The organism is Streptomyces sp. NPDC096046 (assembly GCF_040303285.1).
GTDB lineage: Bacteria > Actinomycetota > Actinomycetes > Streptomycetales > Streptomycetaceae > Streptomyces.
In genome coordinates this window covers 113,585-169,722 of record NZ_JBEOSZ010000005.1, presented here as the reverse complement: position 1 = coordinate 169,722, position 56,138 = coordinate 113,585, and the positions used below count along the sequence as shown (strand labels likewise).

The window sequence follows — 56,138 nt, the reverse complement described above, 5'->3', positions numbered from 1 at the left end:
GTGCTGGCCGGGGAGCATCCCATGCGGCGCGGGGCGTGGGCGCTGGTGCTGACGCCGATGCTGCACCGGGACCCCGAGGTGTGGGGCGCGGACGCCGAGCGGTTCGACCCCGGCCGCTTCGACGCTCAGGCCGTACGGTCCCGCCCCCCGCACACCTACAAGCCGTTCGGGACGGGCGCGCGGGCGTGCATAGGGCGCCAGTTCGCGCTGCACGAGGCCACGCTGGTGCTCGGGATGCTGCTGCGCCGCTCCGAGCTGCGGCCCGACCCGGCCTACCGGCTGCGCGTGACGGAACGGCTGACGCTGATGCCGGAGGGCCTGCGGCTGCGCCCGGAGCGCCCCGGTGCGGGAGCCGGCCTCAGATCTGCGGCGTCCAGTGCCGGGGGCGGGTGACTGAGCCGGGCAGCCGGGTCCCGGCACTGCCCCGGGCCGCGTTCAGCTGCGGCTGGGTGAGAAAGAACGCCCCGGTCAGGTCGGCGTCCGTCAGATCGGTGTCGCGCAGGTCGGCACCGATCAGGTCGGCGCCCCGCAGGTCCGCGCCGGTGAGGTCGGCGGCGATGAGACAGGCACCGCGCAGGCCGGCGCCGCGCAGGTCGGCGCCCTTGAGACGGGCGCCCATGAGGTCCGCGCCCCGGCGGTCCTTCCTGCGGCCCTTGATGCCGGCCCTGGCCAGCTCGCTCGTCCTCAGCAGCAGCACGTTGACGTCCTGAGGGTGGGCCGCCACATCCAGCCCGGCGAGCTCCTCCGGGGTGCCGGCGGCGAGCTCCTCGGTCTTCGCCAGCGCCTTGCGCAGTCCGGCGTGGACGGGACGGGCCGCCGGGAGGGCGAGGGCCTCGGTCAGGTACCAGAGCAGTTCGTGCAGGTGCCGGACGACCGGGAACACCTCGAACATGCGGCGGGACTGCTCCGGCGGTCCGGAGCGCCAGTCCCGGCCGCCGAAGGCGATCTGCGAGACCCGCTGCCCGGCGCCGAAGCAGTCGTAGACCGTGCAGCCGGAGAATCCTTTCTGCCGCAGCTTCGCGTGGATGCCGCAACGATGATCGTCCCGGAGGTTGCGGCAGGGCGTGCCGGCGGCCTTGCCGACCGCGAAGTCGGCCGAGGCCGCGAACGGCAGGGCGACACAGCACAGCCCGAAGCACTGCTCGCAGTCCCCGTGCAACTCCACCCGCCCGGCCTGATGATCTCGCATGCCGTTCAGCATACGACCCGCCTTGAGATGCCCCCGCTGTTCCTCGAACCGGTCGGCCGGCTCCGCGCTGCCTGTCATGGTCTCCCCCGTCGTCCGCCGGTCGATCGCCGGTCGACCGCCGGTCATCTGCCGAACAGTTCGAACGCCACCGCCGGGCGGCCCCCGAACCGCTCCCCGGTCGCTTCGGCGTGCTGCGTCAGGAAGCCGCGCACGTACGTCTCCGGGTCCTCGTCGGTCAACACCTCGATGTAGGTGCGGTGTTCCAGCAGGGAGCGCACCGCCCGTTCCATCCCGGGTGTCGCGTCGACGGCGTGGGTGGGGGTGCTGGAACCGGCGACGGCCACCCAGCGCACTCCGTCCCACGGGTCGAGGCCCTGCTCGACGAGCTCGGGGAAGATCCACCGGTTGCCGGCGTCGCCGGCCGCGTCGAGGGTGGCCCGGCCCACGGCCACGTGGTCCGGGGTGTTCCAGGCGACGCCGCCCCAGGTGTCGCGGTGGTTGAGGGTGATGACCAGCTCGGGCTTGTGCCGGCGGATCGCCGCGGCGATGTCGCGGCGCAGCGCGGTGCCGTACTCGACGACGCCGTCCCGGTGGTCGAGGAACTCCACCTCCGACACCCCGACCACCGCCGCGCTCGCCCGCTGCTCCCGCTCGCGCAGCGGCCCGCACCGCTCGGGCTCCAGGGTGTCGATGCCCGCCTCGCCCCGGGTCGCGAGCACGTAGGCGACCTCGCGGCCCTCGTCGGTCCAGGCCGCGATCGCCGCCGAGCAGCCGTACTCGAGGTCGTCCGGGTGGGCCACGACCGCGAGGGCACGCCGCCAGTCGCCGGGCATGGGCTGGAGTTGAGTGGTCGTCATGTCCACAGACTAAATCGCGCCACCGACGTCACCACGGCTCCGGCGCGGCATCACTCCTCGCCCCGGACCAGCGCGAGCAGCCGGTCGAGGACGCGGGGGCCGCCGGTGCGCACGCCGTCGTGCTCGAACTCGTCCGTGATCCAGGTGCGCAGGCCCCGGATCGCGCGGGCGGTGCGCAGGGAGTGGGCCGTGTCGACGTACATGTCGTCGTGGTAGACCGCCGCCACCACCGGCACGGTGTTGGCGGCGAGGCGGGCGGGGTCGTACAGGGGCGTCCAGCCGGTGCGGGCGGCGAGCAGGTCGGCGGTCTCGCGCAGCGGGCGCAGCGCCGGGTCGCAGTCGAACATCCAGGGGTGAATCGATTCTCCGGTGAAGAGCAGCGGTTCGTCGCCCGCGAGTGCCTTGGCGGCGTCGAACTGCGGGAACTCGGCGCGGACCCGGTCGGCCGACCATGCGGTGGGCCGGGCGTCCTGGCCGTAGATCGACTCGTGGATCAGGGCGTACAGCGGGTGTCGGGCGTAGGAGAGCATGGCCTGGACCTGCTCCTGGAACCCGTCGGAGAGTGTGAGGCCCTGCGGGGTGCGGACGAAGGCGTTCTCCAGGAGGTAGTGCAGGCGGTGGGTGCCGTCGCCGGTCCCGAGGACGATGCCGAGGGACTGGAAGGCCTCGACGGTCAGCCGGTAGCCGTTCGGCAGGACCACGTCATGGGTGAGCAGGTGGTCGGCGATGCGGCGGGCACGCTCGGCGTCCTGCGGGTAACGGGCGTAGTGGGCGGCGACCTTGCGTTCGATGCGCGAGAAGGCGGCCCGGTAGACGTCGTCGGCGTGGGCGTCGAGGGAGGGCAGACCGCCGGTGATCACGGCGGTGGCCAGTCCCTCCGGGGCCAGGGACAGATAGGTGGTCGCGCAGAAGCCGCCGAAGCTCTGCCCGAGGACGGTCCAGGGCTTGCCGCCGGTGACCTGCGCGCGGATGGCCTCGCAGTCGCCGACGATGGCGTCGGCGCGGAAGTGCGTGAGGTAGTCGGCCTGCTCGGCGGGGCCGCCGCGCAGCGGGAGCGTCTGCCGGTTGGCGGGCGTGCTGTGGCCGGTGCCGCGCTGGTCGAGAAGCAGGACGCGGTACTCCTTCAGGGCCCTGCCCAGCCAGCCGGGCCGGCCGACGGACCGGTCGGCGCCGAATCCGGGGCCGCCCTGGAGGTAGAGCAGCCATGGCAGGTCCTGGTGCGTCTTGTCGCTGGCGACGACCTCGCGGGCGTACAGCTCGATCGTCTCGCTCTCGGGCCGGTCGTGGTCCAGGGGGACGGTGAAGCGGCGGTCGGTGAGGACGACTCCGGGCTGGCGGTAGCTGAGGGACAACAGGGCTCCCGGGACGGACGAATGTACTGGCCGCGTCCCAGTTCATCACAGGGAACGTCCGGGCGGAGGCCCTTCGGATCATGAGATCCCGCTGAACGGCGGTTCAGGCTCAGCGCGCGGACAGACTGGAGCGGCGCACCACCAGTTCGGGCTGGAGGACGACCCGCCGGTGCTCGTGCGGTCGCGCCGCGCCCTCCTCCTCCGTCTCCTCCAGGAGCAGGTCGGCCGCCATGGCGCCCATGGTGACGGCGGGCTGTCGTACCGAGGTGAGGGGGACGGCAGCGGCGGCGGCGAACTCGATGTCGTCGTAGCCGACGATGGCCAGGTCGTCGGGGACGCCGACACCGGCCGCGTACATGGCCTGCAGGACGCCGAGGGCGAGCAGGTCGTTGGCGCAGAACACGGCGGTGGGCCGGTCGGCGAGGCCGAGCAGCCGGGCCCCGGCGTCCCGGCCCGCGGCGACGTCCAGCCGCTCGGTGGGCAGCTCGCGCAGCGCGTCGGGGCCGAGCCCGGCCTCGGCGAGTGCTTCGAGGGCGCCGGTGCGCCGGTCACGGACCTGGTTGAGGCCGGGCGGGCCGCTGACGTAGGCGAGGGAGCGGTGCCCGGCGTCGACGAGGTGGCGTACCGCGAGGGCGCCGCCCGCCACGTCGTCGACGGAGACCGAGCACTCCGTGGTGCCCTCGGCGACCCGGTCGACCAGCACGAACGGGATGCCGTGCCGGCGGAACGCCTCGATGTTGCGGCCGGTCGCGTCGGCCGGGGTGAGCAGCACACCGCGCACCCGCTGCTCGGCGAAGAGCGACAGGTACTCGGCCTCCTCACCCGGGCTCTGGGCGCTGTTGCAGACCATCACGCCGAGTCCGGCCTGCCGGGCGGCGCGCTCGGCGCCACGCGCGACGTCGACGAAGAAGGGGTTGCCCATGTCGAGGACGAGCAGCCCCATGATGCGGCTGCGGCCCGCGCGAAGCTGGCGCGCGGACTCGCTGCGGACGTATCCGAGCCGGTCTATCGCGGACAGCACCCGGGCCCGGGTCTCGGTCGCGACCGTGTCCGGGCGGTTGATCACGTTCGAGACCGTGCCGACGGAGACTCCGGCGACGCGGGCGACGTCCTTGATACCCACCGACTGGACCATCGGGCAGGGACCTCCAGGAGGGGGACGGGGGCGGCGGCCGGAGCGGCATCACATTACCGGCATGCCGCCCCGGCAACCGGATGCGGTCAGGCGGGCAGGCGGAAGTCCGTCACGTGCAGCGCCGAGGGCGTCGTACCACTGGACTTCTCCTGGTACATGAAGGACAGCACCCCGTCCTGCGCGACCCGCGTCTCGTCGATGACGACCTCGCCGAAGGCGTTGAGACCGCTTCCGTCGAACAGGATCCTCCAGTCCGTGTACCCGGAGGCGGCGGACGCCCCGGCGATCCGGCCGAACGGGAAGATCGCGTACGCGTTGTCGTACTTGTCCAGGATCAGCTTGGTGCGCTGGCTGGAGTTCAGCGGGACCGGGATCTCGGTCTTCTGCCAGGTGCCGGAGGCGTTCTTGCGGACGTGGAAGGCGCGGCCGTTGGCGGTGCGGTTGGCCACGTAGTTCGTGGTGCACTGGCCGAAGCGGCCCGGGACGTAGGAGATGATCGCGTGCGGCCGGCCCGCGGAGTCGGTGAACTGGCTCTCCTGGTTCATCAGGGAGTGGTCGGGGTTGAGCGGGTCGACCACCAGGCCCGCGTCGGTCACGGACACCTTGTCGGAGCCTCCGGTGACGCCCACGACGGCGCCGGCGTTGTTGCGCCAGGTGCGGCCCCGGTCGTCGGAGTAGACGTAGCCGGTGTCGTGGTTGGTGATGCCGCCGCCGTTGCACATCACGGCGCCGTTCTGCTCGCGCCAGGTGAAGAAGGAGTGCAGCCGGCCGTTGCGGTCGTAGTCGATGCCGTGCAGATACATGTTGCGGGCCGTCGAGGAGCCGTGCTCGCTGGTGTACGTGCCAGTGGAGGAGGACCACTCGCCGAGGTCGGTCCACCTGGTGCCGTCGTACTCGGCGAGGGCGTTGCGGCCGTTGCCGGAGACGGCGACGCGGTAGCTCAGCTGGAGTCTGCCGTCGGGTGTGGAGACGAACTGCGGGTAGGTGAACTGCGAGGTCAGGGCGAGTCCGTCGAGGGTGGACTGGGGTGCGCCGAAGCGGCTCGCGGTCCAGCTCAGGCCGCCGGGGTTGTCCATCAGTCCGGCGACGGACTTGACGTACGTGAAGCCGTCGCTGTGGGAGTCCATGTTGAGATGCAGCCGGCCGTCGGCCTTGGAGACGCCCATGGAGATGACGTTGTGCGAGTCGTTGTAGCGAAGGGTGTGGCCGACCCTCACGGTGGACCAGGTGCTCGCGCCCAGGGCGCGGCGGCCGACGACGGCGTTGCGGTCGGCGGTGTACCAGGCGGCGTACTGGTGGCCCTTGTAGGTGAGCAGGCCGTTCTTCTGGAACGCGTTGTTGTTGACCAGCCCGTCGTAGGACACGAAGAAGAGGGCCCGGCCGTCGAGGGTGGTGGTGCCGATCCGGGTGACCGCCGGGCCGGGGTCGGCGGCCCGCGCCGTGCCGGAGGTGAGGGCGGGGGTCACCACTGCTCCCGCGAGGGCGGCGGCCAGCAAGGTACGTCTGTGCATCTCGTGGACTCCATCGTCATGCGAGGTGGAAAACTTCCGTGAGCGGTTTCATGGCCTCGTCGGGCCGGGCGCCGTCCAGTGACTCGAAGAACGGTGCCATCTCCGCCTGCCAGCGGGCGTTGACGTCGGTGGCTTCCATTCCGGCCTGGGCGGCCGCGAAGTCCTCGGTCTCGAGGTAGCCGACGAGCAGTCCGTCCTCGCGCAGGAAGAGCGAGTAGTTGTGCCAGCCGGTCTCCGAGAGCGCCTGGAGCATCTCGGGCCACACGGCGGCGTGCCGCTCGCGGTACTCGTCGAGGCGCTCCGCCCGGACCTTCAGCAGGAAGCACACGCGCTGCATCAACATCCCTCCGTAGACTAGAAGTTGAACTGGTCGATGTTCTCGGCGTCGAACACGGTCGGCTTGCCGAGGCTGATCACGCCGTCCTTGCCGATGGTGTACTCGCCCATGGCGCCGGCCTTGAAGGTCTCGCCCTCCTTGCCGGTGATCTGCCCGGAGGACAGGGCGACGGCGGTGCGGGCGGCCAGTTCGCCGAGCTTGGCCGGGTCCCACAGCTCGAACGCCTCGACGGTGCCGTTCTTGACGTACTTGCGCATGTCGTTGGGGGTGCCGAGGCCGGTCAGCTTAACCTTGCCCTTGTACTTGGAGCCCGACAGGTACTGGGCGGCGGCCTTGATGCCGACGGTGGTCGGGGAGATGATCCCCTTCAGGTCCGGGTACTCCTGGAGCAGGCCCTGGGTCTGCTGGAAGGACTGCTGGGCGTCGTCGTTGCCGTACGCGACCTTCACCAGCTTCATGTTCTTGTACTCGGGCTTCTTCAGCTCGTCCTTCATGAAGTCGATCCAGGTGTTCTGGTTCGTCGCCGTCTGCGCGGCGGACAGGATCGCGATCTCGCCCTTGTAGCCGATCTGCTTGGCGAGCAGCTGCACCTCGGTGCGGCCCAGGTCCTCGGCGGAGGCCTGCGAGACGAAGGCGTTGCGGCAGTCGGGCGTGGTGTCGGAGTCGTAGGTGACGACCTTGATGTCGTTCTTCATGGCCTGCTTGAGCGCGGTGCACAGGGCGCCCGGGTCCTGCGCGGACACGGCCATCGCGTCGACCTGCTGCTGGGTGAGCGTGTTGACGTAGGAGACCTGTCCGGCGGTGTCGGTCGCGCTGGAGGGCCCGACCTCCTTGTAGCTGGAGCCCAGCTCCTTCAGCGCCTTCTCGCCGCCCTTGTCGGCGCTGGTGAAGTACGGGTTGTTGACCTGCTTGGGCAGGAACCCGACGGTGAGGCCCTTCTTGGTGGCGGCGTTCGGGTCGGCCTTGCCGGCGGTGGCGGCCGAGGCGCCCTCGTTCGCGACGTCCTTCTTGGTGGTGCCGCCGCAGGCGGTGAGCGCGAGCGCGAGTGAGGTGGCGGTGGCGAGGGCCGCGCAGGAGCGGCGGAGGGTGGACTTGCGCATGTCGATGATCCTTTACGAGGAGGGCTGGGTTACGAGGTGGGAGTGGAGGCGGCTCTGCGACCCGCCCTCGCGGTGGAGATCTGCCGTACGACCCGGGGGCCGAGTACCGACAGGACGAGCAGGACGCCCGTGACGACGATCTGGGACTGGGCGGAGACGTCCTGGAGGCTCATCACGTTCTGGAGCGCGCCGAGGAGGAACACCCCGGCGATCGCGCCGCCGAGCGTGCCCTTGCCGCCGTCGAAGTCGATGCCGCCGAGCAGGACGGCGGCCACGACGGACAGTTCGAGGCCGGTGGCGTTGTCGTAGCGGGCGCTGGCGTAGTGCAGCGCCCAGAAGACGCCGGTCAGTGAGGCCATCAGACCGGTCAGGGTGAACAGGATCAGCTTCTGCCGCTTCACCCGGATGCCGGCGAAGCGCGCGGCCTCCTCGCTCGCGCCGATCGCGAACAGCGACCGGCCGAACGGCGTGGCGTGCAGGGCGACCACGGCGATGGCGAGCAGGACGAGGAACGGCAGCAGGGCGTACGGGATGAACGTCTCGCCGATGCGCCCGGCCGCGAAGTCGAGGTACTGCGTCGGGAAGTCGGTCACCGCGTCGGAGCCGAGCACGATCTGCGCGATGCCCCGGTAGGCGGCGAGGGTGCCGATGGTGACGGCGAGGGACGGCAGCCCCAGCCTGGTCACCAGGAGCCCGTTGATCAGCCCGCACACGACGCCGAGCAGCAGGCAGATCGGAATGATCGTCTCGATGGTCATGCCCTGGTTCCACAGGGCGCCCATGACCGCGCCGGACAGACCGGCCGTGGAGGCGACCGACAGGTCGATCTCACCGGAGACGACGAGCAGGGTCATCGGCAGCGCGATCAGCGCGATCGGCAGCGTACTGCCGATCAGGAACGACAGGTTGAACGCGTTGCCGAACCCGTCGACGAAACCGAAGGAGAACAGCAGCACCACGACGAGCAGGGCGCCGACGGCCGAATCCCACCTCTTCAGGCCGGACCAGCGGACCGCTCGGCTCGGGGAGATGTCAGCCATGGCGGGCGTTCCTCTTCTTCAGGGCGGAGGCCACGCGCAGCGCGACGACCCGGTCGACCGCGATCGCGAGGATGAGCAGGATGCCGTTGATCGCGAGCACCCAGACGGAGCTGACACCGAGGGCGGGCAGCACGCTGTTGATGGAGGTCAGCAGCAGCGCGCCGAGGGCTGCGCCGTAGACGCTGCCGGAGCCGCCGGTGAAGACGACGCCACCGACCACGACCGCGCTGACGACGGTCAGTTCGTAGCCGCTGCCGGTGCCGGAGTCGACGTTGCCGAACCGGGCGAGGTACATCGCGCCGGCGAGTCCGGCGAGGGCGCCGCAGAAGGTGTACGCGGCGAGGATCCGCTTGCGTACGGGGATGCCGGCGAGGCGGGCGGCCTCCGGGTTGGAGCCGAGCGCGTAGAGCTCGCGGCCGCTGCCGAAGTGCTTGAGGTAGTAGGCGGTGGCGACGAGGACCGCCAGGGCGATCAGGGCCAGGTACGGCACCGCCGAGATGCCGCCCGAGCCGAAGTCGACGAATCCGCCGGGCAGATCGGCCGCGGTGATCTGACGTGAGCCGACCCAGATGGAGTCGATGCCGCGGATGATGTAGAGCGTGCCGAGGGTGACGACGAGCGCGGGCACCTGGCCGAGGCTGACGAGCAGTCCGTTGAGCAGTCCGAAGCCGATGCCGAGCAGCACGGCCAGGGCGATCGCCACGACCGGGTTGCCGCCGCCCTGGAGGTAGACGCCGGCGGCGAACGCGCTGATGCCGAGCGTGGATCCGACGGACAGGTCGACGTTGCGGGTGATGACGACGAGGGACTGGCCGGTGGCGACCAGGACCAGGATGGTCGCGTTCAGCAGCAGGTCCTTGACGCCCTGTTCGGACAGGAACTCGCTGTTGCCGGCCTGGGTGACGGCGATCATCACCAGGAAGACGAGCAGGATGGCGAGTTCGCGCATCTTGAAGACGCGGTCGACCAGCCGGGTGCCGCTCGACTCGGGCACATCGGCCACGGGAGCCTCTTGCGGAGTGACGACCGTCATGCGGCGGCCCTCCCGGTGGCTGCGGCCATCACGGTTTCCTCGGTGGCGTCGGAGCGGGGGATCTCGGCGGTGAGGCGGCCCTCGTGCATCACCAGCACGCGGTCGGCCATGCCGAGGATCTCGGGCAGGTCGGAGGAGATCATCAGCACGGCCACGCCGTCGGCGGCCAGCTGGGACAGCAGCCGGTGCACCTCGGCCTTGGTGCCGACGTCGATGCCGCGGGTCGGCTCGTCGACGATCAGCACCTTCGGGCCGGTGGCCAGCCACTTGGCGAGCACGACCTTCTGCTGGTTGCCGCCGGAGAGCGTGTTGACCGTGTCGGCGATCCGGGCGTACTTCACCTGGAGCCTGACGGCCCAGTCGAGGGAGCGGCTGCGTTCGGCGCCGCGGTCCATGAGCCCGGCCCTCACGGTCGTGCGGAGACCGGTGAGGCCGATGTTCCGCTCGATGGACATGTCCATCACCAGGCCCTGGGCGCGCCGGTCCTCGGGGACCAGGGCGAGTCCGGCGGCCATGGCGGTGGAGGGCGCGCCGTTGACCAGCGCCTTGCCCTGGACGGACACCTCACCGGCGTCCCAGCGGTCGATGCCGAAGACCGCCCGGGCGACCTCGGTGCGCCCGGCGCCGACGAGTCCGGCCAGGCCGACGATCTCGCCGTGCCGGACGTCGAAGGAGACGTCGGTGAAGACGCCCTCGCGGGTCAGCCGGCGCACGCTCAGGGCGACCTCGCCGGGCTGCACGTCCTGCTTGGGGTAGAGCTCGTCGAGTTCACGGCCGACCATGCGGCGCACGAGGTCCTCCTCGGTCATGCCCTCCAGCGGCTCGCTGGCGATCCGGGCGCCGTCGCGCAGGGTGGTGACCCGCCGGCAGATCTCGAAGATCTCCTCCAGCCGGTGGGAGATGAACAGCACGGCTGCGCCCTGGTCGCGCAGGGTGCGGACGACGCCGAAGAGCCGGGCGACCTCGCTGCCGGTGAGGGCGGCGGTGGGCTCGTCCATGATCAGGACCCGGGCGTCGAAGGAGAGGGCCTTGGCGATCTCCACGATCTGCTGGTCGGCGATGGACAGTCCGCGGGCGGGACGGTCGGGGTCGAGTTCGACCCCGAGGCGCTTCATCAGCTCGGCGGTCGCGCGGTGGGTGGCCTTGTGGTCGATGCGGCCGAGGGCGCGGCGTGGCCGGCGGCCCATGTAGATGTTCTCGGCGATCGACAGGTCGGGGAAGAGCGTGGGCTCCTGGTAGATCACGGCGATGCCGGCGTCGCGGGCGTCGCCGGGGCCGTGGAAGGCGACGGGCGCGCCGTCGAGCAGCACCTGGCCGGCGTCCGGGCGGTGCACGCCGGCGAGCGTCTTGATGAGGGTGGACTTGCCGGCACCGTTCTCACCGGCGAGTGCGTGCACCTCCCCGGGGAACAGCTCCAGGGAGACGTCCCGCAGTGCGCGGACCGCGCCGAAGGACTTGGAGACGTCCTTCAGCGCGAGAACCGGGGCCGGACCCGTGGTGGACGGGTGGGTCATGAGGGCTCCTCGACGACGCCGGCGGGTCGGCCCTCTCGGCGTCGTGAAAGGTTTCAACTGGGTTGCCGGGACGTTAGGCGGCTCGCGTATGTCGCGTCAATGGGTTCCGGTCGAAAATGTTTCGAGGACGCGAGGTGCGTCCGCGTCACGGGAAAGCGTGTGGGCCGGAGGGGTTGACACCCCTTCGGGGGGCCCATAGCTTCGCGTCCTGAATCGTTTCATTCAGTGGTCGTCACGACCCGATGGCACAGGAGCCTGACGTGACCGAGCTCGCCGCGGCGAAGGCCGCTCTCAAGACACAGGCCGTCGAGACGCCGTCGTGGGCGTACGGGAACTCGGGCACACGGTTCAAGGTGTTCGCACAGCAGGGCGTGCCGCGCACCCCGTTCGAGAAGCTGGACGACGCGGCGAAGGTCCACGAGTTCACCGGGGTCGCGCCCACGGTGGCCCTGCACATTCCGTGGGACCGGGTCGAGGACTACGCGGCGCTGGCGAAGCATGCCGAGCAGCAGGGCGTGCGGCTCGGGGCGATCAACTCCAACACCTTCCAGGACGACGACTACAAACTCGGGAGCATCTGCCATCCGGAGGCTTCCGTGCGGCGGAAGGCCGTGGATCATCTGCTGGAGTGCGTCGACATCATGGATGCGACGGGCTCGACGGATCTGAAGCTGTGGTTCGCCGACGGGACGAACTATCCCGGGCAGGACGACATCCGTGGTCGGCAGGACCGGCTGGCCGAGGGGCTGGCCGAGGTCTACGAGCGGCTCGGGGACGGGCAGCGGATGCTGCTGGAGTACAAGTTCTTCGAGCCCGCCTTCTACACGACGGATGTGCCGGACTGGGGAACCGCCTACGCCCACTGCCTGAAGCTCGGGCCGAAGGCGCAGGTCGTCGTCGACACGGGGCATCACGCGCCGGGAACCAACATCGAGTTCATCGTGGCGACCCTGCTGCGCGAGGGGAAGCTCGGCGGTTTCGACTTCAACTCGCGGTTCTACGCGGATGACGACCTGATGGTCGGGGCCGCCGATCCGTTCCAGCTCTTCCGGATCATGTACGAGGTCGTGCGGGGCGGTGGGCTCTCGCCCGACGTCGCCTTCATGCTCGACCAGTGCCACAACATCGAGGCGAAGATCCCGGCGATCATCCGATCGGTGATGAACGTCCAGGAGGCCACGGCCAAGGCGCTGCTGGTCGATGGTGACGCGTTGGCCGCGGCGCAGCGGGCGGGCGACGTGCTGGAGGCGAACGCCGTGGTGATGGACGCGTACAACACGGACGTGCGGCCTCTGCTGCGTGAGGTGCGCGAGGAGATGGGGCTGGACCCCGAGCCGCTCGCCGCGTACCGGCGGTCCGGGTGGGCCGAGCAGATCGTCGCCGAGCGGGTCGGTGGGCAGCAGGCCGGCTGGGGGGCGTGAGCGTCTGCCGGGTTCTGTTCTCTGCGGGGTGCGCGCCGCATGTGGCTGGTCGCGCCCCGCGGCGGAGCCGCTGATCAGCGCCGCCCCGCGCCCCGAAGAAGGCACCTTCCTGCCCTCCCCCTCTCTCTTCTGAAAAGGAACCGTTCATGTCTGTCCATCCCGAAGCTGCCGCTCTGCTGGCCCGGTCGCACCGGCTCGGCTCCGATCCCCGGAACACCAACTACGCGGGGGGCAACGCCTCCGCCAAGGGCACCGAGACCGACCCTGTCACCGGTGGGGACGTCGAGCTGATGTGGGTCAAGGGGTCCGGCGGCGACCTCGGGACGCTGACCGAGGCGGGGCTGGCCGTGCTCCGGCTCGACCGGATGCGGGCGCTCGTCGACGTGTATCCGGGAGTCGAGCGCGAGGACGAGATGGTCGCCGCCTTCGACTACTGCCTGCACGGGAAGGGCGGGGCCGCTCCCTCCATCGACACCGCGATGCACGGGCTGGTCGAGGCCGCGCACGTCGATCATCTGCACCCGGACTCGGGGATCGCGCTCGCCTGCGCCGCCGACGGGGAGAAGCTGACCGCGGAGTGCTTCGGGGACAGTGTGGTGTGGGTGCCGTGGCGGCGGCCCGGGTTCCAGCTCGGGCTGGACATCGCCGCCGTGAAGAAGGCCAACCCACAGGCCGTCGGGTGCGTTCTCGGCGGACACGGGATCACCGCCTGGGGTGACACCTCCGAGGAGTGCGAGCGGAACTCGCTGCACATCATCCGGACCGCCGAGACGTTCCTCGCCGAGCGGGGCAAGCCCGAGCCCTTCGGTCCGGTGATCGAGGGGTACGCCGCGCTGGGCGCCGCCGAGCGGCGCGAGCGGGCCGCCGCCCTCGCGCCGTACGTGCGCGCCCTCACCTCCCGGGACCGGCCCCAGGTGGGGCATTACAACGACTCCGAGGTCGTGCTCGACTTCCTCGCGAGGGCGGAGCACCCGCGTCTGGCCGCGCTCGGCACCTCCTGCCCCGACCACTTCCTGCGCACCAAGGTCCGCCCGCTGGTGCTGGACCTGCCGCCGACCGCTCCGCTCGACGAGGCGATCGCCCGGCTGAAGGAGCTGCACGCCGAGTACCGCGCGGAGTACGCCGCCTACTACCGGCGGCACGCCGAGCCGGACTCCCCCGCCATGCGGGGCGCCGACCCGGCGATCGTGCTGGTACCGGGCGTGGGCATGTTCTCCTTCGGCAAGGACAAGCAGACCGCCCGGGTCGCGGGCGAGTTCTACGTCAACGCCGTCAACGTGATGCGCGGGGCCGAGGCCGTCTCCGCCTATGCGCCGATCGAGGAGTCCGAGAAGTTCCGGATCGAGTACTGGGCGCTGGAGGAGGCCAAGCTCCAGCGGATGCCGAAGCCCAAGGCGCTGGCGACCCGGGTGGCGCTGGTGACCGGTGCCGGCAGCGGGATCGGCAAGGCCATCGCCCACCGGCTCGTCGCCGAGGGGGCGTGCGTGGTCGTCGCCGACCTCGACGCGGAGAACGCCCGGGCCGTCGCCGAGGAACTGGGCGGGTCCGACAAGGCCGTCGCCGTGACGGTGGACGTCACGTCCGAGGAGCAGATCGCCGAGGCGTTCCGGGCGGCCGTGCTGGCCTTCGGCGGAGTGGACCTCGTCGTCAACAACGCCGGCATCTCGATCTCCAAGCCGCTGCTGGAGACCTCCGCCAAGGACTGGGACCTCCAGCACGACATCATGGCGCGCGGGTCCTTCCTGGTGTCGCGGGAAGCGGCGCGCGTGATGATCGCCCAGGAACTGGGCGGTGACCTCGTCTACATCGCCTCGAAGAACGCCGTGTTCGCCGGTCCCCACAACATCGCCTACTCCGCCACCAAGGCCGACCAGGCCCACCAGGTGCGGCTGCTCGCCGCCGAGCTGGGCGAGCACGGCATCCGGGTCAACGGGGTCAACCCGGACGGTGTCGTGCGCGGCTCGGGGATCTTCGCCGGCGGGTGGGGCGCCCAGCGGGCCGCCGTGTACGGGGTGGAGGAGGAGAAGCTGGGTGAGTTCTACGCGCAGCGGACCATCCTCAAGCGGGAGGTGCTCCCCGAGCACGTCGCGAACGCGGTCTTCGCGCTGACCGGCGGGGACCTGACCCACACCACCGGTCTGCACATCCCGGTCGACGCCGGCGTCGCGGCCGCCTTCCTGCGATGAGCGCGGCGGTGAGGTCCTACGCCGCGGTCGACCTCGGCGCGTCCAGCGGGCGCGTCATGGTCGGCCGCGTCGGCCCGGACAGCCTGGAGCTGGCCGAGGCGCACCGCTTCCCCAACCGGCCGGTCCGGGTGCCCGAGGGGCTGCGGTGGGACGTGCTCGGGCTGTACGCCGGGGTACTGGACGGGCTGAAGGCGGCGGGGCGGGTCGACTCCGTCGGCATCGACAGCTGGGCCGTGGACTACGGACTGCTCGACGCGGACGGGGCGCTGCTCGGCAACCCCGTGCACTACCGGGACTCTCGAACGGAAGGGGTCGCGGAGAAGGTGTGGGCGACCGTGCCCGCGCGGGAGCTGTACGCCGCGACCGGGTTGCAGTACGCGCCCTTCAACACCCTGTACCAGCTGACCGCCGCGCGATCGACGGCTCAGTTCGCCCAGGCCCGGCGGTTGCTGCTGATGCCCGATCTGCTGACGTACTGGCTCACCGGCGAGCAGGGCACCGAGCTCACCAACGCCTCCACGACCCAGCTGATCGATCCGCGCACCCGCGACTGGGCGTACGACGTCGCGGAGCGCCTCGGGATCGACCTCGGGCTGTTCGCGCCGCTGCGGCAGCCCGGCGACACTGCGGGACTGCTGCGCCCCGAGGTGCTGGAGACCACCGGGCTCACCGGCCCCGTGCCGGTGACGGCCGTCGGGTCGCACGACACCGCCTCGGCGGTCGCCGCGGTACCGGCGTCGGGCGAACGGTTCGCCTACATCTGCACGGGCACCTGGTCCCTGGCCGGTGTGGAGCTGGAGGCGCCGGTACTGACCGAGGAGAGCCGGGCGGCCAACTTCACCAACGAACTGGGCCTGGACGGCACGGTCCGCTATCTGCGCAACATCATGGGGCTCTGGCTGCTGCAGGAGTGCGTACGGGCCTGGGGCGAGACGGATCTGGGCTCGCTGCTGCTGGAGGCGTCCAGGGTGGAGGCGCTGCGGTCGGTGGTGGACGCGGGCGACGCGGCGTTCCTCGCGCCGGGGCGGATGCCCGAGCGGATCGCCGAGGCCTGCCGGGTCTCGGGGCAGCACGTGCCCGAGTCGCCGGCCGAGGTGACGCGCTGCATCCTCGACTCCCTCGCCCTGGCGCACCGCAAGGCCGTCGAGGACGCCCAGCGGCTCGCCGGGCACGCGGTCGACGTCGTGCATGTCGTCGGGGGCGGTACGCGCAACGCGCTGCTGTGCCAGCTGACCGCCGACGCCTGCGGGCTGCCGGTGGTGGCCGGGCCGACCGAGGCCGCCGCCCTCGGGAACGTGCTGGTGCAGGCACGCGCGCATGGACCGGCCGGCGACCTTGCGGGGATGCGGCGGCTGCTCGTGCGCACACAGCCGCTCACACGGTACGAGCCGCGCGGCGGGACCGGGCGGTGGCGCGCCGCGCAGGACCGGCTCGCCGGTCACTGACGGGCCTCCCCCGCGCCTCGTCCCCTTGCCGCTCCCCCACTACGCTGACCGCGTGTGGGAGGGGCCGCTAACATTCGTCCGACGACCGACCACAAGGAGCCGCGATGCGTGTCGCCCTGTTCCTGACCTGCGTCAACGACACGCTCTATCCGGACACCGGGCGCGCCGTGGTGAAACTGCTGACCAGGCTGGGTGTCGACGTCGACTTCCCGATGGCGCAGACCTGCTGCGGGCAGGCGCACTACAACACCGGATACCGTCACGAGGCGGAGCCGCTCGCCCGGCATTTCTCCGATGTCTTCGGCTCGTACGAGGCGATCGTGACGCCGTCCGGGTCGTGCGGGGCGATGGTGCGGGAGCTGTATCCGCGGATGGGCGAGCGGGCCCGGGCCGAGGGGCGTGGGGGCTCCCTGGCCGCCACGCTCGCCCCGGTGGCACCCAAGACGTACGAGCTCACGGAGTTCCTGGTCGACGTGCTGGGCGTGACGGACGTCGGGGCCTACTACCCGCACAAGGTGACCTACCATCCGACCTGCCACGGCCTGCGCGGGCTGGGCCTCGGCGACCGGCCCAGGCGACTGCTCCAGGCCGTGAAGGGGCTGGAGCTGGCCGAGCTGCCGGGGGCCGACGAGTGCTGCGGGTTCGGCGGCACCTTCGCGCTGAAGAACGCCGACGTCTCGGCCGCGATGGGCGCGGACAAGGTGCGCAACGCCGAGTCGACGGGCGCCGAGGTGCTGTGCGCGGCCGACAACTCCTGCCTGATGCACATCGGCGGGACGATGGCTCGGCTGCGGACCGGCATGCGGCCGGTGCACATCGCGGAGATCCTGGCGAGCACGGAGGAGGAACCGGCCGTATGAGCGGGACGTATCTCGGCATGCCGGCGTTTCCGGAGGCGGCGCGCGAGGCCGTGGCGAACCCGACCCTGCGCGGTAATCTGCGGCACGCCACCCACACCATCCGCGCCAAACGGGCGAAGGCCGTCACGGAGGTGTCCGACTGGGCCGAGCTGCGTGAGGCGGGCAAGCGGATCAAGGACCACGCGCTGCGCCATCTGGACCGCTACCTGGAGCAGTTGGAGGAGTCGGTCACGGCCGCGGGCGGCGTCGTGCACTGGGCCGCCGACGCGGCCGAGGCCAACGACATCGTGACCCGGCTCGTGAAGATGACCGGCGAGTCGGAGGTCGTCAAGGTCAAGTCGATGGCCACGCAGGAGATCGGTCTGAACGAAGCGCTGGAGGCCGAGGGCATCCGTGCCTACGAGACCGATCTCGCCGAGCTGATCGTGCAGTTGGGCAAGGACCGGCCCTCCCACATCCTGGTGCCGGCCATCCACCGCAACCGGGGCGAGATCCGGGACATCTTCCGTGCCGAGATGAGCGAGTGGGGCCGCCCCGCCCCCGAGGGCCTCACCGACACGCCCGCCGAACTCGCCGAGGCGGCCCGGCTGCACCTGCGGGAGAAGTTCCTGCGCGCCAAGGTCGGCGTCTCCGGCGCCAACTTCATGGTCGCCGAGACGGGCACGCTCGTGGTCGTGGAGTCCGAGGGCAACGGGCGGATGTGCCTGACGCTGCCCGAGACGCTGATCTCGGTCGTGGGCATCGAGAAGATCGTGCCGACGTGGCGGGACCTGGAGGTGTTCCTGCAGACCCTCCCCCGCTCCTCGACCGCCGAGCGCATGAACCCGTACACGTCGACCTGGACCGGCACGACCGACGGGGACGGGCCGAGCACCTTCCATCTGGTGCTGCTGGACAACGGCCGCACCGACACCCTCGCCGACGAGGTCGGCCGGCAGGCTCTGCGCTGCATCCGCTGCTCGGCCTGCCTGAACGTGTGCCCGGTGTACGAACGGGCCGGCGGCCACGCCTACGGCTCGGTGTACCCGGGGCCGATCGGCGCGATCCTCAGTCCCCAACTGCGCGGCACGGCCAGCGAGATCGACGCCTCGCTGCCGTACGCGTCCTCGCTGTGCGGCGCGTGCTACGAGGTGTGCCCGGTCGCCATCGACATCCCCGAGGTGCTGGTGCATCTGCGGGAACGGGTCGTGCAGGGCGGTGAGGTCACGCGGGAGGGCAACAAGGTGGTGCTGCGGCCCGCGAAGGGGCATGCCGCCGAGCGCGCGGCGATGCGGGCGGCCCGTTGGGCGTTCACCCACCCCGGCGCGCTGCGCACCGGCCAGCGCGCCGCCTCCCGCACACGCCGCTTCCATCCCCGTACGCTGCCCGGCCCCGGCCGGGCCTGGAGCGGGACCCGGGAGCTGCCGCCGGTGCCCGCCGAGCCGTTCCGGGACTGGTGGCAGCGCACGCGCGACGGAGAGGACGGGGCGAAGTGAACAGCAGGGAAAGGATCCTGGGCCGGGTACGGCGCGCACTGGCGGACGTACCGCGGAACGACGCCCCGTATGAGCGGGCGGTGCCGCGTGACTATGTGCGGGAGCACGGGGACCGCGGTGCCGAGCAGACCGTCGAACTGCTCGCCGAGAACCTGGCGGACTACCGGGCCCTCGTGCACCGCACGGACGCCGGTGGTCTGGCCGCCCTGATCGCGGGGCTGCTGGACAAACGCGGGGCGACTTCGGTGCTCGTGCCGCCGGGACTGGACGAGGCGTGGCTCGCGGCGACCGGTGTGACGCGGGTGGCGGACCGGGCGGAGAGCACTCCGGGCGAACTGGACCGGGTGGACAGTGTGGTGACGGCCTGTGCGGTCGCGATCGCCGAGACCGGCACCCTCGTACTGGACGGCTCGCCCGACCAGGGCCGCCGCCGGATCACCCTCGTCCCGGACCACCACATCTGCGTCGTGCGGGTGCCGGACCAGGTGGTCTCCTCCGTGCCGCGGGGACTCGAACGCCTTGCCCCGGCCCGCCCGTTGACCTGGATCTCCGGGCCGTCGGCGACCAGTGACATCGAGCTGGACCGGGTCGAGGGGGTGCACGGTCCGCGCACGCTGGAGGTGGTGCTGGTGCGTCAGGGCAGGATCGAGTCGACGTAGCCGCCGTCGCCCGCGGGGCACCGCCCGTGGCCGCCGGGGGCCGGTCGGAGGCGAGGCAGACGACCATGCCGGCGATCTCCTCCGGCCAGAGGGCCTCGTTCCGAGGGCAAGGGGTGGGACAGGTGGAAGGGGCGTTGTCTTTCGGGGGCAGGCATCCGGCCTCCGGGAAAGCTCAGGGTTCGTCCCCGATGGTCCGCGCCCTGGTGTGCTCCTACGCTCGCCGGGAGCGGAGGGGGTCTCATGAAGGCAGTGGTGCAGGACCGGTACGGCTCGGCCGACAGGCTGGAGTACCGGGAGGTCGACCGGCCGGTGCCGGGCGCCGGTGAGGTGCTGGTGCGGGTGCACGCGGCCTCGGTCAACGCCTACGACTGGCACTTCATGCGGGGGGACCCCCTGCTCGGCCGGGGCGTGATGGGGGTGCGCAGGCCCAGGACGGCGGTGCGGGGGCGGGACTTCGCGGGCCGGATCGAGGCGCTGGGGCCCTGGGTCACGGGGCTGGAGCCCGGTGACGAGGTGTACGGCGAGGCGGACGGCGCGTTCGCGGAGTACGTGTGCGCACGGGACGGCGAGGTGGGCCCCAAGCCCGCCAACCTCACGTTCGAGCAGGCCGCCGCGGTGCCGCTGGCGGGCAACACCGCCCTCATGGCCCTGCGCGACGTCGCCGGTGTGCGGCCGGGGCAGGCGGTCCTGGTGAACGGGGCCTCCGGCGGCGTGGGCACGTTCGCCGTGCAGCTCGGCAAGGCCCTCGGGGCGGACGTGACGGCGGTGTGCAGCACGCGGAACGTGGAGCTGGTCCGCTCACTGGGCGCGGACGGGGTCATCGACTACACACGGGAGGACTTCGTCCGGAGCGGGAGGCGGTACGACGTCCTGCTGGACCTGGTCGGCAACCGCTCGCTCGGGGAGTTCCGGCGCGTGCTGACTCCCTCCGGGACGCTCGTCCTGTCCGGCGGAGGGATGTACGAGGGCGGCAGCGTCGTGGGGCCGATGGGGCTTTTCCTCAAGCGCCGGATCGTCGCTCCCTTCACGCGCGGCCAGCGGCTGCTGGAGGTCTCGGCGCGGCAGAGCTGGGCCAATCTGGCGGTGCTGCGGGAACTGGCCGAGTCCGGGAAGATCGCCCCGGTCGTCGAGCGGACGTATCCGCTCAGCGAGGCGGCCGAGGCGATCCGGTACCTGGAGGTGGAACACGCGCGGGCCAAGGTGGTGATCACCGTGTGACGCGCGGGTGCCGGTGCTAGTGCCGCAGCAGGCAACGTTCGCCCCGTCGCGACGCCCGGCACGCACTCTCGCCGCACCGGGCGCAAGCCCAAGTACACCCAGTACGAGGGCTTGCACCCGGCACGCCGAGAGCACGCACCGGACGCCGCTCCTTGACGGGCAAACGTTGCCTGCCGCGGCACTAGTCCTTCCTGGCGTACTCCTTGGCCATGCTGCCCGCGAAGTCGTACACCACGCACTGCTCGTCGCCGACGACCCAGGCGTCGTGGCCGGGCGAGCAGACGAACACGTCGCCGGGTCCCACCTCGCCTTCCGCGCCGTCGTCCATGCGGATGCGCATACGGCCCGAGACGACGTAGCCGTTGTGGTGGATCCGGCAGCTGTCCGTCCCGGCGATCGGGGCCACGGACTCGGACCAGCGCCAGCCCGGTTCGAAGGTCGCCACGGCGAAGTCCAGTCCCGTCATGTGGACGGCTTCCAGGTGGCCTCGGGGATAGTCGCGCCGCTCGTCCGGCTTGTCGAGCGTCTTCACCTCAAACATGACGCTCCTCCTCGGTGAGGGTGGGCTTCCATCCTCCGTCCGTCCTGCGGGCGGCGCCATCTCAGCGGGAGCCGCCGCGGCAGAGCTCGGCGAAGCGCTCCGCGTCGATGTTGCCACCGGAGACGATGACGCCGACCCGGGGTGGAAGCGTGCCCGCGCGGCCGGTCAGCAGGGCGGCCAGCGGGGTGGCGCCGCTCGGCTCGACGACGATCTTCAGGCGTTCGAAGGCGAAGCGCATCGCGTCCCGGATCTCGTCGTCGGTGACCAGGACGACCTCGTCCAGGAGCCGTCGGTTGACCGAGAAGGTCAGCTCCCCGGGTGTGTGCAGGGCCTGGCCGTCGGCGATGGTGTGCGGAACCGGGACGCTGACGCGCCGGCCGGCCTCCAGCGAGCGCTTGGTGTCGTCCCCGGTCTCCGGTTCCACGCCGATGGTCCTGATGCCGGGGTGCAGGGCCTTGGCCACGGTGGAGCTGCCGGCCATCAGCCCGCCGCCGCCGACCGGCGTCAGCAGCGCCCCGAGCTCCCCCACCTCTTCGAGGAGTTCGAGAGCGGCCGTGCCCTGCCCCGCCATGACGTGCGGGTGCTCGTACGGCGGGATGAGGGTGAGGCCCCGCTCGGCGGCGAGGGCCTCGGCGATGGCGACGCGGTCGCCGGTGTAACGGTCGTACGTGACGATCTCGGCGCCGTAGGCGGCGGTGGCCGCGCGCTTGGACGGCGGGGCGTCCTCGGGCATGACGATCACGGCGGTGGTGCCGATTTCGCCGGCGGCCAGGGCGACGGCCTGGGCGTGGTTGCCGGAGGAGTAGGAGGCGACGCCCCGGGACAGTTGCCCGGGGGTGAGGCGGGAGACGGCGTTGTAGGCGCCGCGGAACTTGAAGGCGCCCATGCGCTGGAAGTTCTCGCACTTGAGGGAGATCTCGGCTCCGGCGAGCGCGTCCAGGGTCCGGGAGCGCAGAACCGGCGTGCGGTGGGCGACGCCCTTGAGCCGGGCTGCGGCGTCCCGGACGTCGTCGAGGGTGACCGGTGGGGTGGTGGTCGTCACGCGGGTCCTCCGGTAGCGGTGTCGTGGGTGGCCCGGGCCTGGGCCAGGTAGTGGTAGGCGGAGGCGCGGGAGATCCCGAGCCGGGCGGCGACCTGCTCGACCGCGCCGCGCACGGCGAAGACACCGCGGGTGTCCAGCCCGCCGAACAGCTCCAGGCGCTCCGCGCGGTCGAGCTCCGCCCAGCTGCCCCGCTGCTTCGACCGGTGGGCGTCGAAGAGGGCGTCGACCACGGAGTCGATGTCGTTGCCGAAGGTGGTCGTCGGCAGCTCCGCCGGGGCGGCGCCGAGTCCGGCGAGCGCGCCGAGCAGGCCGTGCACCTGGGTGACGGCACTGACGTCCACGTTGACGCAGAGGGCGCCGAACACGGCTCCCGAGGAGTCGCGCAGCACCATCGTGGAGGACTTCACCAGCGTCCCGTTCCGGGTGCGGGTGACGTAGTTCAGTTCGTCGGAGGCCTCGTCGCCACGGGCGAGGACACGCATGCCGATCTCGCTCATCGCGCCGCCGGCCCTTCGCCCGGTCACCGATCCGGCCACGGCGACCACCGACTTGTCCGGGGTGCGGTAGTCGTGCAGCACGACGTCGCACACCGGCCCGAACGTGGCGGCGATGCCCTCCACGACCGGTGCCAGCGCCGCGAGGATCGTGTCCCGTTCGGTGTTCAGCTCGTCGGCCATCCGGCCCCCTCTCACCTTCCCCCCACCTTAGACGATTCGTCCAGCGGTTGGATAGACAGTCCAGTCGATGTCCAGGAGTCGACCGCCCCTCGCGCTGGGCGGCGGCGTCCCATCAGCCCGTACGTCACGACGATCTCGTTCACCCTGTCCGCGGTGTGCCGGGTGGCCCCGGCCGGTACCGGAACCGGCGGTGGGACGCGCGGCGCACGGCGGTGCGGGCGGTCTGAGTGCGCCTCACCGTTCGAAGACGACCTGCCCGTGACGGCCACGCGGTGCCGAGCACCCGGCTGGTGATCCGGCAGTCGGTCCGGCGGGTGAGGTGAGCGGTCGACGGGTGACCGGCGGCGCGGTCGTTCCCGGTCCCGCGCGGCCGTCTCCGGCGGTGCCCACCCGGCAGGTCCGGGAGGGGGCACCGCCGGTGCCGGTGCGTCAGGCGGCGGCGAGGGCGGGTTCCCGTTCCTCCGCCTCGGCGAGCAGCGCGATGAGCGTCGCCCTGGCGCGGGCCACGCGGGAACGGATCGTGCCGACCGGGCAGTCGCTCAGGGCGGCGGCCTCCGCGTAGGGCAGGCCGAGCAGTTGGGTGAGGACGAACGCCTCACGGCGTTCGTCCGGCAGCCCGGCCAGCAGTTCCAGCAGTGCCACACCGTCGTCGAAACCGGGCAGGCCGCGTGGCTGGGCGAGCTCGGCCGCCGGCTCCCAGTCCGGCAGGTCGGCCGGGCGGGGGCGTACGGCGGCGTACCGGATGCTGTCGGCCACCGCCCGCCGGGCGATGGCCAGCAACCAGGCCCGCGCCGAGGAACGGCCCTCGAACCGGTGCAGGCTGCCGAGCGCGCGCAGGAACGTGTCCTGCGCGAGATCGTCCACCGCCTGCGGGTCGGCGCACAGATGGGCGACGTAACGGATGACGTCACGGTGCAGGGCACGCACGAAATGGTCGACGGCCTCGGAGTCGCCGCCGCGGGCGGCCAGCGCCCAGGCGGTTATCGACTCGTCGGCCGACGCCGATCTCGCGTGCGGAAGGGGCAGGGCAGGAGTGATCACCTGGTGTCCTTCTCGGAGTCCGGGACCGCGTGGACGCGGAGCAGGCCGTGGTGTCGGCCGTGCGCGGTGCGGGCGCGGTCCGGTGAGCGGGGGGGGCGGGCGTGCCCGTACGGCGCACCGGCAGGCGTGGCCGCCGGCGGGTGCGCACGAGTACGGAGGGACGGCCGCGGCCGGGGCGCGCAGGGGCTGCCCCGGGTCACCACCGGCTGCCGTCAGGCGGCAGCGGCCCCCGCGGGTGGTCCCCGGGTGGTGATCGCGTGGACGAGAAGGAGACGCCGTGGCGTGCGGTGCGACGGCCGCCGCCGTGCGCGCACGGGCGGGGGCGGCGGCATGGAGAGGGCGAACAGGAGCCGCAGTGGTGCGGCGAGCCGGCTGCCCACGGCACGCAGCAGCCGGAAGACGGCCCGCTCCCCGTGGCCCAGCCACAGGCCGCACAGCAGCGCGGCCAGGAGGTGGGCGGCGAGCATGCCGAGGGACGCGTCACCGCCCGGTGCGTGCCCCAAGTGCCCCGTGGTCAGGGAGCCCATGTCGTGCGCCATGGATCCCCCGCCGTGCCCCGTGGACGGCAGGGTGTGGTCCATGGAGGAGTGGCCCAGGGAGGGCATGTCCATGGAGTCCGTCCCACGCGCGGCCGGTGTCGGCGGCCCGAGCGAGAACGCCGAGTGCAGAGCCGTCTGGACGGCCACGGCGACGGCCATGACCGTCCGCGGTCCGCGCTCGCGTCCCGCCAGGCACCAGCCCGCCACGCCCGTGACGGCCCAGCCGGCCACCAGCGTCGGCAGGGGCACATGGTCGCCGGACATCATGACGTGCCCCAGGGCGGCGAGCACGACACAGACGGCCGCGAACACCGCGGCCCGTGTCGTGCGAGCGCACCACCCAGCTGTCATGGCGCCTCATCCTCGCATCCGGCCCCGCTCCGACACCCATGAGTACGGACATCACCGGTACCGGGCACTCAATCCCGGCCATGTGATCCAGGCCACTGCCATGGACTCGGCGCCCGTGGTCGCCGGAACCATCGTGGGCACGTCGCCCCACCCCGATGTCGTGCCTATCACCATGCCGAGGATCTCCCCGACGGCACAGCCGGTCAGGCAGTGCAGGACGTACAGGCGCGAGACCCGGCACGTTGATCGCCCTAGAGTGGGCCGTCATGACGACACGGCCGACCTCACCCACACAGCCGGCGCCCGCAGCCCGGGCCTACCTGGCGGAGCTGTTCTCCCTCGAAGGGCGGGTCGCGGTGGTCACCGGTGGCAGTTCCGGCATCGGCCGCGCCATCACCGGTGCCCTCGCGCGCGCCGGGGCGAGCGTGGTGGTCGTGGCTCGCGGCGAGGCCGAACTGACCGCGACGGTCGAGGAGCTGACGGCACAGGACTGCCGCGCCGCGTGGGTCAGCGCGGATCTGAGCACCCGCGAGGGGGTGCGGACGGCCGCCGAGCGGGTGGTCGAGGCGTTCGGGGAGCCCGACATCCTCGTCAACAGCGCCGGGATCAACCTGCGTCCGCCGATGGACGAGCTCACCGAGGGCGTCTGGGACGCCACGATGGCCGTCAACCTGGAGGCGCCGTTCCTGCTGGGGCAGCGCTTCGGACCCGGCATGGCGGAGCGCGGGTACGGGCGGATCATCCACATCAGCTCCCAGCAGGCGCATCGCGCGTTCGTGCAGAGCGGCGCGTACGGCGCGTCCAAGGGCGGGTTGGAGGCACTGGCGCGCTCCCAGGCCGAGGCGTGGTCGCCGCGCGGCGTCACCTGCAACCTCCTGGTGCCGGGCTTCGTCATGACCCCGCTCAACGCACGCCTGTCGTCGGACCCGGAGAAGGTGGCCGCCCTCGCCGCCCGCACGATGGTGGGGCGCAACGGCCTGCCCGAGGACTTCGCGGGCGCGGCGGTCTTTCTGGCGAGTGCGGCCTCCGCCTACGTCACCGGGCAGTCGGTCTTCGTCGACGGCGGGCTGTCCGTCCACTGATGCCGTCCACCCGCGCACGACGGGCATGAGCAGCCCGTCGCCGGTGCAGCCGTAACCGTCCGGTGGCCGGGTCACCCTCCGGGCGCGTCCTTCCCCCACACGAACACCTCTGTGCTCGGCCCCCGTTCGGAGAACCGGCCCGACGGTGAGGCGTCCCGCAACGAGCGCCGCACGTCCGCCTCGAAGGCGTCCCGGCACCCTCCGAACAGGTGCGGAGCGGAGAACGACATCGAGAACACCTGGTCGACGATGTCGTCGCAGGTCCGCTCCAGCACCTGCCCGCCGGGGACGACGAGCCGACGGGGCCCGGCGAATCCCGCACCGGCGAACACCTCGGCCTCACCCCCCGGTGTCCCCTGCGGCAGTACCCCGCGCCCGGCCCGCCGCACGGGCCCCAGATACCGCTTGACCAGGTCGTCGAGGACCGCGTAGGGGACCGCCGGGTGCGGCAGGCCGTCGACGGCCCGGGACTCCGCCTTCAGGTCCGCGATGTGCAGCAGGACCCCGCCGGGCCGAAGCATGTCCCTGACTCTCGCCGCGACCGGGCCACGGTCCATCCAGTGGAAGGACTGGGCGAACGAGGCGACGGTGAAGGTGCCGAGCCCCGCGGGCAGGCTCTCCGCACGGGCCCGCACCCAGCGGCACTTCCCGTCCACTCCGCGCCCGGCGGCGGCGCGTCCGGCTTCGGCGATCATCCCGCTGTCGGGGTCCACACCGACGATCTCGGCGAACAGAGGGGCGAGATCGAGGGCGATGGTGCCGGGACCGCAGCCCACGTCGATCAGCCGCCCGCGCCCGTCCGGCCGTAGCGTCTCGGCCAGCGCGTCCGCGAGCCCGGGGGCGTACGGGAGCCGGCCGCGCCGGTAGTGGGCGGCGGTCCCCGCGAACAACGTGTCGTCCCACTCCCAGCCGGCCGCCACCCCCACCACCGCCCTCACCGCACGCAGATCCGGGACCGCCCGCCCGGGCGATGATCCCGATGGTTCCACGCCCGGGCCGGTCACCGGTACTCCCCCGAACGGGGAGCGGCCGACGGGCGAGGGCCGGTGCCCGGTGTCACGCTGGGCGGACACGACCCGCGGAAGGGAAGCATCGCGATGATCACCACGGAGTACGTCCCCGGTTCCCCCTGCTGGCTCGACCTGGGCGCCCCGGACGTCCGGGCCGCCGCCGACTTCTACGGTGCGGTCCTCGGGTGGGACTACGAGTCCATGGGCGAGAGCGAGGACTTCGAGGGCGGGATGTTCAAGAAGGACGGCAAGATCGTCGCAGGGCTCGGCAAGCTCACCGAGGAGGGCGCCCGACCCGCCTGGATGCTCTACTACTGCGTCGACGACGCCGACGCCACGACCCAGGCCGTACAACAGGCGGGCGGCACCGTGCGGGTCGCGCCGATGGACCTCGACGACTGGGGCCGGATGGCGCAGTACAGCGACCCGTTGGGCGGCCAGTTCGCCGTCTGGCAGCCGGGGACGGACAAGGGCCTGGAACTGGTGGACCAGCCGGGCTCGCTGTCGTGGACCGAACTGTTCACGACCGACGCGGCGGGCGCGCGGGAGTTCTACGGCGGCCTCTTCGGCTGGCAGTTCAGCGACATGCCGCTGGCGGGGGACGCGGGCACGTACACCCTGATCACCCCGGCCGGGCTGCCCGAGGACCGGATGCACGGCGGCCTCATGCAGCTTCGCGCGGAGGATCTGACGCTGACGGGCGGGCGGCCGTACTGGCACCCGGTGTTCGCGGTCGGCGACTGCGACGCCGCGGTGGCCGAGGTCACCGAGAACGGCGGCAGCGTACAGATGGGCCCGGAGGACGTGGAGGGTGTCGGCCGGCTCGCCGTCTGCCTCGACCCGGCGAACGCGGACTTCGTGGTGCTCACCCCGTCCGAGAGCTGAAGTCCGGCCCGCCGCCGGGACGTACGGGGTGAGGGGTGGGCAGCGATCGCCCGGCACCCTTTTGCATATGATGCGCAAATGCGTGACTACAGCATCAGGGACGCCACGGCGGCCGACATCGACGGAGCCCGGGCGGTGATGCTCGACACGGTGTACCGCGACTTCGCCACCGGCTACGTGCCGCGGTGGCACGCCGACATCATCGATCCGGCGTCGTTCTACATCGAGCCGCCCCGGCACACCCTCCTCGTCGCCGTGGACGAGCGGGACGGGACGGTGGCGGCCACGGCGGCACTGGACGCGCGCGGCCCGGCGCACCCACCGAACCCGCGCTGGCTGGCCGAGCGATTCCCGTCGGGTGAGACCGCACAGCTCCGGCGGGTGAACGTGCGCCCGGAGCACCGGCGGCGCGGACTGGCCCGCCATCTGGTGGGAGCCCTGCTGGAGTTCGCCCGCGCCGACGGCGGATACCGGTCCGTGTATCTGCACACGTACCCGCACTCCCCCGGCGCGCTGGGCCTGTGGCGAGCGCTGGGCAAGGAGTTGTGCGACGAGCGGCAGGAGGTGCCCGGCGGAGGCAGCGGCGCCGTGCACTTCGAGATACCCCTCAACTAGCGAAAATGATATTCATATACGCTATGAGAACCTCCCGCCGTCGGCTCTTGTCCGGCCTGCTCGCGCTGCCCTTGCTCTCCGGTTGTTTCGCGTCCTCCGGCGACGAGGCCCCGGCCTCGTCCGGCTCGGCCGGTGGCGCACGCCTGCGTGTCGCCCTCCCCTTCGCCCCGACCGAGAACTACTCGCCGTACGGCCAGGACGCGATGCTCCTGTCCCGGCTCGGTGTCGTCGAAGGACTGACCAAGCTGGACGCCAACGGCACCGCGGTACCCGCGCTGGCCGAGTCGTGGAGCGGTGAGAACGGCGGCAAGAGCTGGGTGTTCACCCTGCGGGACGCGAGGTTCCAGGACGGTGAGGCCGTCACCGCCGAAGCCGTCGCCGCCGCTCTCACGGCCGCCGCGAAGGCCGACCCGGCACCCTCCGCCCTCTCCGGCGTGAAGCTGACCGCCACGGCCGAGGACGACAAGCGGGTCCGGGTCAGCACCGCGAAGGCCGACCCCGTCCTGCCCCTGCGGCTGTCGAACCCGTCCCTCGCCGTGTTCGCGCCGAAGGCGTACGCCAAGAAGGGCACGGTGGACGTCGTCGGCACCGCCACCGGCCCCTTCGCACTCGCCAAGATCGACGGTGACTCCGCGGCCACACTGAACCGCTTCGACGACTACTGGGGCGGCCGGGCCCAGGCGGCCGGCGTCACCGCGCGGTTCGTCTCCGACGGCACCGCCCGCGCCAACGCCCTGCGCACCGGCGACGTCGACATCGCCGAGTCCCTTCCCGTCGCCCAGGTCGCCTCCCTGGACAAGAAGGACGTCCACGAGGTCAACACCGCCCGCAACACCAGCCTTTACCTCAACACCAAGTCCGGTGCCTTCACCGACGCGGGGCTGCGGGCAGCCGCCCGCGAGGCGATCGACACCTCGGTGATCGCCAAGGGCGCCTACGAGGGATACGCCGTGCCCGCTCAAGGCCTCTACGGGCCCGCCCTGAGCTGGGCGGCCGGCAAGCGGACCGAGCCGACCGGGCGGGCGAAGGCGGCCGACCCCGAGGGCAAGAGCATCACCCTCGCCACCTACACCGACCGGCCCGAGATGCCGGAGGCCGCCCAGATACTTCAGCAGCAGCTGCAGAAGGCCGGTTTCAAGGTCAAGCTCGAGGTGCGTACCTACGCACGCCTCGAAGGCGACATGCTGGCCGGGAAGTTCGACGCCGTCGTCTTCTCCCGCAACATGATGCTGGACACCGGCGACCCGGTCACCGTCCTGGCGAGCGACTACACCTGCGACGGCTCCAACAACCTGTCCTTCCTGTGCGACAAGAACGTGGACAAGCTGGTCGCCGCCGCCCAGAACGAGTCCGACACGGCCGAGCGGCAGGACGCCGCCCTGAAGGCGGAGGCAGCCGTCCTCGGCACCGACTCGGTGATCCCCCTGGTGCATCTCAAGCTCGTCGCGGGCATCGCGACCGCCGTGCAGGGCGCACTGCCCGACCCCTACGAGCGCACCCTCATCGGTACGGGGACCCGGCGCTGAACAGCGACACATCGCCCCCGGTGAAGAGCGCCGCCGCGGGTCTGCGCGCACTGGCCCGCAGCGGCGCCCCGGCGCTGTTGTGGCGGGCCGTGCTCGTGGCCGGCCTGGTGTGCGGGATCGGCCTGCTGCCGTGGCTGTCCCGCACGGATCCCGCGCTGACCGTGCTCCGGGCGCGGTCGGCGGACCGCGATCCCACTCCCGAGACCCTGCGCGCCATCCGGGACCAACTGGGCCTCGACGACGGCCCGCCGGCCCTCCTCGGCCGCTGGCTGACCGGGCTTCTGCACGGGGACGCGGGCACGTCCTGGGTGTCCGGCAGCCAGGTGCTGCCGGGCGTGACGGCGGCGCTCGGCATGTCGCTGCTGCTGATGGCCGGAGCCCTGGTGGTCGCCGCGGGCACGGCGGCCGCCGTCTGCGCCCGTACGCTCCGGCTGGGCGCGCGCGGCCGGCTCGGGGCGCGCCGTCCCGGCGGAACGGCAACGGCCGTGCTGGCCGCGCTACCCGAGTTCCTCGTCGCCTCGGTGCTGGTCTCGGTGATCGGTGTGCAGCTGGGCTGGCTGCCCGCGCTGGGCTGGTACGGGCCGCAGTGGATGGTGCTGCCCTCGCTCGCCCTCGGCCTGCCCGCCGGGGCGGTCCTGGGCCGGATGCTCGACGACCTGCTGCCCGGCGCGTTCGCGGAACCCTGGGCCATGGCGGCCGCGGCACGCGGTGTCGCGCAGCGGTCCGTGGCGCGGCAGGCGGTGCGCCGCTGCGTGCCCGGACTGCTGCCCAACCTGGGGCTGTTCGTCGTCGGTCTGACCGGCGGATCGGTCGCCGTCGAGCAGATCTTCGACATCCCGGGCCTGGGCCGGCTCACCCTGCACGCCGCACTCGCCCAGGACCTGCCCGTCCTGCAGACCGGCACCCTCGCCCTCGTCCTGCTCGCGGCCACCGCCGGCGCTCTCGCCCGGCTCGCCGCCCGCCTGCTGATCGGCCCGGCACTGCGCGACGGCGCCCTGCAGTCCCTGCACCGGCCCCGGCCGCCCGCGCCCCGCGCGCTCCCGCTGCTCTACGGCGGGCTGCTGGCGGCCGTCATCGGCTTCGGGCTGCCCCGTGACCCGCTCGCCCTGGACGCGCTCGCCCGGCTGCGCGCCCCTTCCTGGGCGCACCCCTTCGGCACGGACGCCCTCGGCCGGGACGTCCTCGCCCGGATCTCCCACGGGGCGCTGACCACCCTCGGCCTCGCCCTCGCGGTGAGCGCCGCAGCCCTCGTCACGGGGATCCTGCTGGGTCTGTTGCCGAGGCTGTCCGGACCGCTGGTCGACACCTTCAGCGCGCTGCCGCCGGTGCTGGCCGGCCTCCTCGTCACCGGCATCGCGGGCAGCGGGCCCTGGACGCCCGCGCTGGCCGTGGCCGTCGTCGCCTGGTCCCCGCTGGCCGCGCACACCTCCTCCCTGCTGCGGCAGGAGCGGGCGACCGTCCACCTGACGGCCACCCGGGCGCTGGGCGCCGGCCGCTGGTACCTGCTCCGGCACGAGCTGCTGCCGGCCGTCGTGCCGCCGGTCGCCCGGCACGCCCTGCTCCGGCTGCCGGGCATCGCCCTGAGCCTCGCCGCGCTCGGCTTCCTCGGGCTGGGTGCCCAGCCGCCGTCCCCCGAGTGGGGCCTGCTGCTCGCCGAGAACCAGCCCTACGCCGAGCGCGCCCCGTGGGCCGTCCTCTTCCCCGCCGCCGTGCTCGCCCTGCTCGGGGCGCTCGCGGTGACGGCAGCCGGCGGCCTGAGACGGCCCCGGCGGCGCACCCGGCCCACGGCCCCGGCCGTACCGGCGGAGGACCGGGGCACCCCCGGCCCGCAGCGGTGGCCGGACCGCCCCGACGCCCTCCTGACCCCTGTGTCCGCCTCACCGACAGAAGAACGATGACCGACCTCATCTCCCGCGTGCTGACCCGCAGGACCGCCCGCACGTCCGCCGGCAAGGAGGCGTCCCGGACGCCGCGCGAGAGCACCTGGCGGCTCTGCAAGGAGCTGTCGCCGCTGCTGCGGCTGCTGACCCTCACCCAGCTCGCCTTCAACATCGGCTTCTACGCCGTCCTGCCGTTCCTCGCCGAGCACCTCGGCACCGCGATCGGCATGGCGGGCTGGCTGGTCGGGTTCGTGCTCGGGCTGCGCACCTTCAGCCAGCAGGGCCTGTTCGTGGTCGGCGGCTGGCTCGTCGACCGGTTCGGGGTGCGGCCGGTGGTGCTGGCGGGCTGTGTGCTGCGCATCGCCGGATTCGCCTGGCTCGGGTACGCGCAGGCCAGTGGGGCCGTGATCGGGGCGGTGCTGGTGATCGGGTTCGCCGCCGCGCTGTTCTCCCCCGCCGTGGAGTCCGAGGTGGCCCGCCAGGCGGTGGTCTGGGAGGAGGACGGGCACGGCCCGCGCACCCGGGTCCTCGCACTGTTCAGCGTGGCGGGTCAGGCCGGGGCGTTCGTCGGGCCGCTGCTCGGCGCGCTGCTGCTCGCCGTCGACTTCCGCACGGCGTGCCTCGCCGGCGCCGCGGTGTTCGTGCTCGTCCTCGCCGGGCACCTGTGGCTGATGCCGCAGCACATTCCCGGCCGGGTCCGCGTCCGGGAGCGGGGCGGGGCCCGCGTCCTGCTGCGCGACCGCCGCTTCCTCGCCCTGTGCTGTGCTTACGGCACCTATCTGCTCGCCTACAACCAGCTGTATCTGGCCCTGCCGGACGAGGTGCAGCGCGCGACCGGGTCCCAGGCGCCCCTGTCCTGGCTCTTCGCGCTGTCCTCCGTGCTGGTGGTCTTCACCCAGCTGCCGGTGACGCGCTGGGCGGGCGACCGGCTCGATCTGCGCCGTTCCATGGCCGCGGGTCTGCTGCTGATCGCGTCCGGTTTCGCGGTGGTGGCCGTGGCGCGGCCCGTGGGCTGGACGGGGATCGCCGGGCTGCTGCCGGCCGCGGGCTTCGTGATCTTGCTCACCGTGGGGCAGATGCTGGTCGTTCCCGCCGCCCGCGCCTGGGTGCCCGACCTGGCCGAGGAGGGCCGGCTCGGCCTCTACACGGGTGCGCTGTCGTCGGTCTCGGGCCTGATCGTCCTGGTCGGCAGCGCGGCCACGGGCTCCCTGCTCGACCTGGGTCTGCCGGCCGCCGTGCCGTGGCTGGTCCTCGCGGCCGTACCCGCCCTGGCGGTGGCGCTGCTGCCGCGCCGGGCGCCGGGGGCGGGCGCGGCGGCCTGATACGGCGTCGGGAGGCGCCCGGCACGCCCCGGCATCCGGTGCGCGGGAGCGCGGCGGCCGTCAGCGATACGGAGGCGGTTGCGCTTGCGGTAGGGGCCGTGCGGCTACCGGGTGGAGGCCCGAGGTGCGTCACCCCGGCGGGCGCTCCCCCCGTCGCGGTCTTCCGGACCGCACCCTCCGGGGGGACCGCGGTGGAGATCATGGGGCTCGCCGCGCCGGTATCCTGGGTCGGCTGCGGCACCCCCCACCAACCCCCGTGCGAGAGCGGGGAGTTCGGCCTGCGGCGATGACCTTCCCACACGCATGAGACGAGGACGAGTGCTGCTAGCGGGCCGCTACCGGCTGGATGTTGAGATCGGGCGCGGTGGAATGGGCGAGGTCTGGCGTGCGTACGACGAGACGCTCGCCAGAGCGGTGGCCGTCAAGCTGCTGCTGCCCCAGGACACCGACGCCACGGCAACCTCCCGGTTCCGTCTGGAGGCTCAGACCGCCGGGCGCCTCAACCACCCCAACGTGGTGGGCGTCCTGGACTTCGGCGAGTACGACAACCGGCTGTACCTGGTGATGGAGCTGGTCGAGGGCGACAGTCTCGCCGGGGTGCTGAACGGCTCCGGCGCGTTGCCCGCCGAGCGGGTGGCCCACCTCGCGGCGCAGGCGTCGGCGGGGCTCGCCGCCGCGCACGGGCAGGGCATCGTGCACCGCGACGTCAAACCCGCCAACCTGCTGCTCGACGCCAACGGCACGCTGAAGATCGGCGACTTCGGCATCGCGCGGTTCCTGGACGACCCCGGCGCCGCGCTGACCGCCACCGGCCAGATCGTCGGCACCGGCCTCTACCTCGCGCCCGAACGGGCCCTGGGCAAGCCCGCCGGGCCCGCCTCCGACATGTACTCCCTGGGCTGCGTGCTCTACCAGCTCCTCAGCGGCCGCCCGCCGTTCCAGGCCGACACCGCCGTCGCCCTGCTCCACCAGCATCTCGACTCGGCCCCCGTGCCGCCTCGCGAACTCGGGGTCTCCGGACTGCCACCGGCGTTCGAGAACTACCTTCTCGGCCTGCTCGCCAAGCAGCCCGAGGAGCGGCCCACCGCCCAGCAGGCCGCCGAGTGGTTCGCCGGGGGCGCCTGGCGGGGCCTGCCCGAGCCGCTGCCGGAGGTCTCGCCGCCGCTGCGGCCGAAGACCGCGTCCGCGGCGCCGTCCGCCGTGCCGGGCCCGTACGACGAGACCAGCAGCCCGACCACATACGCGCTGCCCGCGACCACGGGACACCGCACCGCGGCCCGGGCGGCCCAGGCGGGTCGTTCGGGGCGTTCACGCGGGCCGGGCGGCCCCGGCAACCGCTCCCGGATGGCCGCGACGGCCGCCGCCGCGGCGCTCTTCCTCGCCGCGATGCTCCTCGGCATGCGCTGGTTCTCGCCCGACACCACCACGGAGGGCACGGAACCCGACGCGTCCCCGTCCGCGAGCAGCCCCGCCGCCACGCCCGCCACCGACTCCGCCACGTCTGTCTCCTCCGACCCGGACACCGGCCCGGCAGCCGCCCCGGGGACCGCCGGCACGCCGGGCACCGGCACCGTGGCCGATGTCACTCCGTCCACGCCGGCCGCCTCCCCGACCCCCTACGCGCCCGAGTCCGGCACCCCGACTCCCGCCGGGGAAGCGGGCGACGGCGGCCCGGAGCAGCCGAAGCCGCAGAAGCCGCGCCCCGCCGGGGAAGAGGGGGAGAGCGACGACGGCGGAGACGACGGGGGCGACGACTGACGCGGCCCGGACAGCGCGCGACGGGGTCCTTCCCGCAGCACGTGGATCAGCCGGGGGATGCGCCGGTGTGCGAGCGGACGCCCCCTCGCGCGCCCCCGGGGTGGCTTGTCATCGCCCTTACCCCGGCCTTATTGTCACCAGGCCTTGGTGAACGGGAAATCCGGTGTGATGCCGGTGCGGCCCTCGCCACTGTGAATCGGGAAGTCCGGCTCCGGCCCTCACGGGCAGCCACTGGGTCAACGCGACCCGGGAAGGCGGAGTTCGGGCGGTGGTACCCGTCAGCCAGGAGACCGGCCAAGGCGCGTCAACCATCCACGAGGTGCTGGAGAGGGTCTGCTGAGCCATGCACATTGCCGAGGGTTTCCTTCCTCCGGCGCACGCGGTCGCCTGGGGCGTCGCGTCGGCGCCATTCGTCGTCCACGGGGTCCGGTCACTCACCCGTGAAGTGCGCGAGCACCCCGAGAGCACCCTGCTCCTCGGTGCGTCCGGCGCCTTCACCTTCGTCCTGTCCGCCCTGAAACTGCCCTCTGTCACCGGCAGTTGCTCACACCCCACCGGCACGGGCCTCGGAGCCATCCTGTTCCGGCCGCCCGTCATGGCGGTGCTGGGCACCATCACCCTGCTCTTCCAGGCGCTGCTGCTCGCGCACGGCGGCCTGACCACGCTCGGCGCCAACGTCTTCTCGATGGCGATCGTCGGCCCCTGGGCCGGATACGCCGTCTACGCCCTGCTGCGGCGCTCCAACGCGCCGCTGATGGTGGCCGTGTTCTCCGGCGCGTTCGTCGCCGACCTGTCCACCTACTGCGTCACCAGCGTGCAGTTGGCGCTCGCGTTCCCCGACCCGGGCAGCGGGTTCCTCGGCGCGCTCGGCAAGTTCGGCTCCATCTTCGCCGTGACCCAGATCCCGCTCGCGGTGAGCGAGGGTCTGCTGACGGTGCTGGTGATGCGGCTGCTGGTGCAGTCCAGCAAGGGCGAGCTGACCCGGCTGGGCGTGCTCCGCGCCAAGATGCAGACCCGGACCGAGGCCGAGGCGGTGACCCGATGAGCAGGAACACGAAGATCAACCTGGTGCTGCTGTTCATCGTGGCCGCGCTCGCCGTGCTGCCGCTGGCCCTCGGGCTCGGCGACCACAAGGAGGAGCCGTTCGCGGGCGCCGACGGTGAGGCGGAGTCCGCGATCACCGAGATCGAGCCGGACTACGAGCCGTGGTTCTCCCCGCTGTACGAACCGCCGTCCGGGGAGATCGAGTCGGCCCTGTTCTCCCTCCAGGCGGCTCTCGGCGCCGGTGTCCTCGCCTACTACTTCGGCCTGCACCGGGGGCGGCGGCAGGGCGAACAGCGCGCCCTGGAGCGGGAAGCCGGGAACGTGCCCGCCGGCGCCGCCGGGAAGTCCGCCGACGGGCAGGACTGAGTCGGGGTGCTGCCGATCGACGCGGCGGCGCACAGCAGTCGCTGGCGCCGCCGCCACCCCGTGGACAAGGCCGTGCTCGGACTCGGCCTGACCGTGCTCGCGATCTCGCTGCCGCCCTGGCCGGGCGCGGCCCTGGTGCTGGTGGCGGCCGTGGTGCTGCTGCTGGGACCGGCGGGCGTGCCGGGCCGGCGGCTGTGGCGCGCCTACCGGGTGCCGCTGGGCTTCTGTGTGACCGGCGCGGTCACGCTGCTCGTCCAGGTGGGCGGCCCGGGCGGCCTCGTCTCCCTCGCCGCCGACGGACCGCTGCGGGCCGGGGAGTTGCTGCTGCGCACCTCGGCGGCCTCCCTGGGCGTGCTGCTGTTCGCCTTCACCACGCCCATGTCCGATCTGCTGCCGCGCCTGGTCCGGGCCGGGATTCCCGCGCCGGTCGTCGACGTCGCCCTGGTGACGTACCGGATGAGCTTCCTCCTGCTGGACTCCGTGCGTCGCATCCGGGAGGCCCAGGCGGCCCGGCTCGGGCACACCGGCCGAAGCGCGCGGTGGCGTTCCCTGGCCGGGCTCGGCGCCACCGCGTTCGTCCGGGCCTTCGACCGGGCCACCCGTCTCCAGGCCGGGCTCGCCGGGCGCGGCTACGACGGCACCCTGCGCGTCCTGGTCCCCGAGGCCCGGGTCTCCGTCCGCTTCACGGCGGCCAGTTGCGCGCTGCTCGCGGCGCTGGCCGCCCTCACCCTCGTACTGGAAAGGCCGCTGACATGAGCGAGCCCGCCCTCGTCGCCCTGCGGGGCGCGTCCTTCGCCTACGAGGACGGTCCGGCCGTGCTCAGCGGCCTCGACTTCGACATCCGCGAGGGGCGCGCGCTCGCGCTGCTCGGCCGCAACGGCAGCGGCAAGACCACGCTGATGCGGCTGCTGTCCGGCGGGCTGCGGCCGCGGGCGGGCGTGCTGACGGTCGAGGGCCGGCCGGTGTCGTACGACCGCAAGGGCCTGACCCGGCTGCGGACGACCGTGCAGTTGGTGGTGCAGGACCCGGACGACCAGCTGTTCGCGGCCTCCGTCGAGCAGGACGTGTCGTTCGGGCCGCTGAACCTCGGTCTGGACGACGCGCGGGTGCGGGCGCGGGTGGCGGAGGCGCTCGCCGCCCTGGACATCACGGCCCTGGCCGACCGGCCCACCCATCTCCTCTCCTACGGGCAGCGCAAACGCACCGCCATCGCGGGCGCGGTCGCCATGCGGCCCCGCGTCCTCGTCCTCGACGAGCCGACGGCCGGGCTCGACCCCGACGGGCAGGAGCGCCTCCTGACGACCCTCGACGGGCTCCGTGCCGCCGGCACCACGGTGGTGATGGCCACCCACGACGTCGACCTGGCCCTGCGCTGGGCCGACGACGCGGCACTCCTCACCCCGTCCGGCGTCCGCACCGGGCCGGCGGCCACGGCACTGGCCCGCGCCGACCTGCTGCGGGAGGCGGGACTACGCCTGCCCTGGGGGGCCGCGACGGCTGAACTTCTGCGCGCCCAGGGGCTGTTGGGCGCGACGGAACCGGGACCGCGTACCCCGGAGGAACTCGCCGCTCTCACGACGGCGCGGCTCGGAGTCACCGGAGGGTGAGGGCCCCCCGTGGCCGTGCCTCGGCCCTGTCCGCCTGCGGCCGTCGGAGCGGCTCGGTCAGTCCTCGAAGTAGGACTGGAGCGAGCCGCGGCGTCGGATGTCGAGGGTCGCGCAGTGGAACGAGCCGCCGAAGGGGGCATAGTGCAGCAGATCGCATGGAATCGGCTCGAAGCCCCACTTCTCCAGCGCGCGCAGCATCCCGGTGTGGTGCCGCTCCGCAATCACCCGCTTCTCGTCGAGCATCAGCACGTTCATGCTGAGCCACTTGCCGCACATCGACGTGAGTTTGAGCAGCCGCTCGTCGATCGGTTCGGGCTCGGGAGCGACGAGGACGTCCCAGGAGCGCAGGATGTCCGGAAGGCGGTCCGGGTCGACGTACTCGGGGTTGATCAGCACCTTCCCGGGCGCGAGCAGGACGAACGTCGTGTCGATGTGCATGGGGGTGCGGCAGCGGCTCTCGATCTCGTGGATGCGGTACCCCGGGCCGAGGTGGCGGCGCAGCCAGTCGATGCCCATCACGTTCGTGACGTTGCTGCGGGTGACGAACAGGTCCCGTCCCGCCCTGACGAAGTCCGCGGCGTCGAAGACGGGCTCGAACTCGGTGAGGATGTACCGCATGGGTTCGCCCGGCCCGGGGACGCGGAAGTCCGGGTCGAAGAGCTCGTCGGTGAGCTGCGGCCTGGGTGCCGCCGTCCAGCGCGCGCCGCGGCGGAAGTAGTCCTTGAGGACCGGCCGGTAGGAGTGCGTCTCGAAGTACCGGCACGGCCACGCCATCGGCGTCTCGATGATCTCGTCGCCGATCACGAGCAGGCTGTCGCGCGGGCAGGTGTTGCAGAAGCCGCGCGAGGTCCAGTCGGGGGTGCCGAAGCGGCGCCGGTGGTCGACGGCCTCCGGCCGCCTGACCGTGACGCCGAGGGACTCCAGCAGGGCGACGAAGGCGTCGATCTCCTGCTGCGCCTGCTCGACGAGCAGCCGCGGATACCGGAAACCGGCCGCGAGCCCCTGCAAGCGCCCTGCCCACGGCGGCACGTTGCAGGTCACCACCGCGTGGTCGGAGGGGATCGTCGCGCCGTCCAGGCGTCCGACGATGATCTCCTCCAGCGGATCCCACTCGGTGTGCGAACCGACCGGCGACACGAGCCGCTCCACGCCCTCACCGGCCGCGGGCGGTACTCCGGGGTTCTGCAGGACGGTCATGCTCACCACCTTTTCGATCGCAAGCTGTGATACGCCACCACTGCCGGGTCACTCGACGTGACCCCCCGGGTCGTGCGCGTCGAAGGGCGCAACGCGTCCGGTACCCATCCAGGTGCCCCGGAATGTGCATGCCCACGCTCGCCGCACCGCACTACGGTGCCGAGCCGGATCCCTTTTCACTCACCTGGACGGCGTTGCGCGCGGCGGTGACGGATCTCTCCGGCGAGGACTTCGGACCCCGCACACACCTCGACCTGATCGCCCACCTCCCGGACGCGCGGCAGCCGCCGGCGGAGGGGCTCGCCCGGTCCCGGGAGATGCTGGAGCGGGTCGCGGGGAGCCGGTTCCCGGCCACCTTCCACGAGGTGGAGGCGCCGCTGATCGGCCCCGGCGGGCGCCCACCGGGGCGGAACGGGCCGGGCTCGGCGCACTCGGCGCACTGGCCTCGAAGATGCCGCTGCACCTGGGCTGACTTCGCGTTCGCGAAGACCCCTGCTCACGGGCCCGCCGTCGAGCCGATCCGGCCGAGGTGGGAGCATGGTCGGTATGGACATCCGCAGCAGGAACAACGTCAACGTCATCGGTCGCGACGACGCGCCGGTGCTGCTCATGGCACACGGGTTCGGCTGCGACCAGAACATGTGGCGGCTGGTGGTGCCGGTGCTTGCCGAGCGCTACCGGGTGGTGCTGTTCGACTACGTCGGTTCCGGCGGCTCGGACCTCGCGGCCTGGAACGAGGAGCGGTACTCCTCGCTCCAGGGCTACGCCGCCGACGTCGTCGACGTCTGCCGGGAGCTGGACCTGCGGCAGGCGGTCTTCGTGGGGCACTCGGTGAGCGCCATGGTCGGGGTACTGGCGGCACAGGCCGCTCCGGAGCGGATCGGGGCGCTCGTGATGGTCACCCCCTCGCCCTGTTACATCGACGACGAGGGTTACCGCGGCGGCTTCAGCACCGAGGACATCGAGGAGCTGCTCGGCTCCCTGGAGGCGAACTACCTGGGCTGGTCGTCCGCGATGGCGCCGGTGATCATGGGCAACCCGGACCGGCCGGAGCTGGGTCGGGAACTGACCAACAGCTTCTGCGCCACCGACCCCGACATCGCCCGCGTCTTCGCCCGCACGACGTTCCTCACCGACAGCCGGGAGGACCTGAAGGGTGTGTCCGTGCCGACGCTCGTGCTGGAGTGCGAGCAGGACGCCATCGCGCCGCGCGAGGTCGGTGCCTACGTGCACAAGTCGATCCCCGCCTCGCGCCTGGTCACACTCGCCGCCACCGGGCACTGCCCGCAGCTCAGCGCCCCGGAGGCCACCTCCCAGGCGATGGTCGACTTCCTGGAGTCCCTGACGTGATGTGCCGTACGGGCGGCGTGCCGGAGCCCGCCGGGACGGGAGGCGAGGCGAGCACGGACGCGGCCTTCACAGCGCTGCTGGAGGACAGCGTGGAGGACCTGTACGAGTACGCGCCGTGCGGCTACCTGTCCACGCTGATGGACGGGACCATCGCCAAGATCAACGGCACCCTGCTGGACTGGCTCGGTCTGGATCGTGAGGCCGTTGCGGGCCGCAAGCGTTTCGCGGACCTGCTCACGGTCGGTGGGAAGCTGTACCACGAGACGCACTTCGCTCCGCTGCTGCGCATGCAGGGTGAGCTGCGGGGGATCGCCCTGGAGCTGCGGCGCGGCGACGGCGGCCGGCTCCCGGTGCTGGTCTCCGCCGTGATCAAGTACGGGACCGAGGGCGAGCCCCTGCTGATCCGTATCACCGTCTTCGACGCCTCGGACCGCCGCGCCTACGAGAAGGAACTCCTGCACCGTCGGCAGGAGGCCGAGCGGGCCCGCGCCGAAGCGGACGAGGCCCGGCGGCAGGCCGAGGCCGACCGGGCCAGGCTGGCCGAGGCGCTCGCCGTCCTGCAGCGCTCCCTGGTGCCGGACTCGCTGCCCGCCGTGCCGGGCGTGGAGACGGCCGTCCACTACCACACGGCCGCGCCGGACCAGCTCGGCGGCGACTTCTACGACCTCTTCCCGGTCGCCGGCGACCGGTGGGCCTTCTTCCTCGGCGACGTGTGCGGCAAGGGCCCCGAGGCCGCCTCCCTGACGTCGCTGACCCGCTACACCCTGCGCGCCGCGGCCCACCACGACCCGGATCCGGCCTCGGCGCTGACCACGCTGAACGCCGTCCTGCACGAGCGCTACACCGCCGACGGCGACCCCCGCTACTGCACCTGCATCTTCGGGATCATCGAGCCGGGCGGCGAGCACGGGCCGACGACCGTGCGTCTCGCCTCCGGCGGCCACCCGCCGGCGCTCGTACTGCGCTCCGACGGCAGCGCCGAGTTCCTGCCCACCCCCGGCGGGCTGCTCATCGGCGTCGTCCCCGGCGCCCCCATCGGCACCGCCGAGACCGTCCTCGCCCCCGGTGACACGGTCGTGCTGTACACCGACGGCCTCACCGAGGCCCGCGTCGGCACCGGCCGCGACGACCTGTACGGCGAGGACGCCCTGCACGCCTTCGCCGCCGACCACGCTCCCGCCGCACCCCACGAGGTGATCACCGCACTCACCGGGCTGCTCCAGAGCTTCGGCGACGGTCTCGACGACGACACCGCCCTGCTCGCCCTCGGTGTTCCCGCCGCACCTTCCCCCATGGGCCCCGAGACGGGTCACGCCTCATGAAGTCTCTCGCCGTCAGACAGCACGCCACCGCGACCGGCCCCGTTCTGCACGTGACCGGCGACCTGGACCACGACCAGGCCCCCGTACTGCGCGGCAGGCTGGACCAGCTCTCCCTGGCACCGGGGCAGTGTCTGGTCCTGGACCTGTCCGGCCTCGAGTTCTGCGATTCCTCGGGCATCACCGCGCTCCTCGCCGCCCGGCAGCACGCCCTGGCCGCCGGGGCCGACATCGTCCTGGCCGCCGTACCGGCGAACCTGCTGCGCGTCCTCACCCTGGTCGGTCTCGATCAAATCTTCACCCTGCGCCCGGACTCCAGCCCCGCGTCATGACCCGTCCCGGCCGGCGGCCCGGACGAACACCGGCTTGAGTGGGAGGCCCTGCTGGCCGGCTCGCTGCGGGAGCACGGCGCCGAACCCGCGCGGGCGGCCCAGCTCGCGACGCTGATCGTCGCGGCGGTCGAGGGAACCGTGGCCATGTGCCGCGCCAAGCGCAGCACGCAACCGCTGGACCACACGGCCGCCCAGCTCCAGGCGCTCGTCGTCGCCGCGATCGGGGACTGACCGCTTCCGCCTCGCCTCGCGCTCCCCCGCCGGTTCGTCAGCCGCTGAGGCCGAGTTCCCCCGCGCGCACACCGGCCTGGAACCGCGACCCCGCGTCGAGGGTGTCGAGCAGTTCGGCGACCCGGCGGCGATAGGTCTCCGACCTCGCCCGACGCACCGGCAGGGAGCGCCTCCACCTCGCCTCACGGGCGCGCGCGACGGTCCGACCCCGAATCCGCCCGCAGCGCCCCAGGGCGCTTCCCGCACACCCCCCGGCCGGAAAACGCTCGGACGCCGCGGCCGGCATCGCCGGACGCTTCCGGACCCGACCCGAGACCTCACGCATCCGTTGCGGCGACGGCCCTGCCCGCACGCGGCGTGGCGGGCGGCCACCGCTCAGGTCTGCCGGGCGTGCACGGGAGTGTGGGCGACATCGTCCGGGCACCGGCGGTGCGGCTTCCTCATCCGCCGGTCGCGCCGCCAGTCGTAGGCCGCGAGGGCCAGGGACGCGGCCATCCCGACGAGCCCGGCGACCATCGCGAGGAAGAGGGCACCGCGGTAGTCGCCGCTCCTGCTGCCGAGCACCAGGTAGAAGAGGCCGGGCAGCGTGGCGGTGCCCACCGCGGCGCCCAGGCGCTGCCCGGTCTGCAGTGCCCCGCCCGCCGCTCCGGCCATGTGCACGGGCACGTCGCGCAGCGTCATGGTGATGTTGGGCGAGATCACGCACCCGCCGCCGACCCCGCCGAGGAACAGGACCGGGGCGGCGATCCAGGGGGCGACGTCGAGGGGCGCGAAGCGCAGCAGCAGCGCGGTGCCGCCCAGCCCGAGGATGACGCCGGTGAGCCCGCCCACGGTGAGCAGGCGGCCCAGCCGGTCCACGAGGCGCCCGGAGACCGCGGCGGCCAGGGCCGAGCCGAGGGCGAAGGGAGTGACCGCGAGACCCGACATGAGGGGGGAGAAGCCCAGGCCGTGCTGGTAGAAGAGGGCGAAGACCAGCCAGACGCCGCTGAAGCCGATGAAGTACAGCGTGCCGACGCCTGCCCCGACGGCGTAGCCGCGCACGGTGGTGAACAGGCGCGGGTCGAGCAGCGGCTGGGTCCCGCGGTCCAGCAGGCGGAGCTGCCGACGGGTGAAGACGAACAGCAGCCCGGCGCCGGCCGGGAACAGCCACCACAGCCGGGTGAGGCCGCCGGTCTCCGCCTGGACCAGCGGGTACATGAGCGCGAGGACGCCGAGACCGAGGAGCAGGACACCGGGCAGGTCGACGTGTTCGCGGCCGGAGCGCCGGGTGCGGGGCAGCAGGCGGCGGCCGAGCAGCACCGCGAGGATGCCGATGGGGACGTTGACGTAGAAGATCCACCGCCAGCCCTGGGGTCCGTCGGCCAGGGCGAGGATCAGGCCGCCGGCGAGGGGGCCGACGGCGGAGGAGATGCCGACGGTGGCGCCGAAGAAGCCGAAGGCCCGGCCGCGCTCCCCGCCGCGGAACATCTGCTGGATGAGCGCGGAGTTCTGCGGGGCCATGAAGCCGGCCGCCAGGCCCTGGGCCAGCCGGGCCACCACCAGCAAGGTGATGGTGGGGGCCGCCCCGCAGGCCGCGCTGAAGAGCACGAAGCCACTGAGGGCGAGCAGGAAGATGCGGCGCCGGTCCAGGGCATCGCCGAGCCTGCCCGCGGTGACGAGGGCGAGGCCGAAGGAGAGGGCGTAGCCGGACACCACCCACTGCACCTCGGCCGCGGAGGCGTGCAGCTGCTTCTGGACGGTGGGCAGGGCGACCGCCACGATCGACACGTCCAGCAGGCTCATGAAGCCGGCCACCAGCGTGACCCACAGGGCCCGCCACCGGTTGGGGTCCGGTTCGTGGCCGTCCTCGTGCCCGCCCTGGTTCCGGCCGCCCGCCGCCGACGTCGTCACTTGGGCTCCTCTCACCAGGCACGCACCCGGCGAACCAAGTTCCCCGCCGGGTCACGGGCACACACCGCGCCCGAGAGGGCGACCACCGTCTCACCCTGAGCACCCGCACATCACGTTGCGTGATCGACCGGACGCCGCGCTCGATGCCCCGTCCGCGCGGGACTCGCCTTCTGGGAGGCGTCGCGACACCCCGGCTCAAGGGGTGCGATGGAGTGCGAGATCCGCAAGGTGCGGACGGGGCCTTACGCGATGGGGACCGGCCGGGAACGCGGTACGCGGTACGCGCCACGACACCCGAAGGTGAGGGCGGTAGGGCGATGCCCGAGTACGAACGTTCCCGCACGATGCCCGCACAGGCCGGGCAGGTCTTCGCCGCGTCCGCGGGTCCGGGGCGCGGGGCCCGCGGCACCGGCCGCCTCCGTCAACCGCGGTCCCGGCCGTCGCACACCGCGGCGGCGCCGCACGCGGCGGGCCGGGGGCGGATGGGGACACCGTTGCTGCGCAGCACCTCGCGGACGTCCAGGATCAGCGAGAACACCTCGCGATTGCGGTCCTCGCCCTGCTCGTCCCAGGCCCGCTGCTCGGCCTCGACGGCCATCCGGTCCTCGGCGAACACGCGCTCGGTGAAACGCCTGATGAGAGGCCAGGCGAGCTGCAGGACGCCGGGGACCCGAGGCTTCTCGATCATGAGCAGGCCGTAGGCGTGACACCTGCGCTGCTCGGCGTCCTCGGGTACGTAGGCGGCCCAGAGGCGGAAGGCGGGCCGCTCCGCGTTCTCCGGGACCAGGTCGAGGGTCTGGTACGGGTAGGCGGTGCGGATCGTCATGACGTCGCGGGAGTCGCTGCCGCCGATGCCCTCGGAGGCCAGCAGGCTGGCCCCGCGGTTCCGCTTGCCCCCGGCATGGCTGAAGAGGTACCTGGCCTCCACCGACCGCTCGTCGGTCCGGTAGTTCAGCAGTTCCGGGTGGAGTCTGCCGACGACGCCCCGGTGGAGGAACTGGTGGTTCATGTCGAGCAGGTTCTCGTGCATGAACGAGTAGTGGCAGCGCACGGTCCGGGAGTAGGTCATGGTCTTGTAGCGCGGCGACCCGAACGCCGGCAGGTCCGGCAGCGGCGTGTCGGCCGCCTTGTCGGGGTCGCCCGGGAACGCGAACACCAGGCCGTACGCCTCCCGGACGGGGTAGCCGCGCACGCCCCGCGGCGGCCGGCCGTCGCCCTTGGAGAGGTAAGGGATCTGCGAGATGCGGCCGTCCCCGCGATAGGCCCAGGCGTGGTAGCAGCAGCGCAGTGCCTCGCCCTCCACGACGCCCATGCTCAGCGGCACCTGACGGTGGGCGCAGCGATCCTCCAGCGCGTACACGGTGCCGCTCTCGCCGCGGTACAGCGCGATGCGCTCACCGGCGAACGTCGCCGCGAACGTCCCCTTGCCGCGCACGCTCCTCGACAGCGCCACGGGATACCAGAAGTCGGGGTTCGCCCCGACGCGCCGGAGGTCGATCCTGCCGGTGACCGGGTCGCGATGCTCCGAGGGCCACTCGGCCCCGGCAGAGAAGGGCCCGGCCTCGTCGGTCTCGGTCATGCCTCTCCCTCGCGCGTACGGGCGGCGACTGCCGCGCGTCACATCAGGCAGCACCGAGCTGCCGGCGGACGCCCCGGCGTCGCCCATCCTGGTCGCGGCGCGCCGGTCACGCCCTGCCCAGCGCGTACGGACGGGTGACCCCGTGGCCGCGGTGTCCTTGCGGAACGCTCCGAGGACGCAGTCCCGGTCGGTGGCCCAATCCTCGGGCCACTCCGCACCGGCCTTCACCGCTCCCGCCCCCGGCAGGAGGCGGACGCGGCCCCGTGTGCCGTGGGGAAGGGGCGGGCACCACGGGCACGGCGGCGCACATCCGACGCCCCCTGCGTCCCGCAGGAGGGGTTCCTGCCGGTCAGCTCTCGGGGACGCGCACCGCCAGGAGGGCCACGTCGTCGTCGTTTCCGGGCCGGACGCGGCGCAGGAGCTGGTCGGTGAACGAGGCGAGAGGGCGGTGGGCGAGGGCGGCGGCGTGCTGACGCAGTCGGTCCAGTCCCTCGTCGAGGGTGTGGCGGGGCGCCTCGATGAGGCCGTCCGTGTACAGCACCAGGGTGGAACCGGGCGGGAGCAGCGCGGTCGCGTCGGGGCGCCGGGTGCCCGTCTGGGTGCCCAGGAGGATGCCGTGGCCGTCCGTGAGGTAGCGGGCCAGGCCGTCCCGGCTGATCAGCAGCGGCGGGGGGTGACCGGCGTTGGTCCAGGACAGCTTCCACTGCCCGGCCTCGGCCGGTTCGACCCGGGCGAAGATCGTCGTGGCCATGGTGACGTCGGTGATGTGCTGGATCGCCTGGTCGAGCCGTTCGACGATCCGGCTGGGGGGTTCGTGCTGGGACCAGGCGTAGGCGCGGAGCATGTTGCGCACCTGCGCCATGCCGGCCGCCGCCTCCAGGTCGTGGCCGACGACGTCTCCGATGGCCAGTGCGGTGGACTCGTCGGCCAGGGGGAAGGCGTCGTACCAGTCGCCGCCCACCTGTGAGGCGTCGGGAGCGGGCAGGTAGCGGACGGTCAGCTCCAGGCCCGCGACGCCCGGCATCTGTGGCAGCAGGTGGTTCTGCATGGTCTCGGCCACCTTGCGCTGACGCTGGTAGAGGCGTGCGTTGTCCAGGGCGAGACCGGCACGGCGGGCGATGTCCTCGATCAGTGGAAGGTCCACGGGCGTGAAGGCCGGCCGGTTCCGGTCGCGTCCGAGGGTCAGCGCTCCCAGGACGGCGCGGGTGCTGCGGATGGGCGCGATGGCCGCCGAGTGCATCCCCGTGGCTTCGAACAGGCGGCGCTGCTCGACCGCGATGCCGGAATCCGGTGCCCCCTGGTAGGTCTGCGGTCCGGCCAGGTTGGAGGCGACACCGCGCAGGGCTCTGGACAGGGGCATCGGGGATTCCTCCGGGATCGGCGGCATCGGCCCCTGGAGGTCTTCGCGGTAGGTGTACGTGTCACCTCCGGCGTGGACCACGATGCTGCGCCACACCTCGTCGCGTTCGGTGATCAGATCGACGACGACCCAGTCCGCGAGCCGCGGCACGACCAGCCCCACCAGGCGGCGCAGTGCCTCGTCGACGTCCAGCGTGGAGGTCAGCTGCGCGGTGGTCTCGGCGAGCAGCGCCAGCCGGTGCAGCTCGGACAGCGGCTGGGCCGCCGGTTCCGGCTGCGGGTCGGCGACCTCCTGGTGGTCGGGGGCGTGGAAGACGACGAGCGTGCCCGCGTGCCGGCCGCCGACGTCGTAGGGCGTGATCAGCCAGGAGATGCGCAGCAGGGTGCCGTCGCCGCAGACGAAGTAGGCCTCGTCGGCCTGGGCCGTGCGCCCGGCGTGGAACGGCTGCCGCATGGCGCACTGGGTTCGCGGCAGTGGCTGCCCCTGCGGGCCTCGGTGCAGCAGGTCGTGCGCGTCATGGCCGATCAGATCGTCGGCGGAGCGGCCCAGGAGCTGCTCGGCGCGGGTGTTCACGGCGACGACGCAGCCCTGCTCGTTCACGACGTAGGCACCGGCGCCGATGGCTTCCAGAGTCCCGGCCAGCACGACGGACGCTGTGGGCACGGACGGCCCGTCAAAGGTCTCCGTGTGCTCCGGCCCCGCCATCGTGGCCTCCCTGCTGATCGGGCCGGCGTCCTGTCACCGGCATGCCCTGCCTGCTTGCCTTCCCCGTATGCCCCTGCGAGGAAGAATTCCACGTCGTGCGGCGACGCTCGGCGCGGGCGGGCCCCTGACCCGGCGTTGAGAGGAACCGGGCCGGGCGGGCCGACGGCGGCCCCGGCCCTGCGGGGAGCCGGGGCGGACCGCTCAGGTCAGGTCCAGGTCCGCGTACAGGAGGTGGTGGTCCGAGTGCGGACTCGGAAGCACCCGGTGACCGAGCGGGACGACGCCTCGCAGGAACACGTAGTCGAACTTGCTCTGCCAGTCGGTGGTCGGCCGGCAGCTCCCGGTGGACGACGGACGGCACTGCGGGTCCACGTTCGTGGCCAGTGCCCAGATCCGGGCGAGTTCGGGGGCGTCCGGCACGGCGTTGAGGTCGCCGAGCAGGATCGCGCGGTCGTACCGGGCGAACTCCCGGGCGAGCACACGGGTCTGACCGTCCCGGACCTCCTGTTGCTCCCGCTGGGCGAGATGTGTGTTGAAGACACGCACGGACCGGTCGTCCACGGTGGTGGTCACGGCCATGTACCCGCGGTCCTCGGATCCGCCGTCGGGATACTCCACGCTCACGGGGTCCGTCATCGGCGCGGCCGAGAGGATGGCCTGGCCGTAGGCGCCCGGATTCCACGGCGCGCCGCCGCAGCGGCCCCACTTCCGCAGCACGCTCCCGTACTCGACGCGGTAGACCAGCCCGTGAAGGTTCTCCAGGTACTCCCGGATCCTCTCGACGTCACGCACACACGCCTCCTGGAGGCCGATGACCTGGGGCGCGTACGCGGCGATCTCCGCGGCCCGGTCGACGTCGCTCGTCTCGCAGGGGTTGCAGATGTTCCACGTCATGACACGGTTCGCCACGACGTCCCGGACGGCCTCGGCGCGCCGCGCCCCGGCGTAGAGGGCGCCGCCCGGTTCGCTGGGGCCGACGAGCACCACGAAAACCGCCGCCATGGCGCCCGCGCACCACCGCGCGCACGTCCCCCTGCCGAGCACCCTCGCCTCCTCACCGCGGACACACCCGATGTCCGTGTCTCCGTGCACGAGGCTATGGGATGGGGCGCGAGGTTACGGGAGGGGGTCGTCGGGCATGCGGGGACGGAGTCCTCTTGTATGGCGCCGCCCCGGAAGGACGCCGGGGGCCCGCGCCGCGCTCCCGGCCTCCTGGCGCCTTCGGCCGGGAACGGCCAGGCTGTGCGTAGGGTGACTGAACTGGTGATCGACACGGGCGGTGGCACATGGAGTGGCAGAAGTTCGCCGAGGAGATGGCCGTGCTCGCCCGGACCCTGCTCAAACAGGACTCCGTGCAGGAGACGCTGGACGAGATCGCGGCGTCGGCCGTGAAACTGGTGGACGGCTGTGACGCGGCCGGGGTCCTCGCGGTGCGCAAGGGCCGCGCCGTCACGCTGTCCTCCTACGGCGACATGGTCGAGGAGTCCGACCGGGTGCAGGGTGAACTGGGTGAGGGGCCGTGCTTCGATCTCGCACGTCACGCGGACGAGGACCGCGTGTTCCGGATCGTGGACATGACGCGGCCCCAGCCGGACTGGCCGCGGTACGCCGAGGCCGCCCGCGCACTGGGCATCGGGAGCATGACCGGGATTCTGCTCTACACCCACGACGAGGACTTCGGCGCGCTGAACCTGTACGCCCGCCGCCCGGGAGTCTTCACCGAGGAGAACGCCACCGCCGGCTGGCTGCTGGCCTCGCACGCCGCCGTCGCCCTCGCGGACGCCCGCACCATCGACCAGCTGGAGCACGCCCTGGAGACCCGGCACGCCATCGGCGAGGCCATGGGCATCCTCATGGAACGCCACGGGATGAGCGAGGACGACGCCTTCAGCGTGCTGCGCAACATCTCCCAGCACCACAACATCAAACTGCGCGACGTCGCACAGCGGATCCGCGACAAGCGCGCCGGTGGTCCGTCGTGACGGCTCGACCGCCGGGTCCGCCGCGCCGGACGAGCGGTGCGCGCCCGCGCCACCGCTGTGGCCGCTTCCGCCGGAGCTCACCGTCGGGGGGCGGCTCACCGGTGTTCCGCCGGGTGTGTGGTGGCCTGTTCCTCAGCCCTGGCCTGGGGTACCGGACGAGTGATCCACCAGCAGGCCGCGGTCCAGGGCCCGGCCAGGACCAGTGAGGCCAGGACGTCACTGGGGTAGTGGGCGCCCGCGTACAACCGCTCGACGGCGACCGCGGTCGTGATCACTGCGGCCAGGACCACGGAGGTGACGCGCCACCCCGTGTGGCCGGTGGCCCGGAAAACGATGATCGCCGTGCAGGCGGTGAGGGCCAGGGTCGCCGTGACGTGACCGGAGGGGAAGCTCGCGGTGGGCGGCAGATCGCTGGTGAGGTGCGGTACATCGGGACGGTCACGTGCCACCAGAGCCACGGTGACGAGGAACAAGGTCACCTGGCCCACCAAGGCCAGGGCAAGCAGAGCCAACGGCCGCCGGCTTCGGGTGACGGCCACGGCGAGCGGACCGACCACCGCCACCGCGGCGGTGATTCCCAGCGTGCCGCCGAGGATCTGCAGGCCCGTGGCGATGTCGTCCAGCCTCGGCGTGCGCGCGCCCGCCAACTGGTGCACCACGGACCGGTCCCAGCTCGCCGGACCCGAGCCCGGTCCGGCGTCCTTCACCAGGAGTCCCAGCCCATAGAGGGTGCCGAGGGTCAGCAGCCAGACCACTCCCAGTTCGGCCGCGGCGACGAGCGGACGCGGCAGGACGGGGTGGTGGCGTTCGGGCACCGGACGCAGTCCGGCTGCCGAGCCGAGAACCGGCAGTCCGGACGGCACGCGGGAGCGCTCCGTCGCACCGCCCTGAGCGACCCTCGGCAGCGGGTGCCCGAGCAGGCGGTCCTGCGGCCAGTGCCGAAAGGCGGCCGCGGTCACCGCCAGCCAGACGGCACCCAGCAGCCAGCCCGCGACGACGTCACTGAGGTAGTGCACCCCCAGAGCCATGCGGGTGAACCCGACCAGGACGACGACCATGACCGCCACGGCGACGGCGAACCGGCGCGCCGTCCGGTTCATCGCGGGCAGGAAGACCAGCAGCAGCACACCGTAGGACACCAGGGAACTGAGCGCGTGCCCACTGGGAAAGCTCAGGCCGGCGGGTGTGACCAGGGGCTCGTCGACAACCGGCCGCAGTCGGCCCACCAACGTCTTGACCACCGAGATCAGGATCCAGGCGCCCACTGCCGCCACCGCCACGTACAGGGCGGCACGTACCTGACGCCGCAGCAACAGCCACACGACGCCCACGCTGGTCACCCAGGCCAGGGCCGGGCTGCCTCCCAGGTCGGTGACCACTCGCAGCGCCTCTACCACCACGCCGTGGTCGGCAACGGCGTCGTTGAGCCCGTCGGCCACCGCCTCGTCCAGCCGTCGCAGAGGCCTCCACTCGCCGCGCACCAGGAACAACAGCAGCACGAAACCCATCGCCGCCGGCACCAGCAGCGCCGCCCCGGTGGCCGGACGCGTCATCGTTCGTCCGTCAGGCATCCACTGCTCCTCCCGCCTCGCGACCGACGTACCCGAGTCCCCGGGCGACCACGTGGAGGTGCCACTGAGAGCCGGTGGGGAAACATCGGCGGACGGAGCCGACGGGCACCAGCCACCTCGTCCGGTGACGATCGACGCGCGGGCGCGGCTCGGCCGGTCGGTCGGTCGGTCCGCGGTGGTGACGCCCGCAGGTCGGTCGATCACGCCGCCTTTCCCGGGCGGGGCTCGCTCGGGCCGGGGCGGCCGATGCGTACGCTGGGGCGCGTGCAACTGCTGCCAGAACCCGTTCGTCGGCTTGCCGCCTGGTGCACCGTGATTCTCTTGGTCGCAGGGGTCACCTATGTCGCGGTCCAGGTGTTCGTGGCGCTCTGGCTGGCCCTCGTTCCCGCGCTACTGGCCCTGCTCGGCACCGCGCTGCTCCGCCCCCTGCACCGGTCGCTGGTAGTGAAGGCGAAGGTCAATCGGTCCGTCGCCGCCGGTCTCACCTGCGCCGCCGTCCTCGCCGTGGTCGGCGGCGCCGTGTATGTGGCCACGGCCGCGCTGGTCGACACCTGGGGCCAGATCGTCGTATCGGTGCGGAGGGCGGTGCGGCAGCTGGCCGATCAGTTCGGTGCGTCCGGCACCTCCCTCGAGGATCTCGCCGACGACGCCCTCGACCTGCTGGGCAAGTTCGGCGGGACAGCCGCGTCCAGCATCGTGGCCGGGGTCGGAGCCGCCGCTCAGGTACTCGGTATGACGGTGCTCGCCCTGCTGCTGGTCTTCTTCTTCCTGCGCGACTCCGACCACGCCGTCGGCACCCTGCGCTCGCTCGTCCCGCGAAGCAGCGCCGACATCGTCGAGGCGATGGCCCGGCGGGCGTTCCAGGGCGTCGAGGGGTTCATGCGGGGCACCACCGTGGTGGCCCTCATCGACGCGGTCTGCATCACCGCCGGCCTGCTGGTCCTGCGCGTCCCGGGGGCCTTCGGGCTCGGCGCCATCGTCTTCATCGGCGCCTACGTCCCCTACCTCGGCGCACTCGTCTCCGGGACCGCGGCCGTGCTGGTGGCGCTCGCCGACCGCGGGCTCGCCATCGCGCTGTGGGCGCTCGGGGTGGTGCTCGTGGTCCAGGTGCTCGAAGGGAACATCTTCCAGCCCATGGTCCAGAGCCGGACCGTGCGCATTCACCCTGCGGTGATCCTGGTGGCGCTCACCGCGGGCGGGACCGTGGCCGGGATCATCGGTGTGCTCCTCGCGGTGCCGGTCACCGCCGCGGCGTTCGGCGTCGTGCAGGAACTCCATGAGCGATTCTCACAGCCCGAAGGGCCCGCTGAAACGGGGTCCTCCGGGAAGCCGGCCGCGGACTCCTAGGGGTGTGTCCGGCTCCCTTCTCGCACACCGGCGGCCGGGCGTTCCGGACGGGCCGCGGACCAAGCCCGGACGGCCCCGGCAGCGAGGGCCGAGGAGTTCGAGGAAGCGTCTGCGGCGTGACTGGCGCCCGGCCGGGAGGGCACCCGTCGCAGATGCCGGACGTCGAGCCTCGCCCCCTGCGCCTCACCGCCGACGTGGTCCGTCTGTCGGTGCTCTGCGGCGCCGTCGTCCTGGCCCTCGTCTCCCGTGACGGGGCGGTGATGCTGACCCTTCTCTTCCTGGCCCTCCTGGTGCCGCGGTTCACCCGGCTCCCGGCCCTCGTCGACCTGCTGGTGTGTGCCGTGCTGACCTGGGCGACCTGGTCGACGGTAGGCCACTGGTACCGGGTGGCCGACTGGTACGACACGCTCGTGCACTCGGTGACGCCCGGCGTTGTGGCCGTCGCTCTCCACCTGCTGCTGTCGCGCTGGCGGCTGGTGCCGGCCCCGGCAGACCGGACACTGCGTCGCGCCGCCGGTCCTCTGGTCACGGCCGCTGTGGGTGCCACCGTCGCCGTCCTGTGGGAGTTGTACGAGGGGCTGGCCACCCAGGTCTTCCACGCTCACATCCCGGTCGGATACACCGACACCCTGGTCGACCTGGCGGTGGGCCTTGGCGGATCCGTCGTCGCGGGAATCGTGTTGACGTGGTGCGCGACCCGACGCTCCTCGGCACCGTAGGTCCGCACCGGCAGCCACGGGGACCGGGTAGCCGGCGCGGTCCGAAGACTGTGCGAGTGTGCCCGGTCGTCTGGCCGGTCCGAAACCGTCAGGCCGGAAGGCGTTCGACGACCTTTCCCGTCGTGGCGTCGACGACGTGGACCGTCGCCTCGTCGTCGGCCACTCCGAGGACGCTCACCCTCCAGACCGGCACGCCGTCGCGCTCTGCCAGGCGGATGGCGGTGACGTTCTCACCGCGGTCGGCCGCCTCCCGAGCCGCTTCGCCCGGAAGGATCCGCGCTCTGTCCAAGCGCTGGGACAACGCCTGCCGCTCTGCGTCCGTGAGGGCGGGCGGGGAACTCGTCCCCAGCACCTCACCCCGGGTGGCGCCCAGCCGCACGGTGCGCAGTTGTTCGTCCTTGCCCATGACCCGGCTCTCCCACACGGGTGAGTCCGACTCGGGTTCCTTGAGTTCCAAGGCGGTCAGCTCACCGCCGGGCACCTCCGCCACGGACAGCCGGATGGCGCGCTCGGAGGAAACCTCCACCATCGCGAACCGCTCGACGGGTTCGTTCAGCGGATCGTCACGACCACAGCCCACGAGAAGCGACAAAGCGGTCAACGGCACGCACACGGCCACGGCGAGCCGCTGCCACCGGCGCCCACCACGGAGGCGAGGAGTCACACTCATCACTCTCATGCGTGCCGACTATCCATCCTCGGCGGAACGAATCACGCCGTCACGTACCGCGGACGCGGGCAGCGCCGACCCATCCCGCGGTGTGATGGCGGTCAGGCAGCCGGGGACGTGCGGGAGCGGGCGACGGGCAGCGCGGCCAGGGAGACGAGGGCCAGCAGAACGATCAGGCCCCCTGAGGCGACGTCGTTGAAGCGCGCGACCTCGGTCATCGAAGTGTCCCCGTAGCCCAGCGCGAACGGTGCCCCGACCAGCCATGCGCCGGCAGCGGTGAGGAGCAGGTCGGAGGGGATGCCTGGGGTTCGGACCAGACGGGTTGCCGCCGTCAGGAAGACGAGCACGCAGACGAGGATCTCGTTCAGACGGGCGTCGCTCGTCGGGTCCCCGGGCGGGTAGTCGAGCACCCAGCCGGCCAGGAAAAGCCACACCGCCACCAGCAGGAGCACGACGCTGATGAGGAAGGCCCTCAGGGTGCCGGCGCTCTCCGCCCGGGAGACACGCCGAGCGTGCACGGAGGATCCGTCGGAATGGTCCCGCATCGTCCATCCCCTTCTGCCACGAGTTGCCGGACGGGACGGTGAGTGCCGCGGCCGGAGGCGACCGCAGCGGCTTCTCCACGCCGCCCATGTCATGACCGCCGAGCAAGGTCGCCTCCGCGGGTAGCCGGTGCGCGCGGCGACAAACGGCAAGGCGGGCGCGGCGGCGAAGGTGGTGTATCCACGAACGACGTACGCCCACGCCCCACTCCGATGAACCGGACATTGCCGCGTTTCGCGATATGAGTCACGGGATACTACGGGCTCGCCTTCTCCACCCCGAAGGACCGGGTATGCCCGTACAACGGCTCCCGGCCCCCACCTTGCAGAGGTGCAGACATGTCTCACGTGCCCCGCGTCGACGCCGCGAACACGCCGATGCGAGGGCCGGGGCCGGGCCCCTCACGGAAGCTCTCCGGCAGAAGCGGACGGCCACCCACGGCAGTCGTGACCGGGGCCTCCTCCGGCATCGGCGCGGCCGTGGCGCATCGCCTGTCCGCCGAGGGCTGGAGGCTCGTCCTCAACGGACGGGACACAGCACGCCTGAGGGACGTGGCCGTCCGGACCAGGGCCTCGCAGTTCCCGGCAGATCTCACCGTGCCCGGCACCGACCGGCGGCTGACCCGGTTCGCCCTCGATCAGTCGGGCAGCGTCGACCTGCTGGTGGCCGGTGCCGGAGTCGGCTGGGCCGGCGACTTCGTGAACATGCCCCCGTCCGCGCTCACGGAGGTCATCGAAACGGATCTCCTCGCCACGCTGCGTCTGGTGCAGCAGATGGTGCCCCACATGGTGGAGCAGGGCCATGGGCGGATCGTGCTCATCGGATCCGTCGCAGGGGTGGTGGGGGTGCGGGGCGAGGCCGTGTATTCGGCGGCCAAGGCGGCGGTGAGCACCTTCGCCGACGCCTTGCGGTACGAGTTGCGCGGCACCGGCGTGGGACTCAGCCATGTGGTGCCGGGCGTGGTCGACACACCCTTCTTCGAGCGGCGCGGAGCCGCCTACCCGCGGTCCCGGCCCAGGCCGGTGCCCCCCGAACGGGTGGCGGACGCCGTATGGACCGCGATCCGCCGAGGCAAGGACGAGATCTACGTTCCCGGCTGGCTTCGTCTGCCGGCGCGCGTGCACGGTGCCGCACCGGCCGTGTTCAGACGTCTCGCCTCCGTCTTCGGCTGATCGGCCGCTTCGTGCGAGTTCTGGACAGCCCGGGGAGACACCCGTTTCGCCGCCGGTGAGTCGTCCGGACCGCGCGGAATGGCCGACCGGCGCCTTACTCCGTCTGCTCGGCCTCGCGGCGGGGCGCGGGACGGCTGTGGACATACAGTTCCCGACGGTTGCCGATCTCCAGGTGCTGGGGCAGCGGAAGTTCGTAACGCACGGGGCGGCGGTGGTCGGCCAGTTGACGTGCGGGGTTGTAGACGCGGTTGAACTTCCACAGCATCCGGGCGAAGTTGGTCTGTCCGCGGGCGAGGTTGCCGCCCAGTACGCGTAGGGCGCCCAGCGCGGTCCGCAGTCCCAGGTGCTTGCGGTTGATGACCGCCTGGGTCCGCACCAGTTCGCGGTAGAAGACGTCCAGGGGCAGGGTGGTGGGCACCACGGCGTGCTGAATGTCGAACAGCCGGTAGTCGCGGGTGGTGAGTTTGCGCGACTCGGTGTGCCAGATTTCGGTGCCGGGGTAGGGCGTCATCACAGTGAGGTGCACGATCTCCGGGACGGCGAGGGCGAACTC

51 protein-coding genes, 2 pseudogenes and 1 riboswitch (2 of these 54 running past the window's edge) are annotated in these 56,138 nt (G+C 72.4%); of the genes and pseudogenes, 27 read left to right on the top strand and 26 right to left on the bottom strand.

The annotated features are described in order from the left end of the window. A pseudogene (locus tag ABTX62_RS06835) lies at window positions 1-393 on the top strand (cytochrome P450) (its annotated part extends 153 nt beyond the left edge of the window); the annotation flags it as partial. Here ABTX62_RS06835 and ABTX62_RS06830 read toward each other — a convergent pair. The 10 genes from ABTX62_RS06830 to ABTX62_RS06785 all read right to left on the bottom strand — a co-directional run bounded on the left by ABTX62_RS06830 (window position 359) and on the right by ABTX62_RS06785 (window position 11,068). Then, entirely contained in the window at window positions 359-1,201 is an 843-nt protein-coding gene (locus tag ABTX62_RS06830) for a pentapeptide repeat-containing protein (protein WP_352115245.1), read from the bottom strand. The pseudogene ABTX62_RS06835 and the gene ABTX62_RS06830 sit on opposite strands and share 35 nt — an antisense overlap. Window positions 1,202-1,311: 110 nt before the next feature. After that, complete coding sequence (locus ABTX62_RS06825; protein WP_352115179.1) at window positions 1,312-2,046, bottom strand: PIG-L deacetylase family protein; 735 nt, start codon at window positions 2,044-2,046, stop codon at window positions 1,312-1,314. A gap of 50 nt (window positions 2,047-2,096) precedes the next feature. Then, complete coding sequence (locus ABTX62_RS06820; RefSeq protein WP_352115178.1) at window positions 2,097-3,398, bottom strand: alpha/beta fold hydrolase; 1,302 nt, start codon at window positions 3,396-3,398, stop codon at window positions 2,097-2,099. Window positions 3,399-3,507: 109 nt separating this feature from the next. After that, window positions 3,508-4,533, bottom strand: coding sequence for a LacI family DNA-binding transcriptional regulator (locus ABTX62_RS06815; protein WP_352115177.1), 1,026 nt, complete (start codon window positions 4,531-4,533; stop codon window positions 3,508-3,510). Between the two features lie 86 nt (window positions 4,534-4,619). After that, a complete protein-coding gene (locus ABTX62_RS06810) occupies window positions 4,620-6,044 on the bottom strand; it encodes a BNR repeat-containing protein (protein WP_352115176.1) in 1,425 nt (474 codons plus the stop codon). A gap of 16 nt (window positions 6,045-6,060) precedes the next feature. Next, complete coding sequence (locus ABTX62_RS06805; RefSeq protein ID WP_062930800.1) at window positions 6,061-6,381, bottom strand: L-rhamnose mutarotase; 321 nt, start codon at window positions 6,379-6,381, stop codon at window positions 6,061-6,063. 17 nt (window positions 6,382-6,398) lie between these two features. Then, window positions 6,399-7,481, bottom strand: coding sequence for a rhamnose ABC transporter substrate-binding protein (rhaS, locus tag ABTX62_RS06800; RefSeq protein WP_352115175.1), 1,083 nt, complete (start codon window positions 7,479-7,481; stop codon window positions 6,399-6,401). Between the two features lie 29 nt (window positions 7,482-7,510). Further along, window positions 7,511-8,521 carry an ABC transporter permease gene (locus ABTX62_RS06795; RefSeq protein WP_352115174.1) on the bottom strand — a complete coding sequence of 337 codons (1,011 nt, stop codon included), beginning with the start codon at window positions 8,519-8,521 and terminating at the stop codon, window positions 7,511-7,513. Further along, complete coding sequence (locus ABTX62_RS06790; RefSeq protein ID WP_352115173.1) at window positions 8,514-9,554, bottom strand: ABC transporter permease; 1,041 nt, start codon at window positions 9,552-9,554, stop codon at window positions 8,514-8,516. The genes ABTX62_RS06795 and ABTX62_RS06790 overlap by 8 nt, the downstream gene beginning before the upstream one ends. Continuing rightward, complete coding sequence (locus ABTX62_RS06785) at window positions 9,551-11,068, bottom strand: sugar ABC transporter ATP-binding protein (protein WP_352115172.1); 1,518 nt, start codon at window positions 11,066-11,068, stop codon at window positions 9,551-9,553. Before ABTX62_RS06785 ends, ABTX62_RS06790 begins: the two co-directional genes overlap by 4 nt. A gap of 260 nt (window positions 11,069-11,328) precedes the next feature. On the opposite strand from ABTX62_RS06785, the gene rhaI reads away from it, so the two are divergent. The 7 genes from rhaI (at window position 11,329) to ABTX62_RS06750 (ending at window position 20,332) form a co-directional block, all read left to right on the top strand. Next, window positions 11,329-12,489 (top strand): L-rhamnose isomerase, encoded by a 1,161-nt coding sequence (gene rhaI, locus ABTX62_RS06780; protein WP_352115171.1) that lies wholly within the window; start codon window positions 11,329-11,331, stop codon window positions 12,487-12,489. Window positions 12,490-12,635: 146 nt separating this feature from the next. Continuing rightward, on the top strand, window positions 12,636-14,675 hold the full coding sequence (locus ABTX62_RS06775) for a bifunctional aldolase/short-chain dehydrogenase (RefSeq protein ID WP_352115170.1): 2,040 nt from the start codon (window positions 12,636-12,638) through the stop codon (window positions 14,673-14,675). Beyond that, a complete protein-coding gene (locus tag ABTX62_RS06770) occupies window positions 14,672-16,120 on the top strand; it encodes a rhamnulokinase (RefSeq protein WP_352115169.1) in 1,449 nt (482 codons plus the stop codon). Before ABTX62_RS06775 ends, ABTX62_RS06770 begins: the two co-directional genes overlap by 4 nt. A gap of 104 nt (window positions 16,121-16,224) precedes the next feature. After that, window positions 16,225-16,980, top strand: coding sequence for a (Fe-S)-binding protein (locus tag ABTX62_RS06765; protein WP_352115168.1), 756 nt, complete (start codon window positions 16,225-16,227; stop codon window positions 16,978-16,980). Beyond that, window positions 16,977-18,455, top strand: coding sequence for a LutB/LldF family L-lactate oxidation iron-sulfur protein (locus tag ABTX62_RS06760; protein ID WP_352115167.1), 1,479 nt, complete (start codon window positions 16,977-16,979; stop codon window positions 18,453-18,455). Before ABTX62_RS06765 ends, ABTX62_RS06760 begins: the two co-directional genes overlap by 4 nt. Further along, entirely contained in the window at window positions 18,452-19,114 is a 663-nt protein-coding gene (locus ABTX62_RS06755; protein WP_352115166.1) for a LutC/YkgG family protein, read from the top strand. The genes ABTX62_RS06760 and ABTX62_RS06755 overlap by 4 nt, the downstream gene beginning before the upstream one ends. 240 nt (window positions 19,115-19,354) lie before the next feature. Further along, window positions 19,355-20,332: an NAD(P)-dependent alcohol dehydrogenase gene (locus ABTX62_RS06750; RefSeq protein ID WP_352115165.1), complete on the top strand. Its 978-nt coding sequence runs from the start codon at window positions 19,355-19,357 to the stop codon at window positions 20,330-20,332. 181 nt (window positions 20,333-20,513) lie between these two features. On the opposite strand, the gene ABTX62_RS06745 is transcribed toward ABTX62_RS06750, so the two are convergent. From ABTX62_RS06745 to ABTX62_RS06720, 6 genes and pseudogenes are all read right to left on the bottom strand, one after another. Then, on the bottom strand, window positions 20,514-20,873 hold the full coding sequence (locus tag ABTX62_RS06745; protein ID WP_352115164.1) for a cupin domain-containing protein: 360 nt from the start codon (window positions 20,871-20,873) through the stop codon (window positions 20,514-20,516). Between the two features lie 61 nt (window positions 20,874-20,934). Next, a complete protein-coding gene (locus ABTX62_RS06740; RefSeq protein ID WP_352115163.1) occupies window positions 20,935-21,915 on the bottom strand; it encodes a pyridoxal-phosphate dependent enzyme in 981 nt (326 codons plus the stop codon). Continuing rightward, window positions 21,912-22,592: a helix-turn-helix transcriptional regulator gene (locus tag ABTX62_RS06735; RefSeq protein WP_352115162.1), complete on the bottom strand. Its 681-nt coding sequence runs from the start codon at window positions 22,590-22,592 to the stop codon at window positions 21,912-21,914. The genes ABTX62_RS06740 and ABTX62_RS06735 overlap by 4 nt, the downstream gene beginning before the upstream one ends. A 429-nt stretch (window positions 22,593-23,021) precedes the next feature. Continuing rightward, the gene (locus ABTX62_RS06730; RefSeq protein WP_352115161.1) at window positions 23,022-23,633 is read right to left on the bottom strand and encodes a sigma-70 family RNA polymerase sigma factor; all 612 of its coding nucleotides are present in this window, start codon (window positions 23,631-23,633) and stop codon (window positions 23,022-23,024) included. A gap of 212 nt (window positions 23,634-23,845) precedes the next feature. Continuing rightward, entirely contained in the window at window positions 23,846-24,523 is a 678-nt protein-coding gene (locus ABTX62_RS06725; RefSeq protein WP_352115160.1) for a hypothetical protein, read from the bottom strand. Window positions 24,524-24,643: 120 nt separating this feature from the next. After that, a pseudogene (locus ABTX62_RS06720) lies at window positions 24,644-24,748 on the bottom strand (DUF4396 domain-containing protein); the annotation flags it as partial. Between the two features lie 41 nt (window positions 24,749-24,789). Between ABTX62_RS06720 and ABTX62_RS06715 the strand changes: the two are divergent. Beyond that, on the top strand, window positions 24,790-25,605 hold the full coding sequence (locus tag ABTX62_RS06715) for an SDR family NAD(P)-dependent oxidoreductase (protein WP_352115159.1): 816 nt from the start codon (window positions 24,790-24,792) through the stop codon (window positions 25,603-25,605). 71 nt (window positions 25,606-25,676) lie between these two features. Here the strand turns inward: ABTX62_RS06715 and ABTX62_RS06710 are convergent, their stop codons facing one another. After that, window positions 25,677-26,525 (bottom strand): class I SAM-dependent methyltransferase, encoded by an 849-nt coding sequence (locus tag ABTX62_RS06710; protein ID WP_352115244.1) that lies wholly within the window; start codon window positions 26,523-26,525, stop codon window positions 25,677-25,679. Between the two features lie 177 nt (window positions 26,526-26,702). Here ABTX62_RS06710 and ABTX62_RS06705 point away from each other — a divergent pair, with 177 nt between their 5' ends. The 10 genes from ABTX62_RS06705 to ABTX62_RS06660 all read left to right on the top strand — a co-directional run bounded on the left by ABTX62_RS06705 (window position 26,703) and on the right by ABTX62_RS06660 (window position 37,618). Next, window positions 26,703-27,500: a VOC family protein gene (locus ABTX62_RS06705; RefSeq protein WP_352115158.1), complete on the top strand. Its 798-nt coding sequence runs from the start codon at window positions 26,703-26,705 to the stop codon at window positions 27,498-27,500. Between the two features lie 78 nt (window positions 27,501-27,578). Further along, complete coding sequence (locus ABTX62_RS06700; protein WP_352115157.1) at window positions 27,579-28,115, top strand: GNAT family N-acetyltransferase; 537 nt, start codon at window positions 27,579-27,581, stop codon at window positions 28,113-28,115. Between the two features lie 23 nt (window positions 28,116-28,138). Beyond that, window positions 28,139-29,641: an ABC transporter substrate-binding protein gene (locus tag ABTX62_RS06695; protein WP_352115156.1), complete on the top strand. Its 1,503-nt coding sequence runs from the start codon at window positions 28,139-28,141 to the stop codon at window positions 29,639-29,641. A 20-nt stretch (window positions 29,642-29,661) separates the two neighbouring features. Beyond that, entirely contained in the window at window positions 29,662-31,539 is a 1,878-nt protein-coding gene (locus tag ABTX62_RS06690; RefSeq protein WP_352115155.1) for an ABC transporter permease subunit, read from the top strand. Beyond that, window positions 31,536-32,843: an MDR family MFS transporter gene (locus ABTX62_RS06685; RefSeq protein WP_352115154.1), complete on the top strand. Its 1,308-nt coding sequence runs from the start codon at window positions 31,536-31,538 to the stop codon at window positions 32,841-32,843. Before ABTX62_RS06690 ends, ABTX62_RS06685 begins: the two co-directional genes overlap by 4 nt. Window positions 32,844-33,146: 303 nt before the next feature. After that, window positions 33,147-34,601, top strand: coding sequence for a serine/threonine-protein kinase (locus ABTX62_RS06680; RefSeq protein ID WP_502997912.1), 1,455 nt, complete (start codon window positions 33,147-33,149; stop codon window positions 34,599-34,601). Between the two features lie 128 nt (window positions 34,602-34,729). Next, window positions 34,730-34,914, top strand: a riboswitch (cobalamin riboswitch). Between the two features lie 30 nt (window positions 34,915-34,944). Continuing rightward, the gene (locus ABTX62_RS06675) at window positions 34,945-35,646 is read left to right on the top strand and encodes an energy-coupling factor ABC transporter permease (RefSeq protein ID WP_352115153.1); all 702 of its coding nucleotides are present in this window, start codon (window positions 34,945-34,947) and stop codon (window positions 35,644-35,646) included. Next, window positions 35,643-36,011 (top strand): energy-coupling factor ABC transporter substrate-binding protein, encoded by a 369-nt coding sequence (locus tag ABTX62_RS06670; RefSeq protein ID WP_352115152.1) that lies wholly within the window; start codon window positions 35,643-35,645, stop codon window positions 36,009-36,011. The genes ABTX62_RS06675 and ABTX62_RS06670 overlap by 4 nt, the downstream gene beginning before the upstream one ends. Window positions 36,012-36,017: 6 nt before the next feature. Beyond that, entirely contained in the window at window positions 36,018-36,767 is a 750-nt protein-coding gene (gene cbiQ, locus ABTX62_RS06665) for a cobalt ECF transporter T component CbiQ (RefSeq protein WP_352115151.1), read from the top strand. Next, a complete protein-coding gene (locus ABTX62_RS06660) occupies window positions 36,764-37,618 on the top strand; it encodes an energy-coupling factor ABC transporter ATP-binding protein (protein ID WP_352115150.1) in 855 nt (284 codons plus the stop codon). The genes cbiQ and ABTX62_RS06660 overlap by 4 nt, the downstream gene beginning before the upstream one ends. Before the next feature lie 57 nt (window positions 37,619-37,675). On the opposite strand, the gene ABTX62_RS06655 is transcribed toward ABTX62_RS06660, so the two are convergent. Then, window positions 37,676-38,815, bottom strand: coding sequence for an amidinotransferase (locus tag ABTX62_RS06655; RefSeq protein ID WP_352115149.1), 1,140 nt, complete (start codon window positions 38,813-38,815; stop codon window positions 37,676-37,678). A gap of 546 nt (window positions 38,816-39,361) precedes the next feature. Here ABTX62_RS06655 and ABTX62_RS06650 point away from each other — a divergent pair. The 4 genes from ABTX62_RS06650 to ABTX62_RS06635 are packed head-to-tail and all read left to right on the top strand — an operon-like array spanning window position 39,362 to window position 42,047. Next, window positions 39,362-40,165, top strand: a complete 804-nt coding sequence (locus tag ABTX62_RS06650; RefSeq protein WP_352115242.1) for an alpha/beta fold hydrolase — start codon at window positions 39,362-39,364, stop codon at window positions 40,163-40,165. Continuing rightward, entirely contained in the window at window positions 40,165-41,487 is a 1,323-nt protein-coding gene (locus tag ABTX62_RS06645; protein ID WP_352115241.1) for a PP2C family protein-serine/threonine phosphatase, read from the top strand. Before ABTX62_RS06650 ends, ABTX62_RS06645 begins: the two co-directional genes overlap by 1 nt. Further along, window positions 41,484-41,816 (top strand): STAS domain-containing protein, encoded by a 333-nt coding sequence (locus ABTX62_RS06640; protein ID WP_352115148.1) that lies wholly within the window; start codon window positions 41,484-41,486, stop codon window positions 41,814-41,816. The genes ABTX62_RS06645 and ABTX62_RS06640 overlap by 4 nt, the downstream gene beginning before the upstream one ends. A 48-nt stretch (window positions 41,817-41,864) precedes the next feature. Then, the gene (locus ABTX62_RS06635) at window positions 41,865-42,047 is read left to right on the top strand and encodes an LmrA/YxaF family transcription factor (RefSeq protein ID WP_502997916.1); all 183 of its coding nucleotides are present in this window, start codon (window positions 41,865-41,867) and stop codon (window positions 42,045-42,047) included. 375 nt (window positions 42,048-42,422) lie between these two features. Here the strand turns inward: ABTX62_RS06635 and ABTX62_RS06630 are convergent, their stop codons facing one another. The 4 genes from ABTX62_RS06630 to ABTX62_RS06615 all read right to left on the bottom strand — a co-directional run bounded on the left by ABTX62_RS06630 (window position 42,423) and on the right by ABTX62_RS06615 (window position 48,583). Further along, window positions 42,423-43,937, bottom strand: coding sequence for an MFS transporter (locus tag ABTX62_RS06630; protein ID WP_352115147.1), 1,515 nt, complete (start codon window positions 43,935-43,937; stop codon window positions 42,423-42,425). 421 nt (window positions 43,938-44,358) lie between these two features. Continuing rightward, window positions 44,359-45,516 (bottom strand): Rieske 2Fe-2S domain-containing protein, encoded by a 1,158-nt coding sequence (locus ABTX62_RS06625; RefSeq protein WP_352115146.1) that lies wholly within the window; start codon window positions 45,514-45,516, stop codon window positions 44,359-44,361. Between the two features lie 349 nt (window positions 45,517-45,865). Further along, entirely contained in the window at window positions 45,866-47,581 is a 1,716-nt protein-coding gene (locus ABTX62_RS06620) for a SpoIIE family protein phosphatase (protein ID WP_352115145.1), read from the bottom strand. Between the two features lie 201 nt (window positions 47,582-47,782). Further along, complete coding sequence (locus ABTX62_RS06615) at window positions 47,783-48,583, bottom strand: endonuclease/exonuclease/phosphatase family protein (protein ID WP_352115240.1); 801 nt, start codon at window positions 48,581-48,583, stop codon at window positions 47,783-47,785. Window positions 48,584-48,867: 284 nt separating this feature from the next. On the opposite strand from ABTX62_RS06615, the gene ABTX62_RS06610 reads away from it, so the two are divergent. Further along, the gene (locus ABTX62_RS06610) at window positions 48,868-49,563 is read left to right on the top strand and encodes an ANTAR domain-containing protein (protein ID WP_352115144.1); all 696 of its coding nucleotides are present in this window, start codon (window positions 48,868-48,870) and stop codon (window positions 49,561-49,563) included. Between the two features lie 95 nt (window positions 49,564-49,658). Here ABTX62_RS06610 and ABTX62_RS06605 read toward each other — a convergent pair whose 3' ends face one another. Then, window positions 49,659-51,134, bottom strand: a complete 1,476-nt coding sequence (locus ABTX62_RS06605; protein ID WP_352115143.1) for a phosphatase PAP2 family protein — start codon at window positions 51,132-51,134, stop codon at window positions 49,659-49,661. A 264-nt stretch (window positions 51,135-51,398) separates the two neighbouring features. Between ABTX62_RS06605 and ABTX62_RS06600 the strand changes: the two genes are divergently transcribed. Beyond that, complete coding sequence (locus ABTX62_RS06600; protein ID WP_352115142.1) at window positions 51,399-52,481, top strand: AI-2E family transporter; 1,083 nt, start codon at window positions 51,399-51,401, stop codon at window positions 52,479-52,481. A gap of 152 nt (window positions 52,482-52,633) precedes the next feature. After that, window positions 52,634-53,200 carry a DUF2238 domain-containing protein gene (locus tag ABTX62_RS06595; protein WP_352115141.1) on the top strand — a complete coding sequence of 189 codons (567 nt, stop codon included), beginning with the start codon at window positions 52,634-52,636 and terminating at the stop codon, window positions 53,198-53,200. A gap of 88 nt (window positions 53,201-53,288) precedes the next feature. On the opposite strand, the gene ABTX62_RS06590 is transcribed toward ABTX62_RS06595, so the two are convergent. Both ABTX62_RS06590 and ABTX62_RS06585 read right to left on the bottom strand, forming a co-directional pair. Then, the gene (locus ABTX62_RS06590; protein WP_352115140.1) at window positions 53,289-53,864 is read right to left on the bottom strand and encodes a PepSY domain-containing protein; all 576 of its coding nucleotides are present in this window, start codon (window positions 53,862-53,864) and stop codon (window positions 53,289-53,291) included. A 107-nt stretch (window positions 53,865-53,971) separates the two neighbouring features. Next, a complete protein-coding gene (locus ABTX62_RS06585; RefSeq protein ID WP_352115139.1) occupies window positions 53,972-54,415 on the bottom strand; it encodes an SPW repeat domain-containing protein in 444 nt (147 codons plus the stop codon). Window positions 54,416-54,751: 336 nt separating this feature from the next. Here ABTX62_RS06585 and ABTX62_RS06580 point away from each other — a divergent pair, with 336 nt between their 5' ends. Further along, window positions 54,752-55,585, top strand: coding sequence for an SDR family NAD(P)-dependent oxidoreductase (locus ABTX62_RS06580; RefSeq protein ID WP_502997911.1), 834 nt, complete (start codon window positions 54,752-54,754; stop codon window positions 55,583-55,585). A 94-nt stretch (window positions 55,586-55,679) separates the two neighbouring features. On the opposite strand, the gene hpnR is transcribed toward ABTX62_RS06580, so the two are convergent. Further along, window positions 55,680-56,138 carry the 3' end of a hopanoid C-3 methylase HpnR gene (hpnR, locus tag ABTX62_RS06575; protein WP_352115138.1) on the bottom strand. It continues 1,035 nt past the right edge of the window, so the window shows 459 of its 1,494 coding nt (coding positions 1,036-1,494); its start codon lies off the right edge, out of view; the stop codon is at window positions 55,680-55,682.

Coding starts and splice junctions, on each gene's coding strand:
- ABTX62_RS06830 (WP_352115245.1), bottom strand. CDS start 1,201: ATGCTGAACGGCATGCGAGATCATCAGGCCGGGCGGGTGGAGTTGCAC.
- ABTX62_RS06825 (WP_352115179.1), bottom strand. CDS start 2,046: ATGACGACCACTCAACTCCAGCCCATGCCCGGCGACTGGCGGCGTGCC.
- ABTX62_RS06815 (WP_352115177.1), bottom strand. CDS start 4,533: ATGGTCCAGTCGGTGGGTATCAAGGACGTCGCCCGCGTCGCCGGAGTC.
- ABTX62_RS06810 (WP_352115176.1), bottom strand. CDS start 6,044: ATGCACAGACGTACCTTGCTGGCCGCCGCCCTCGCGGGAGCAGTGGTG.
- ABTX62_RS06805 (WP_062930800.1), bottom strand. CDS start 6,381: ATGCAGCGCGTGTGCTTCCTGCTGAAGGTCCGGGCGGAGCGCCTCGAC.
- rhaS (WP_352115175.1), bottom strand. CDS start 7,481: ATGCGCAAGTCCACCCTCCGCCGCTCCTGCGCGGCCCTCGCCACCGCC.
- ABTX62_RS06795 (WP_352115174.1), bottom strand. CDS start 8,521: ATGGCTGACATCTCCCCGAGCCGAGCGGTCCGCTGGTCCGGCCTGAAG.
- ABTX62_RS06790 (WP_352115173.1), bottom strand. CDS start 9,554: ATGACGGTCGTCACTCCGCAAGAGGCTCCCGTGGCCGATGTGCCCGAG.
- ABTX62_RS06785 (WP_352115172.1), bottom strand. CDS start 11,068: ATGACCCACCCGTCCACCACGGGTCCGGCCCCGGTTCTCGCGCTGAAG.
- ABTX62_RS06775 (WP_352115170.1), top strand. CDS start 12,636: ATGTCTGTCCATCCCGAAGCTGCCGCTCTGCTGGCCCGGTCGCACCGG.
- ABTX62_RS06770 (WP_352115169.1), top strand. CDS start 14,672: ATGAGCGCGGCGGTGAGGTCCTACGCCGCGGTCGACCTCGGCGCGTCC.
- ABTX62_RS06765 (WP_352115168.1), top strand. CDS start 16,225: ATGCGTGTCGCCCTGTTCCTGACCTGCGTCAACGACACGCTCTATCCG.
- ABTX62_RS06760 (WP_352115167.1), top strand. CDS start 16,977: ATGAGCGGGACGTATCTCGGCATGCCGGCGTTTCCGGAGGCGGCGCGC.
- ABTX62_RS06750 (WP_352115165.1), top strand. CDS start 19,355: ATGAAGGCAGTGGTGCAGGACCGGTACGGCTCGGCCGACAGGCTGGAG.
- ABTX62_RS06745 (WP_352115164.1), bottom strand. CDS start 20,873: ATGTTTGAGGTGAAGACGCTCGACAAGCCGGACGAGCGGCGCGACTAT.
- ABTX62_RS06735 (WP_352115162.1), bottom strand. CDS start 22,592: ATGGCCGACGAGCTGAACACCGAACGGGACACGATCCTCGCGGCGCTG.
- ABTX62_RS06725 (WP_352115160.1), bottom strand. CDS start 24,523: ATGACAGCTGGGTGGTGCGCTCGCACGACACGGGCCGCGGTGTTCGCG.
- ABTX62_RS06715 (WP_352115159.1), top strand. CDS start 24,790: ATGACGACACGGCCGACCTCACCCACACAGCCGGCGCCCGCAGCCCGG.
- ABTX62_RS06705 (WP_352115158.1), top strand. CDS start 26,703: ATGATCACCACGGAGTACGTCCCCGGTTCCCCCTGCTGGCTCGACCTG.
- ABTX62_RS06700 (WP_352115157.1), top strand. CDS start 27,579: ATGCGTGACTACAGCATCAGGGACGCCACGGCGGCCGACATCGACGGA.
- ABTX62_RS06695 (WP_352115156.1), top strand. CDS start 28,139: ATGAGAACCTCCCGCCGTCGGCTCTTGTCCGGCCTGCTCGCGCTGCCC.
- ABTX62_RS06685 (WP_352115154.1), top strand. CDS start 31,536: ATGACCGACCTCATCTCCCGCGTGCTGACCCGCAGGACCGCCCGCACG.
- ABTX62_RS06680 (WP_502997912.1), top strand. CDS start 33,147: ATGAGACGAGGACGAGTGCTGCTAGCGGGCCGCTACCGGCTGGATGTT.
- ABTX62_RS06675 (WP_352115153.1), top strand. CDS start 34,945: ATGCACATTGCCGAGGGTTTCCTTCCTCCGGCGCACGCGGTCGCCTGG.
- ABTX62_RS06670 (WP_352115152.1), top strand. CDS start 35,643: ATGAGCAGGAACACGAAGATCAACCTGGTGCTGCTGTTCATCGTGGCC.
- ABTX62_RS06660 (WP_352115150.1), top strand. CDS start 36,764: ATGAGCGAGCCCGCCCTCGTCGCCCTGCGGGGCGCGTCCTTCGCCTAC.
- ABTX62_RS06655 (WP_352115149.1), bottom strand. CDS start 38,815: ATGACCGTCCTGCAGAACCCCGGAGTACCGCCCGCGGCCGGTGAGGGC.
- ABTX62_RS06650 (WP_352115242.1), top strand. CDS start 39,362: ATGGACATCCGCAGCAGGAACAACGTCAACGTCATCGGTCGCGACGAC.
- ABTX62_RS06645 (WP_352115241.1), top strand. CDS start 40,165: ATGTGCCGTACGGGCGGCGTGCCGGAGCCCGCCGGGACGGGAGGCGAG.
- ABTX62_RS06640 (WP_352115148.1), top strand. CDS start 41,484: ATGAAGTCTCTCGCCGTCAGACAGCACGCCACCGCGACCGGCCCCGTT.
- ABTX62_RS06625 (WP_352115146.1), bottom strand. CDS start 45,516: ATGACCGAGACCGACGAGGCCGGGCCCTTCTCTGCCGGGGCCGAGTGG.
- ABTX62_RS06620 (WP_352115145.1), bottom strand. CDS start 47,581: ATGGCGGGGCCGGAGCACACGGAGACCTTTGACGGGCCGTCCGTGCCC.
- ABTX62_RS06615 (WP_352115240.1), bottom strand. CDS start 48,583: ATGGCGGCGGTTTTCGTGGTGCTCGTCGGCCCCAGCGAACCGGGCGGC.
- ABTX62_RS06610 (WP_352115144.1), top strand. CDS start 48,868: ATGGAGTGGCAGAAGTTCGCCGAGGAGATGGCCGTGCTCGCCCGGACC.
- ABTX62_RS06605 (WP_352115143.1), bottom strand. CDS start 51,134: ATGCCTGACGGACGAACGATGACGCGTCCGGCCACCGGGGCGGCGCTG.
- ABTX62_RS06595 (WP_352115141.1), top strand. CDS start 52,634: ATGCCGGACGTCGAGCCTCGCCCCCTGCGCCTCACCGCCGACGTGGTC.
- ABTX62_RS06585 (WP_352115139.1), bottom strand. CDS start 54,415: ATGCGGGACCATTCCGACGGATCCTCCGTGCACGCTCGGCGTGTCTCC.
- ABTX62_RS06580 (WP_502997911.1), top strand. CDS start 54,752: ATGTCTCACGTGCCCCGCGTCGACGCCGCGAACACGCCGATGCGAGGG.